Annotated in this window: 47 protein-coding genes and 2 tRNA genes; 34 read left to right on the forward strand and 15 right to left on the reverse strand. The window is 46.8% G+C overall.

The window, feature by feature from the left end; genetic code table 11:
• The coding region (locus IT291_00440; GenBank protein MCC6219689.1) for a hypothetical protein at window positions 1–781 on the reverse strand (781 nt) is incomplete at its 3' end.
• A 274-nt stretch (window positions 782–1055) separates the two neighbouring features.
• On the opposite strand from IT291_00440, the gene IT291_00445 reads away from it, so the two are divergent.
• The gene (locus IT291_00445; protein MCC6219690.1) at window positions 1056–1193 is read left to right on the forward strand and encodes a hypothetical protein; all 138 of its coding nucleotides are present in this window, start codon (window positions 1056–1058) and stop codon (window positions 1191–1193) included.
• A 6-nt stretch (window positions 1194–1199) separates the two neighbouring features.
• On the opposite strand, the gene IT291_00450 is transcribed toward IT291_00445, so the two are convergent.
• On the reverse strand, window positions 1200–1577 hold the full coding sequence (locus tag IT291_00450) for a hypothetical protein (GenBank protein MCC6219691.1): 378 nt from the start codon (window positions 1575–1577) through the stop codon (window positions 1200–1202).
• A gap of 76 nt (window positions 1578–1653) precedes the next feature.
• Here IT291_00450 and IT291_00455 point away from each other — a divergent pair, with 76 nt between their 5' ends.
• The 5 genes from IT291_00455 (at window position 1654) to IT291_00475 (ending at window position 5035) form a co-directional block, all read left to right on the forward strand.
• Entirely contained in the window at window positions 1654–1863 is a 210-nt protein-coding gene (locus IT291_00455; protein MCC6219692.1) for a hypothetical protein, read from the forward strand.
• 157 nt (window positions 1864–2020) lie between these two features.
• Window positions 2021–2215 (forward strand): PLDc N-terminal domain-containing protein, encoded by a 195-nt coding sequence (locus IT291_00460; GenBank protein MCC6219693.1) that lies wholly within the window; start codon window positions 2021–2023, stop codon window positions 2213–2215.
• A gap of 108 nt (window positions 2216–2323) precedes the next feature.
• A complete protein-coding gene (locus IT291_00465) occupies window positions 2324–3199 on the forward strand; it encodes an RDD family protein (protein MCC6219694.1) in 876 nt (291 codons plus the stop codon).
• Between the two features lie 151 nt (window positions 3200–3350).
• A complete protein-coding gene (locus IT291_00470) occupies window positions 3351–3992 on the forward strand; it encodes a hypothetical protein (protein MCC6219695.1) in 642 nt (213 codons plus the stop codon).
• Between the two features lie 551 nt (window positions 3993–4543).
• Window positions 4544–5035 (forward strand): metal ABC transporter permease, encoded by a 492-nt coding sequence (locus IT291_00475; protein MCC6219696.1) that lies wholly within the window; start codon window positions 4544–4546, stop codon window positions 5033–5035.
• A 25-nt stretch (window positions 5036–5060) separates the two neighbouring features.
• Here the strand turns inward: IT291_00475 and IT291_00480 are convergent, their stop codons facing one another.
• A complete protein-coding gene (locus tag IT291_00480; GenBank protein ID MCC6219697.1) occupies window positions 5061–5588 on the reverse strand; it encodes a hypothetical protein in 528 nt (175 codons plus the stop codon).
• 292 nt (window positions 5589–5880) lie between these two features.
• Here IT291_00480 and IT291_00485 point away from each other — a divergent pair, with 292 nt between their 5' ends.
• On the forward strand, window positions 5881–6858 hold the full coding sequence (locus IT291_00485) for a tetratricopeptide repeat protein (GenBank protein ID MCC6219698.1): 978 nt from the start codon (window positions 5881–5883) through the stop codon (window positions 6856–6858).
• Complete coding sequence (gene dnaB, locus IT291_00490) at window positions 6851–8296, forward strand: replicative DNA helicase (GenBank protein MCC6219699.1); 1446 nt, start codon at window positions 6851–6853, stop codon at window positions 8294–8296. The genes IT291_00485 and dnaB overlap by 8 nt, the downstream gene beginning before the upstream one ends.
• 58 nt (window positions 8297–8354) lie before the next feature.
• On the opposite strand, the gene IT291_00495 is transcribed toward dnaB, so the two are convergent.
• Both IT291_00495 and IT291_00500 read right to left on the reverse strand, forming a co-directional pair.
• Window positions 8355–9005: an NYN domain-containing protein gene (locus IT291_00495; protein MCC6219700.1), complete on the reverse strand. Its 651-nt coding sequence runs from the start codon at window positions 9003–9005 to the stop codon at window positions 8355–8357.
• A 234-nt stretch (window positions 9006–9239) separates the two neighbouring features.
• Window positions 9240–9947, reverse strand: coding sequence for a L,D-transpeptidase (locus IT291_00500; GenBank protein ID MCC6219701.1), 708 nt, complete (start codon window positions 9945–9947; stop codon window positions 9240–9242).
• A 313-nt stretch (window positions 9948–10260) separates the two neighbouring features.
• Here IT291_00500 and IT291_00505 point away from each other — a divergent pair, with 313 nt between their 5' ends.
• The 3 genes from IT291_00505 to IT291_00515 all read left to right on the forward strand — a co-directional run bounded on the left by IT291_00505 (window position 10261) and on the right by IT291_00515 (window position 13896).
• The gene (locus tag IT291_00505; GenBank protein MCC6219702.1) at window positions 10261–11052 is read left to right on the forward strand and encodes a lytic transglycosylase domain-containing protein; all 792 of its coding nucleotides are present in this window, start codon (window positions 10261–10263) and stop codon (window positions 11050–11052) included.
• 43 nt (window positions 11053–11095) lie between these two features.
• Window positions 11096–11572, forward strand: coding sequence for a 2-C-methyl-D-erythritol 2,4-cyclodiphosphate synthase (locus tag IT291_00510; protein ID MCC6219703.1), 477 nt, complete (start codon window positions 11096–11098; stop codon window positions 11570–11572).
• A 194-nt stretch (window positions 11573–11766) separates the two neighbouring features.
• A complete protein-coding gene (locus IT291_00515) occupies window positions 11767–13896 on the forward strand; it encodes a hypothetical protein (protein ID MCC6219704.1) in 2130 nt (709 codons plus the stop codon).
• 179 nt (window positions 13897–14075) lie between these two features.
• Here the strand turns inward: IT291_00515 and IT291_00520 are convergent.
• The 4 genes from IT291_00520 to gap form a co-directional block, all read right to left on the reverse strand.
• Window positions 14076–14157 (reverse strand) — tRNA-Leu (locus IT291_00520).
• A 10-nt stretch (window positions 14158–14167) separates the two neighbouring features.
• Window positions 14168–14701: a preprotein translocase subunit SecG gene (gene secG / locus IT291_00525; protein ID MCC6219705.1), complete on the reverse strand. Its 534-nt coding sequence runs from the start codon at window positions 14699–14701 to the stop codon at window positions 14168–14170.
• Between the two features lie 20 nt (window positions 14702–14721).
• Window positions 14722–15516: a triose-phosphate isomerase gene (locus tag IT291_00530; GenBank protein MCC6219706.1), complete on the reverse strand. Its 795-nt coding sequence runs from the start codon at window positions 15514–15516 to the stop codon at window positions 14722–14724.
• 2 nt (window positions 15517–15518) lie between these two features.
• Window positions 15519–16517 (reverse strand): type I glyceraldehyde-3-phosphate dehydrogenase, encoded by a 999-nt coding sequence (gap, locus tag IT291_00535; protein MCC6219707.1) that lies wholly within the window; start codon window positions 16515–16517, stop codon window positions 15519–15521.
• Between the two features lie 463 nt (window positions 16518–16980).
• On the opposite strand from gap, the gene tolQ reads away from it, so the two are divergent.
• The 11 genes from tolQ (at window position 16981) to IT291_00590 (ending at window position 26735) form a co-directional block, all read left to right on the forward strand.
• On the forward strand, window positions 16981–17661 hold the full coding sequence (gene tolQ, locus IT291_00540) for a protein TolQ (protein ID MCC6219708.1): 681 nt from the start codon (window positions 16981–16983) through the stop codon (window positions 17659–17661).
• Window positions 17662–17675: 14 nt separating this feature from the next.
• Window positions 17676–18086: a protein TolR gene (gene tolR / locus IT291_00545; protein MCC6219709.1), complete on the forward strand. Its 411-nt coding sequence runs from the start codon at window positions 17676–17678 to the stop codon at window positions 18084–18086.
• 12 nt (window positions 18087–18098) lie between these two features.
• Window positions 18099–19169, forward strand: coding sequence for a cell envelope integrity protein TolA (tolA, locus tag IT291_00550; GenBank protein ID MCC6219710.1), 1071 nt, complete (start codon window positions 18099–18101; stop codon window positions 19167–19169).
• 124 nt (window positions 19170–19293) lie between these two features.
• Entirely contained in the window at window positions 19294–20571 is a 1278-nt protein-coding gene (locus IT291_00555) for a PD40 domain-containing protein (protein MCC6219711.1), read from the forward strand.
• A gap of 387 nt (window positions 20572–20958) precedes the next feature.
• Window positions 20959–21426, forward strand: coding sequence for a peptidoglycan-associated lipoprotein Pal (gene pal / locus IT291_00560; protein ID MCC6219712.1), 468 nt, complete (start codon window positions 20959–20961; stop codon window positions 21424–21426).
• A 170-nt stretch (window positions 21427–21596) separates the two neighbouring features.
• Window positions 21597–22304 (forward strand): tol-pal system protein YbgF, encoded by a 708-nt coding sequence (gene ybgF / locus IT291_00565; protein MCC6219713.1) that lies wholly within the window; start codon window positions 21597–21599, stop codon window positions 22302–22304.
• A 17-nt stretch (window positions 22305–22321) separates the two neighbouring features.
• Complete coding sequence (ribF, locus tag IT291_00570) at window positions 22322–23314, forward strand: riboflavin biosynthesis protein RibF (GenBank protein ID MCC6219714.1); 993 nt, start codon at window positions 22322–22324, stop codon at window positions 23312–23314.
• 6 nt (window positions 23315–23320) lie between these two features.
• The gene (locus IT291_00575; protein ID MCC6219715.1) at window positions 23321–24334 is read left to right on the forward strand and encodes an RluA family pseudouridine synthase; all 1014 of its coding nucleotides are present in this window, start codon (window positions 23321–23323) and stop codon (window positions 24332–24334) included.
• A 23-nt stretch (window positions 24335–24357) separates the two neighbouring features.
• Entirely contained in the window at window positions 24358–25098 is a 741-nt protein-coding gene (locus IT291_00580) for a polyphenol oxidase family protein (protein MCC6219716.1), read from the forward strand.
• A 208-nt stretch (window positions 25099–25306) separates the two neighbouring features.
• Window positions 25307–25555 (forward strand): hypothetical protein, encoded by a 249-nt coding sequence (locus tag IT291_00585; protein ID MCC6219717.1) that lies wholly within the window; start codon window positions 25307–25309, stop codon window positions 25553–25555.
• A 127-nt stretch (window positions 25556–25682) separates the two neighbouring features.
• Window positions 25683–26735: an aspartate-semialdehyde dehydrogenase gene (locus IT291_00590; GenBank protein MCC6219718.1), complete on the forward strand. Its 1053-nt coding sequence runs from the start codon at window positions 25683–25685 to the stop codon at window positions 26733–26735.
• Window positions 26736–26760: 25 nt separating this feature from the next.
• Here the strand turns inward: IT291_00590 and IT291_00595 are convergent, their stop codons facing one another.
• Window positions 26761–27018, reverse strand: coding sequence for a hypothetical protein (locus IT291_00595; GenBank protein ID MCC6219719.1), 258 nt, complete (start codon window positions 27016–27018; stop codon window positions 26761–26763).
• 77 nt (window positions 27019–27095) lie between these two features.
• Between IT291_00595 and IT291_00600 the strand changes: the two genes are divergently transcribed.
• From IT291_00600 to IT291_00640, 9 genes are all read left to right on the forward strand, one after another.
• Window positions 27096–27908, forward strand: coding sequence for a tRNA pseudouridine synthase A (locus IT291_00600; protein MCC6219720.1), 813 nt, complete (start codon window positions 27096–27098; stop codon window positions 27906–27908).
• Between the two features lie 2 nt (window positions 27909–27910).
• On the forward strand, window positions 27911–31594 hold the full coding sequence (gene metH, locus IT291_00605; protein MCC6219721.1) for a methionine synthase: 3684 nt from the start codon (window positions 27911–27913) through the stop codon (window positions 31592–31594).
• Window positions 31595–31617: 23 nt separating this feature from the next.
• A complete protein-coding gene (locus IT291_00610; GenBank protein MCC6219722.1) occupies window positions 31618–31986 on the forward strand; it encodes a hypothetical protein in 369 nt (122 codons plus the stop codon).
• Between the two features lie 63 nt (window positions 31987–32049).
• Complete coding sequence (locus IT291_00615; GenBank protein ID MCC6219723.1) at window positions 32050–33498, forward strand: glycosyltransferase; 1449 nt, start codon at window positions 32050–32052, stop codon at window positions 33496–33498.
• Window positions 33498–34907, forward strand: coding sequence for a glycosyltransferase (locus IT291_00620; GenBank protein MCC6219724.1), 1410 nt, complete (start codon window positions 33498–33500; stop codon window positions 34905–34907). The genes IT291_00615 and IT291_00620 overlap by 1 nt, the downstream gene beginning before the upstream one ends.
• On the forward strand, window positions 34843–36888 hold the full coding sequence (ligA, locus tag IT291_00625) for an NAD-dependent DNA ligase LigA (GenBank protein ID MCC6219725.1): 2046 nt from the start codon (window positions 34843–34845) through the stop codon (window positions 36886–36888). The genes IT291_00620 and ligA overlap by 65 nt, the downstream gene beginning before the upstream one ends.
• Window positions 36889–38742: an excinuclease ABC subunit UvrC gene (gene uvrC / locus IT291_00630; GenBank protein ID MCC6219726.1), complete on the forward strand. Its 1854-nt coding sequence runs from the start codon at window positions 36889–36891 to the stop codon at window positions 38740–38742.
• A 28-nt stretch (window positions 38743–38770) separates the two neighbouring features.
• Window positions 38771–40765 carry a dehydrogenase E1 component subunit alpha/beta gene (locus tag IT291_00635; protein ID MCC6219727.1) on the forward strand — a complete coding sequence of 665 codons (1995 nt, stop codon included), beginning with the start codon at window positions 38771–38773 and terminating at the stop codon, window positions 40763–40765.
• 304 nt (window positions 40766–41069) lie between these two features.
• Window positions 41070–43949, forward strand: a complete 2880-nt coding sequence (locus IT291_00640) for a hypothetical protein (GenBank protein MCC6219728.1) — start codon at window positions 41070–41072, stop codon at window positions 43947–43949.
• Here IT291_00640 and IT291_00645 read toward each other — a convergent pair.
• The 5 genes from IT291_00645 to IT291_00665 form a co-directional block, all read right to left on the reverse strand.
• Window positions 43946–44656 (reverse strand): TerC family protein, encoded by a 711-nt coding sequence (locus IT291_00645; GenBank protein ID MCC6219729.1) that lies wholly within the window; start codon window positions 44654–44656, stop codon window positions 43946–43948. The genes IT291_00640 and IT291_00645 overlap by 4 nt on opposite strands.
• A 205-nt stretch (window positions 44657–44861) precedes the next feature.
• Window positions 44862–44948: transfer RNA gene (locus IT291_00650), tRNA-Ser, on the reverse strand.
• 80 nt (window positions 44949–45028) lie between these two features.
• Window positions 45029–45940 (reverse strand): ribosome small subunit-dependent GTPase A, encoded by a 912-nt coding sequence (rsgA, locus tag IT291_00655; protein MCC6219730.1) that lies wholly within the window; start codon window positions 45938–45940, stop codon window positions 45029–45031.
• Between the two features lie 10 nt (window positions 45941–45950).
• The gene (locus IT291_00660; GenBank protein ID MCC6219731.1) at window positions 45951–46190 is read right to left on the reverse strand and encodes a hypothetical protein; all 240 of its coding nucleotides are present in this window, start codon (window positions 46188–46190) and stop codon (window positions 45951–45953) included.
• 94 nt (window positions 46191–46284) lie between these two features.
• Window positions 46285–48498, reverse strand: coding sequence for a 4Fe-4S dicluster domain-containing protein (locus IT291_00665; protein ID MCC6219732.1), 2214 nt, complete (start codon window positions 48496–48498; stop codon window positions 46285–46287).
• A 344-nt stretch (window positions 48499–48842) separates the two neighbouring features.
• Here IT291_00665 and IT291_00670 point away from each other — a divergent pair, with 344 nt between their 5' ends.
• From IT291_00670 to IT291_00680, 3 genes are all read left to right on the forward strand, one after another.
• Window positions 48843–50366 carry an HlyC/CorC family transporter gene (locus IT291_00670; protein MCC6219733.1) on the forward strand — a complete coding sequence of 508 codons (1524 nt, stop codon included), beginning with the start codon at window positions 48843–48845 and terminating at the stop codon, window positions 50364–50366.
• Between the two features lie 85 nt (window positions 50367–50451).
• Window positions 50452–50976, forward strand: coding sequence for a hypothetical protein (locus IT291_00675; protein ID MCC6219734.1), 525 nt, complete (start codon window positions 50452–50454; stop codon window positions 50974–50976).
• Between the two features lie 21 nt (window positions 50977–50997).
• Window positions 50998–51978, forward strand: a 981-nt coding sequence (locus tag IT291_00680) for a hypothetical protein (GenBank protein MCC6219735.1), incomplete at its 3' end; no start/stop codon positions are given.

Below are 51978 nucleotides of genomic sequence, written 5' to 3' on the forward strand. Positions count from 1 at the left end.
TCCATCGCTCATAAGCATGCTTGCAGAGTGCAGAAATGTGCTTCATGTCAGAAATGAGCTTGATTCTAATTTCTCTAAATATAGATTTTACAAAAATCTTTCTTCCTTTCTTTTTAGGAGTATGAGGTTTTAGTAAGATTTGCGCTTTTAGGCGCTTAGCGCCTAAAACTTGTTTGCCAGATTTTTGACGCCGGATGGCGTTTGCTGCCTCTTTTCTTCTTATAAGTGAAACAATGCGTTTGTTAATACTATTTACGTTTTCAGCAGTTGGGTTTTTAATAAATAGGCCAATCCACTGATTGGGATATATTTTTAACTCGTGCTTCTCTATGGCCTTAGAGCGCATCCGTTCTGTAATCAGCCTGTCCTGTCTATCCGTCACTGAGCGGCATGGAAGAGATTCAATCATGGGTAGTTGAATCCAAGGATGCCAAGAACTCATGCAGTCATTCAGTGAAGTTGCCCTTGTAGCCTTGTCCCAAGAACTCACTCCTGGATAGTCCTCAATTTTTGCAGTTAGGTCATCGTTTGACGGATTGGTATAGAGGTAAACAATTTCATTGATGGCATCTATTAGGGTGGGAATTTCATATGCAGTGACTTTAGTCCACAAGCTTAAATGCTCCAGCCCCAAAAGGCGTTTTATTGAATCGGTTATCTGTTTCTCTATCTGGCCATAAAACATCTTGCAGGCATCGGAATCCTTAGCCGTTACAATCAGGTGCACATGGCTGCCCTCAAAGAGGTGGTGATTAACTATAACCTTGTCATCCCTCTGCACACGAGCGAGTATCCCTTCAAGGATTAGGCGCATATACATTGTGCAACAAAACGGCAAGCCGCTACGTGCGCGAAATACTATATGGTATAAAGTATTAGATTTTATCCAACGCCGGGCCCGAGGCATATTTGTTTACTTCTTATCTTAGGCAAATGTTTAAACCTCAATCGTTTGAATCATTATCGGCTAAATAATCCTTCGTGTGCAGAAAACACAAAAAAAGTCTAAACTGAGCATCGGTGGTTTAAGCGCGTTAAAGTAAGGCGTAGTTGCAATGCACCAGCTGGTAATGGGGCTGGAGGTAGGGGTCATGAGGGGGCTTGGGCAGGTCTTGCTGAAGGGGTTGGAGCATTGCAAATCCCTCAGGTCATTGTCCTTAGTAGTCAATATCAAACTCAATGTAACTGATTGAGTCTGCTCACAGCTGGTTTTTTAGTTGTTTGCGAATTTCTTGGATCTGATTGATCTTTTGCCCGACAAAATTGTCGAGGGCTTGGAGGAGAAATGGCTCTAGATCTATGTCTTGGGTTCCAAAGTTGCTTATTAGCATATCGTAAAAATGTTTTCCTTGGTCACTTAGGTTTATCGTGACTTTGTTAGAGGAAAAGCGGTCGTCTAGCAAATCCCGCACTAGCGCCGATAGAGAGAGCTCTCTCTCTATTAACGTCTTATATTGGTCCTCGCGAATAGTAATGCTAATTCGATGAAAGGGAACCCTACCGCCAGGTGATGTCGCAGCCGAAATCGCTTGCTTCTTTTGCTGTTTGGTTTTTGGCTTTCTAGTCTGGTTAGTCATTGATTTTAAGTCTCATCGATTGGACACTGCGCCTCAATACTCCAAAATGTCTTTTTATCGCATATTAGGATGAAAAATGACATCAGGAGGTTGCAAATATCTGAGTAATATGCTAGATTATTACGTAATGACAGATTATGCGCCATTATGCATATTTCGGCGCATAATTGATTACGGCTGGGAGGTTTTGGGAACTGGGGTGGAAAGCGGGGATGTTGTGGAAATATTTAAGGTCATCGGTAGGTTATTATTGAAGGGAGATAGCAATGAAAAAGCAAGGAGTTAAGAGCGGCTTTTTATGTCACCAGAGAGCTGCTTATGGGAAGCTCAGCCTAGGAGTCTTTAAAAACACTTTGGCATTAGCGGCCATTATGCTGAGCCATGGTCCGATTGCGTGGGCGACGACCTGTGAGTTTAATGGACGTGTAGTGCCTTGCGATCAAATGCCAGTCTGGTTTATCCCAACTATGCTAGGCTTCTTTGGGTTAATGTTTCTCTTGTTTGGCTTCTGGTTGTGGATGTTTATTCATTGTTTGACCACTCCAATTGAGGATAAGTTGCTATGGGGAGTGGTGATTCTCTTTGCGGGCCCCCTAGGTGCCATCCTTTACTACTTCATAGTAAAACGGCGGCATTAAAAATGGCAATAGATAAAAAGCTGTAACCCCGTTACTTTGTTTCTCAACTGTTTGCAAAATTCATTTTTGCAAATGGCATTGCTTAACACTTTTAGGAGGAGAGAATAGATGCTTTGCCCTAGCTGTGGAACTGACGTTGGCGATTCACTAAGGCTCTGTCATGGCTGTAAGAATAATCAGGCACCTGTCCTGGAAGCTCAGTCTAGTGCAATTTTCCATCCCCGGAATCGGAGAGCAGGTGCTTATTATTCTGGGCGAAACGCCTCTATGGAACCCGCAGGTTTTTGGCTGCGCTTCTTTGCATTGCTAATCGACAGCATGCTAATGGGGATAATCTCTTGGGTAATCTGTGACTTGCTCCTGAGGAACATATTTAAGTGGAGCTTGCATGCTGACCTTGAGGCTCTTATTAGCGAATGGTTAGGAGCATTGACTAACGGCTCCTCATCCGGACTCCCTGGTGCGTCTGGCTTAATGGAGCTGATACTAGTGGGAATGTTGCTGCGACTTATGGTTTTAGCAGTCATTCAAGCATTTACGCTAGTCACTATAGGACTACTCTACTTTCCGGCATTTGAAAGTTCAAAACTCGCCGCTACTCCGGGCAAGTGGGCTTTGGGGTTAAGAGTAACGAACCTAGAGGATCAGCCAGTCTCATTCTCCTCAGCAGTAACCCGCCATCTCTCTAAAGTAATATCCTTCTTCTCGTTTGGTATCGGTTTTCTCATGGTTGGATTTACTGCGCAAAAACAGGCTCTGCATGACATCCTGGCCAAGTGTCTAGTGCAAAAAGACCCCCTAGTCAGTTCCGAGCGTAGATTTTTTGCCGCAATTGCCTCCGCGATCTTCTTTGTGCTGTGGATTTATCTATCGCCTGACTCAAAAAGTAACCGCACTGTCGCTATTAGAAAAAGTAGCAGTGCGCATCAATGGGGCTCCATGGATCGGCGATTTAAACGTCAGGACTCCTATTTTGTTAGGTAACTGCAAGAACGATAGTCTAAAAATGGTAAGCGTTACACTTAATAGTCAAGTTACTAGGATTTTGAGGTAGTGGTATCTTTTGCTATATGCGAACATGCGTGACATCAAGTACTTAGTCAGCTATTGTTAATATTTATTGAGAGTAAGGAGTATGCTCTGTCCACGGTGTGGAATTTCAGTTGGAGATGTGCCTCAGCTTTGTCCAAAGTGTAAACCTATTGAAGAGGAGAGCAGAGCAGTCAGGGAGTTTGCGCGGCGACAAGAGCAAATAAAGGCTCGGAAGGAGGAGTCACGGAGGAATTTGTTGAGATTGATTGGAGGGGGAGTGGTTTTGACGTGTGGTCTCTTTCTCGCTGCTAAAGTTGCGCTCACTAAAAGAGAAATTCCTCACATTGAGCTACATGCTAAGGCGGGTGTTCAGCGAGAAATATGTCCCTATAGCGAGTATTGTGTGGTTATGTATCTTACGCCTTGGTGTCCTTCGTGTCAGGGAGTGGGAACTGAGGTTAAGGAAATCAGCGAATATCTATCTCGCTCACCAAAGATCGATTTTGAACTTGTATTGGGAATAAGCGATCTTAATGGTTTAAATGCGTTTGCTAAGCGGTTCAATGTCGAGCCTTTGTTCGATCCGGACGGAAGTCTCTATCGCGCAGCAGGAGTAAGTGGTGTGCCGGCTTTGTTTTCAGTCAATAGGCAAAGACAAGTGTTGGGCTATGCAAGACCCTGGCATACGGGGAGCGTGGAACAGCGCATGAAGGCTCTGCTCGATGAGCTCAACTTGTCCTTTTAGTGACGACTGGTTATTATGCTCGAAATGGCCGTTTGCCCTCATGGCTGTTAAATTTAAATTGGCGGGTCAGTAAATTGCTTAGTGTGATCATACGAGGCGGCTGTTGAATATTTTCGTTGTCTCAGTATATAATTCACCCATGTCGACGAACAAAAACAACATTCGACGCTTTCTTGGAGCGTTTTACCTGCTAGCCTCTATGCTAGCGGTTCTCCATTTTCTCGAAGTTAGTGGTGAGTCGGATACTCGCTCCCACCACCACTAGCAGTGTGCTGTTTGTAAATTCACTAGTGGCAGTTCGGCGAGCTTGGTTTCCAAGGCTGCCGAGGCTCTATTGCCTATAATCACTGTCGAGAATAGCTTCTTGCAGTATGTTTCGCTTCTTACCTCCACAGTTCATATAAACATTTTTTTGCGAGGCCCTCCGGGTTATTTTTGCTAGGTATTGCCGCGCTCGGTTAAGCTGAAATTCTGCTCTCTAAGCACTACCTAGGCGGAGTCGTTGTAGGCGCTCGAAACGAGATAAGCGAAATGCATTATTAATTTTAAGCATGGTGCCGGAAGGAGGCGACGAGCTAAAAAATCTTTTGGTTGGGCATCTATTATTCACTGAATGGCACGAGATTTCGAGTGTTTTTGTGATCTACTTAGTCGTTGCTGCTATTCACTGGATTTGTCGTCGTCAGTTTTTTGCCATTTCCTTTGGCGCTAGCGATTCGCGTGGTCTTGGTAACTCAAACGTGCGATGGTGGGATTTTTTGTTTTACTCGACTTTTGGGGTAGTAGTAACTAGCTCGGTAGAGATTGCTGGCGTTTTGTTGGTGTTTTCATTTCTTGTCGTTCCCGCAGTCTGTGGCGTTCTGTTGGCGGACTCGGCGAAAGGCAAGCTGATAGTTGGGTGGCTCTGCGGTTTTATCAGCAGCGTAGCTGGGGTTGTTGCTTCCTACGTATTTGATCTACCGACTGGCGCGACAGTCGTATGCGTATTTGGTGGATGTTTGCTCATTTGTTTATGTGTGCGTCGTAGGAAGACGTGCACATAAAATCTTAGGCTTAAGTCATAAGTGTTTATTTGCTCAATCCCTCCGGATTGTTCACTTCATCAATGCTAACCACGCGCGGAGGCGTTTGTAGAGCTTTCTTTATGTCTTCCGGCAGCTCTGGTGGCGGGCCTTCTAGTTGCGCTTGAAGATCAGCTGGTAATGGGGGAGGGGGAGACTCCAATTGCCTTCGCAAATCTTCCGGCAGTTCTGGTGGTGGAGCATTAAGTTGGGCTTGTAGGTCTGGTGGTAGTTCTGGCGGTGGGCTATTTAACGCCTTCTCCATTTCGGGAGGTAGCGGAACTAAAGTGGGACGTTCCGCTTGCAATTGTGGTTCTGAACTCGAAATCGCGCCTGTGCCGGCTTCGCCATTAACAAGCCGCGAAGGCTCGGCGTTTCCATAGGCTCCTAATCCATCAGATCGCTTGTCGCCATTAGCAGAAATGACATCCTTCGGCAGTATCGCCTCGCGCTTGTATGCAAAATACGCAAACGCAAGAAGCACAATGCCAGCGGTAATAATAATTTTAAATTCGTTAGTTTTTGGTTTTCCCATAAATAGCCCTCATGCGACATTGCTATTAAGAGTTCTATAGAACTAACATTCCTAAACTAAGCGTCAGCTCTTGACTAGCTAAGGAATACAAAAATCAGTAGTGCAGTGGACAAAAAATTGTTTCCTGTGGACTGTTTTTTTAAGCTCGATTAAGTATTACTATCCCACTTCCTAATTGGTTACAAGCGCCGAGTTTGGTAAGGAATTTTCGCGTTATAAAAAAATATGTGTTTGAATGCAGCATCTTTTTAACAGACTAGACCAATATTATTACTGGCGGCTCTTAGTTGTTATGCTCGCCTGTTATTTGTCTCATTTTCTAGCTGCATGCGTTTTCCCACCCGAGGACGTGTCGCCAAGCGTTATAGAGAGTCGCGAAATGCGCTTAATAAGCCACATAACCCGTGGGAAAAACAACGTTAGTGCAGGAAGGTTTGATGTTGCAGAGTTCGAGTTTCGCCAGGCTTTAGCGGTAGATAACGGCGTCTCAAGTGTTTATAATGATTTGGGTTATGTGCTTGGGGCGCAAAATCGGCTGGAGGAGGCTGAGGCTTACTTTCGAAGGGCGGTTCAACTTAAACCTGATTATGTCATTGCGCGAGAAAATTTGGCTCAAACTCTTTATAAGAGCGCTAAATTTGAGAGCGCATTAGAGCAGTATGTTGACCTGCTAGACATGAGTTCGCTCGCATCAAGCAAGTTCGCTCCAAATAGTGAGAATCACCAAGTTCAGGTACTTAGGCCAGCTGAAATTCACAGAAATATTTCTCTAGCTAACGTGGCGGTTGGCAAGTTCGATGAAGGGTACTGCCACTCAGTAAGGGCCGTCCAGAATGATTATTCAATTGAGCAGATTTCCGAGCACGCGAAGCTGTTATTGTCGATGAATAACTCAGCCGAGGCAGCGGAATTTTTAGGTGCCCCAATCCTGGCTCTTAGAGATAAAGTATCAGCTTCGCTAATGTTAGATTATGCGATAGCATTGTATGGAAAAGGCGACTATAATCTTTCGAAACAAGCCGCTTCAAAAATTCTTAGCCTGCATGTAATTGGCCGCTTTGAAAGGCTAAGTTCGAAGTTGTTGTTGCTGCTCATTGCGAGAAGGGAAAATTCCATGGGGACAACTGAGTTGCCCTCAGTTGATGTTGATGTTTTTGAGGAGGACAGAGAGAGTTTTTGTGGCGATGTAAAGTTTGTTGCAGCAGAGCATTGGCCTTTTGTCGTGGTCGAAGATTTTGAAAATTTATTAGCGAGTATTTGCGATGTCTAACGTTCAGCCAATTGATGAGCATGTCGTCCAAGGTTCCTCACTTAAGGTAGTTAGTTCGCATAGACATAGTGGAAGGGTGCCGCCTCACTCTCTTGACGCCGAGCAATCTGTTTTAGGTGCGGTACTTTTAGATAATGAGGTTGTTAATGCGGCCATTGAACTACTGGAGCCAGAGGATTTCTACCAGCGCGCACACAAGATACTGTTTCAGGTTATGCTCGAGCTTGCAGAGCGCCAGGAACCAATTGACATCGTAACTTTGACTGAATCTTTGCGCATGTCCGCCTTGCTCGATTCTATCGGTGGAATCGAATATCTGTCTAAACTAGTAGATGTGGTCCCAACATCGGCTAATGTTGAATATTATGCGCGTATAGTAAAAGAGATGTCGTTAAGACGTAAAGTTATCTCGGCGTCGTCAGAGATAGCCACCGCTGCGTATGGTGAGGTTAGCGACGTCGACGATTTTTTGGACGAGGCTGAGCAAAAGATCTTCGCCGTGTCAGAATCTCGCGTAAAGAGCGGCTTTGTTCGAGTAAGTGACATTGTCAAGGAATCGATAAAGCAGGTTGAGCAGCGCTACGTTAGTAAGGAGGCTTTAACTGGGGTTGCGTCGGGGTTTGCGGAACTAGATAAGTTGACCAGTGGATTTCAAGAATCCGATCTAATAATTATTGCTGGCCGCCCTAGTATGGGAAAAACATCGTTAGCGCTTTCGATCGCGCAGCACATTGCAATAGAACAGGCAAAAACAGTTGCGCTGTTTTCGCTCGAAATGTCGAAACAACAAATAACCACGAGGCTCCTGTGTTCAGAGGCGCGAGTTAGTAGTTCGCGCGTTAGGAGCGGGAAACTCGGTGAGAGCGATTTTCCAAGATTGGTGGACGCAGCTTCGGAAATCACCAATGCTAATATTTTTATCGACGACACTGCGGCAATCTCGGCTTTGGAGATGCGGGCTAAGGCTCGTAGATTGTATCGCCAGAATCCATTTGCGGTAATGATTATCGATTATTTGCAGCTAATGCGCGTTACTAATAAGCGCACCGAACGGCGTGAGCAGGAGATAGCCATTATTTCAGCTTCCTTAAAGAGTTTGGCTAAGGAGCTAAACGTTCCAATAATTGCTCTCTCTCAGCTAAACCGTAGTGTAGAGGGCAGGCAGGACAAGAGACCTTTAATGTCAGATTTGCGCGAATCGGGAGCTATCGAACAGGATGCTGATATAATAGCGTTTGTTTACAGAGATGAAGTGTATCATCCAGACACACAGGATAAGGGCGTTGCGGAACTCATAATAGCAAAACACCGCAATGGCCCGATTGGCACTGTGCGCCTGGCGTTTATTGGGGAATACACGATCTTTGAAAATCTTGCCGAGGATGCCGACTACGATTATTTGGGCGAGGATTTGGATTTGCCTTTGGACGTGTCTTAAAAAAAACTATGTCGAGGGACGGCAGTTTCTTGGAGGCTTTCCTTGTTTCTAGTCGTTTCTAATCGCGCCAAATAGTCTCTGAGGTTGACAAATCAATCCAGCGATCTACGCCTTTCCATCCATCGGACGTGCCGTATAAACCAAAATCAGCTAAATGCGTCTCTACCCCAGCACAATGAGCTGTATGTATGGCGTAAGTAATTTCTCGGCTCGGACATACGAGCACGGCGATTTTTTTTACACTCTGTGCTTCCTCGTCCGGTATAGGCTCTTCTGCAACGGTATTTCCGTTTACTACCTTGCTTATGCCAACATAGTTCTCTTGAGAAAAACCTTCTTGTAGTAACGAGCTTCTATTTAGACTAAACGACATCAAATCGGTTGCAATGTGGACGTCCATAGAAACCTGCCGCTTAACACCTTTAGGTGGCAGGCGCTTGACTATGACCTCTAATCCAGCTCGCTCAACTGCCTCGAGGAAGGCAAACTGTCGCGCATCGTCTTCGTATGGAACTAATGTGTAATATCTTGCGATTTCCGGAGTTAGGCCGCCACATAAACCTTCCACTAATCGGGATAGATCTATTTTCTTATCGAGTCGCCGCGTGGCGCGATCCAGGTTAATGCCGTTGATAAACAAACTCAAGCGGCGCTTAGTCCTTCGTTTTACCACACCTTTTCGCAATTCGGCGAACTGTCCTTTTGTCATTGAAGTAGTCTTTATGTAATTTTGAGTCGTTTTGCTCTACCGTTTAAGGTTATGCCAAGCAGCTGCTAGAGTGTATACATTTAGTTATTTTGTTAGTTTATAGAGCGTATAAGTCTATAAATATCCAGCAAATGCCGCTTTCCACGCCAACAGACGCAGCTATCTAACTTTTAGTAGGCGTTTTTGACGCGCCGCCCAAAAAACGAAAGAAAGACAGAAAGGGCGCCGTCCCGCTCACTTTACTACTATTGTTGCACCAATAGGAATCATATAATAAATCGATGATAGATCGTTGCGCTTTATTCGCATTCCGCCTACATCGCTGTCCCAAAGCGATGCCGAATGTATGGCAAATGTTGTCGACGCATATATCACGTGTTCACCCAAAGCTCCTTTCCTGTATCGCGTGTGATCTTCGGCGGCTGGCACAGATTGCCGCCTCTTGAGAAAGTAGCTATCTGGCGCATACCACAAGGGATTCCTTTGCTTGTGTTGAAGTGCATATACCCCTGGCTCTAAATCAATCTGGCCATCGCCAGCAATTCTTTTTACGATCTCGCTACCGCGATAGAGCGTAAGTGTTTTAGCCTCCGCTGAAATTTCTATCCACACTTCGTTGTCCGCGGGCAAAAAAGCAGCAACCGGCGGAATGTAGCTCACGAAAGCTCCATAAGAAAGAGAACTACTCGGAGTAGGCGCAGTCGACGCAAATGCACTATTCACTTGTCCAATTTTCGCATTGTCCGAACTAATTTTAATAGGCACGCGCTTGCTGATAATCAAGGTGCCGCTTCTATCATATTTCTGTCCAGCGAAACCAATTGATGACAAAGAAAGCCTATCTGTTATTGCATCTTGCAAAGACATTGACGAGCAGGCGTTAAGCAACGACACAGACAACAATAAAATTAGCGCCAAAAATCTCTGCCAACAAATCCTCATAATAATTACCTCAATTCTTCCATCGGATAATGAAGATTACACAATCTGATGAAGCAAAAATATATTACAAACACATAGAAAATTATAATAGTTAATGTACTTTCGGCAACAAATATAATGGAGTGTCCTCATCTTTTATTATTTATTACGCACATAAGTTATGTGATTGCTAGGAAATAATGCCTAGGGCTTGTCTCCAAACCGCAAATGAAAGTAATATCCCCACTTGAAGAGCGCAGTGAGATATCTGATTGATAACTAGTAGGGGGTGTGGAGTGAGTTGTGGGTAAAAGTGATCTAAGGAGAAAACGAGATGATTTTTTGTAACAAGTCTATGCTTCTTAAGCGAATCTCTTTAGCGACAGGCCTTTTAGTCGCATTGGGTTGTTTAGGTGGATGTTCTGTTTCGGCACTTTCAGAAAGTACCAGGAGTTTTAGCTTCTCGCCAGCATCGATCTTCGCGTGGCGCACTGCCAGTGTTGAGCGTGTAGAAGAGCGAAGCGATGGTGACGCCAGAGGCTCACGGCGGAATTTGCCATTAATAGGAGATATGCACGTAGTTGAGAACGCCCAAGTCAAGCGGTTTACGCGCCACTATGCTTCAACAGGAAGGCGGTTTACCGAGCAAGCACTTGCTCGAAGGCGAACGTATAACAAATTGTTGGAAAATATTTTTGATAGCTATGGTTTGCCCACGGAATTGGTAAATGTAGCTTTTGTCGAAAGCGGATATGTTAATGGTGCTCGGAGTGGGAGTGGCGCGGTCGGAATGTGGCAATTTACTAAGGCAACTGCTAGGAAATATGGCCTGATGGTGAATGTGTTTAGGGATGAGCGAAAGGATTTTATCAAGTCCACTCACGCCGCGGCGCGACATTTTATATACCTCTACGATCTCTTCGACGACTGGTACTTGGCTATTGCTGCCTATAATGCCGGTGAGGGGCGCGTGCGGGAAGCTATTAAAGTAGCCGGGACGCGAGATTTTTTTGAGCTCGCAAAAACTGATCTCCTGCGGCATGAGACAAAAGAATTTGTTCCGAAGGTATTAGCTGCTACGAAAATCAGTCAGTCACCGCGAGCTTATGGTTTCCAGTTGTCGTAGACACTAGGGCACGTTTGGAGCTTGATAGATGGCTGGTGTAGCTATGCGTGTTGGTTGTGGTTTTGACGTGCATGCCTTGTGCGAGGGGAGGAAGTTAGTTTTAGGTGGCGTTGAGATTCCTCATGATAGGGGTTTGCTTGGCCATTCAGATGCTGACTGCCTACTGCACGCCATTATCGATGCTCTTCTCGGGGCGCTAGCTTTGGGAGACATTGGCACATGGTTCCCTGATAGTGACGAGCGGTACAAGGACATAGCTAGTACTGATCTTTTTAATGCAGTATGGAAACACGTTAGTGAGCTCGGCTGGGAAATAGTCAACTGCGACACTGTTGTCATGGCTGAAAAGCCGAAGTTAAAACCCCACGTAGAAAGTATAAGACTCTCGCTAGCAAAATTATTCAGTTGTGCCGTAGAGCAAGTCTCTGTAAAAGCAACAACCTTTGAAAAACTTGGCTTCGTAGGTCAAGAGAAAGGGATTTCTGCCCAAGCTATAGTTCTTCTTAATAAGAGCACCTGAGTAGTTGCTTTTCTGTAACCTAGATGGCCTGTCTGAAATAAAATGCAACATTTTAGTTGTATTTCGCGATAATATCTCGCAACGTCAATGTTGTTAATGATGCGGTTTTCAGAAAGTAAGTTAAATCTTCTACTTTTTGGAAAGGCTATGACGGTTCAATCACGAACGCTTGTTTTTAGGACATCGAGGGAAACATGAGAGGGACTTTTGCTAAACTAAATTATTTCGCCTGGGTGATGTGCACCTGGATTGTAATGGCAGCAGTTGCCGAATTCGGCGCTGTTTTTTTTATGGTCAACAGTGCCTTTGCATTAGACGCAGACGGGGATGGTTATGAAAACATAACTGAGGTTGCTGACGGCACCGATCCGAACGATCCTGGAAGCTTTAAAGGTGTCTTGAACAGTCCAGCATATGCCCCTTGGAATGGGTTTCTAGATCAGCGTAATATTCTCGAAATAGTCAATACGGGCTCCAGCGATGTTCGAGTACATCTCACTATATTTGATATACATGGGAACAAAGGTGTTGAATTTAATTTGCCAATTCTTGCTCCTAGTCAGCAGTTTGACACTATTTTAAACGATCTTAGACCAGGGTTCAGTGCTGATTCATTCGGAATGGTCAAGATAGACTTTGAGGGCTCAGTTGCCGGCCGAGTTTCTTACTACAGGGATGGGATAGGTGGCGGATTTGAATTCGCGTATGCCCTGCCGGTATCTGAACCAATACGAGGGGCAAGTTCAGTTGGTTTTAACACCTTTCAACCTAGCGCGGCGGGTTGGGAAATTCAGAATGGCGTTGCTAACTGGCATACGTTAATAAATTTAGAAAATGTGCCTAAACAATACGAAGTCATAATGCACGATCAGGAAGGCAAAGAAGTTGCGCGCAACACAGTTCAGGTTACTGGTTTTGGCAGAATTGATTTAGATGGCGGACATAATACACTTGGCCATTCTAAGGTAGGACTAATCCGTATTGTTCCCGCGGATAAGCATGCTGCTTATATCTCATATGTAACGCGCTTTGGGCATGACGCGCCATTTGGTCTCGCCTCCCTGACATATAGTTTTGCATTTCCCATAATGGCCCGTGCGGGCAATGGACGTCCATTGCATATCACGCTGTCGAATCGAGGGGGTAGTCAGAATTGGGTTGAGGTTTTAAATGCTAGCGATGAAACCGTTTCGCCTCAGGTGATTTTCTATAACAGTGCAGGACAAGCAGTCTACAATGAGACGATCTATCTTCCCCCATTTGGTCAGCAGCACTTAAATGCTAGCAAATTTCTTGCACCAGAAGATACTGGCTTTGCTACTATCCTACCTTCTCACGCAAATTCTATTATTGCCCAAAGTATGTTGTACTTTAGGTTCGATGACGGAAGTATTTCGGCCATGTATGGAACTTCTTCGCGCGAGGCCTTTGGCGCAGCAATTACTGCTTCTTACAACTTGTTTTTAAATATGAATAACTTTGCATATTTGAGCAATACATCTTCGGAGGATATTAATGCGCTAATCACAGTAACAACCGGTCAAAGCTCTCATGTGGAACCGATCTTAATCGGAAAGCACCAAACTAAAACCCTCGCTCTGCATGATATGCAACACTACAACACAGTCCCCGATAGTTATGGCGTTGTTACAATAGATGCTCCTTCCTCGTCTCAACTCATAGCAGAAATCATCAGAGTTCGTGATGGAGACTTTGCGTTTCCAACCGCAGCTGAACATGCTGGACGCGCAACTGGAATTCACCTGTGCGACAGTTATGTCGGGCCATATCCAGAAGAACTTATTTACTTTCCAGAAGTCAAAGATGGAGTTGGTTATGACTTAGATCCTAAGACAATTTGTGGGACATGGCTGCAGCTCGTTAGTGATTTAAACGCATCTGCACTGTATTCCTTCTACGGAGACGGCACTTACTCAGTTGAGTATGAATATTTAGTGGCCAAAGTAAACCATATGGATATTTGCAATGCCGAACGAGCTGGGAGATCTGCTCGTGATACAGGATACTGGTTTTCTAGCGACAATTCTATCGAGATTCTGTCGACGTATACCTATATATCGGACACTTGTCCTAAGGATCAAGATCCACAGGTTGAAGAATATACTACGCCGGAACTATGGCAGTCTGAGGCCTACCGCGTCGACGTAGTCAGTTTATTCTCAGATGCTCACCAGCTCCAGTATCAAAGTGACATTATAAATCCAGGCATCGCGATGGTTGGCTCTTTTCCGCCAAGGTGGCGAGCTCTCTTGGACTACGAGCCGCTTATTGTCTTACAGCGATACGATGCTAAGCAAGAATAATGTTGCAAGTATTTTGCCTCAGTCGTGGCAAAATACAGCAAGCAGAGATTATTAATCAGTGCAGGATCAGTATATTATTAGAGCGGTTTTGGGGAAGCAGCCTAAAGACCTACTTCGCGAAATTCCATCAGACTTAATCTTAGAGAAAAGGAATTTTGACCGTAGTAAAAATCAAGTATTGCCCTGGGAGAGACTCGAACTCTCACGCCTTGCGACACACGGCCCTCAACCGTGCCTGTCTACCAGTTCCAGCACCAGGGCTTAAAATTATCTAATTTGTCGTCTCGCTGCTCGGGAGGCCATCGTCGCCCTCTGCTTGCTCTCCATCTCCCGCCCCTACTGCCGGCTCGTTAGCAACCTGCTCTGGTAGAACCGGAGCCGCTTCGCTAGGAGCCTCTGCACTAGCCTCTAAAGGTTTATCGAGAGCTGCATCCTCGGTCGGCTTATCGGTCTGCTCAGCATTCTCCATCTGTGCCGGTGCTGTCGAGGTATCTGTAACGCCGCTCGTAAGCGGTGGACTGTCCGGAGCTTGCGGCGCTTCAATGTTTTTAAAAATCTCGCCCTCGCCAGCAGTGCTACGCTTGGAAAGCACAGCCAATGTTACGGAAGTAACCATGAATAGGATAGCCGTACAGGTCGTAATGCGTGTCAATATATTTCCAGCACCACTTGCTCCAAAAAATGTTTGTCCACCTCCGCCAAAAGCTGCTCCAGCTTCAGCTCCTTTTCCACGCTGCAATAAAACTATGCCTATGAGTATTATACAGGCAATGATGTGTACTATAGAAATAAGTGTATCGCTCAAGATCCTAATCCTTCAATGGTTTAACCAGCCGCTTTTGCATTAATTATTAACTGAAAAAGCCCATTGGGATCAAGACTTGCACCTCCAACAAGCGCCCCGTCTATGTTTTTTTGCGCACATAACTCGCCAATATTGGCCGGGTTAGTCGAGCCACCATAGACAATGGGTATCTCTTTGCTGAGGTCTTCGCCAAAAATGCCCTTAAGCAGCTTGCGAATATGAGTATGAACCGATGTTGCTATCTCAGGCGTTGCCGCTAACCCAGTTCCAATTGCCCAGACCGGTTCGTAAGCAACGACGAGGTATTGAGTAAGGTTTCTCAAAGTAGAAAAATCCTTAAAGGCCGCCTCTATCTGTCGCTCAATTACATTAGCGGTAACTTTAGCCTTGAACTGCTCCGCAGATTCGCCCACGCAAACTACGGCAGTTAAACAATTTTCAACCGCTGCAAGTGTGCGCCTGGCGACAACTTCGTCAGTCTCGCCATAATACTGCCTTCGTTCTGAATGCCCAATAATGCAAAACTTTGCGCGGGCCTCCTCAAGCATCTTTGCCGAAATTTCACCAGTATGCGCCCCAGTGTTTAGCCAATGGACATTCTGCGCGCCAAGATGGACGATTTGCGACAAGTCTTCCGAACTTTCAATTGCCTCGCGCACGACATCCAAGCTCGTATATGGTGGGGCAATCCCAATATATGTCTCCGAGAAATCGATTTTGCGAGCGTCGAAGAGGTCAAAAAATTGTTTCATGAATATGCTCGCTTGCGCGCGAAGCATATTCATTTTCCAATTCGCTAGAATGTGCAATTTCATAATTACCCAAACAGTATGGCGGCTACGTCGTTCATTCGGTGCGAGAAGCCAATTTCATTGTCATACCAAGCTAAAATCTTTACCATCCTGCCGCCTATGACCATTGTAGACTCGATGTCGACTATCGCCGACTTCGGACAACCGTTAAAATCACAACTTACCAAGGGTTTGTCAGAAATGGCTAGGATCTGGGAAAGTTTGCCTCTTGCGGCCTCAACGAGCGCACTCTTGACTTCCGCCAGGGTAACGTCTTTTTGCGTTTCGCAGACAAAGTCTACCAGTGACACGTTCGGAGTAGGTACTCTAATTGCCAATCCATCTAACTTGCCCTTTAGCTCCGGAATTACTAGCGACATTGCCTTGGCTGCTCCAGTTGTAGTTGGAATCATAGACAATGCCGCAGCTCGCGCTCGTCTCAAATCCGCATGCGGCAAGTCTAGAATCTGCTGGTCATTGGTGTAGGAATGAATGGTTGTCATCATTCCACGCTCGATGCCGAAATTGTCCAGCACGATTTTGGCAACGGGTGCTAGACAATTTGTGGTGCAGGAACCATTAGAAATAACTTGATGTGTCTGCGGCTCGTAATTCTCGTGGTTTACTCCATACACAACTGTGATGTCAGGATCTGGGGAGGGGGCAGATATTAGTACTTTCTTTGCACCAGCATCTATGTGAGCAGACACCTCCTTTTTCGTGCGAAAAATTCCAGTGCACTCGTATACGACGTCTATGCCTAATTTAGCCCAGGGTAAGTTCTGTGGATTTCGTTCCGACAATACTTTAATTGTCTTGTCGCCCACTACTATGCTATCGGCGCTTGCCTCGACTGGAAGTGGCAGAGTGCCGTGTACTGAGTCGTACTTTAGTAAATGCGCAAGAGTCTTAGTGTCAGTTAAATCGTTAACAGCCACGATCTCGATTTTGCTATTGCTGGGTAAGCTGCGCAAAACATTTCGGCCTATCCTCCCAAAACCATTTATGGCTACTCTTATGCTCATCTTCTAACTCCTCGCTGCTAGTTGCTAATTACACTGAGTAAAACAAAATCAATCTCCAAGCTCATTTTTCATTAACGGAAAAATAACGCAAACGACGTATTGTAAGCACTTGGGACTTGCGTTAGTCTTTTTTTAATAATGCACAAAACTACCTACTGGGCGCGTTATGCCAAGCTGCATTTAGGCATAGCACACGGGTTGGTACTTTAATTGTGCAAAAAAAATCTTAGCGGCTCAATTAGCATAGCCTTAAAGATTAACCAAAGAATTTCTGCTGATAGTCTACGGCAGCGCGGTTAGCAGAGAAGAAGAAGTTAGTAATTAATTTACTACAAGATAACTACGATATTATTAGAAAAGACTAGTGAATATGGCTGGCATGTATTGGATTGGAGTATTTCCGCAGTTAGTTGCGGAAAATGCTGTGAAAGATTTGGAACTTCCATCGGTCGCTACAGGGGCGATGGTGCATGAAAGTTCTATAATAGATTTAGTCTTAAGTGCTGGTCCTGTAGTAAAGCTCGTTCTTCTTTTGTTGGCCATCATGTCCGTAGTCACATGGGGGATCGTTTTTGCTAAATGCCTAGAAATTCGCAGGGCTAAGAGCCAGAGCGATAAGTTCTCAGATGTCTTTTGGGGGAGTCGCAATTTATCGCAGGTGAATGATTCCTGTGCTCGACTGAAAGCGAGCCCCGTTGCGACTGTTTTTGTGGCTGGACATAAGGAGCTCACTCAGGTCTTGCGGCAGCTCGAATCGCGCAGTGAAAAGGGGGATTTTAGAGAGCTGGAGAATTTGGATCGGGCGCTAAAGCGCGCGAAGGCCGAGGAGGTTACGCGACTAGAGAAGGGAACTACTTTTCTTGCTACAACTGCGTCTGCCGCGCCGTTTATTGGTCTTTTCGGAACGGTGTGGGGAATTATGAACGCATTCAGAGGCTTAAGTATGTTAAAGAGTTCGTCCATTCAGGCGGTTGCGCCTGGTATCTCGGAAGCTTTGATTGCTACCGCGATTGGTTTAGCTGCAGCGATACCGGCGGCTATCGCCTATAATTATTTCATGCAGCAAGTGCGCTTGTTGTCGCGCAACATGGACATGTTCTCTGCTGAATTTCTAAACATGGCACGAAGATATTTTCTCACCTAGGAGCCTACTGAAAGATGGCATTTGACGAGCCAGGGCAAGATAGCGGCGCACTCTCGCAGATTAACGTCACTCCCTTGGTGGATGTGATGTTGGTAATGCTAGTCATTTTTATGGTTGCCGCACCCATTCTGCAGCAGGGTGTTGAATTGGAGCTTCCGCGAGAGACTATTGCGCCTATCGAGGGTGAGGGGGAACAGCTAGTTGTTTCTATAGATGCAAAAGGTTTGGTTTATATCGGTGCTGGCAATTTGGTTGAGGTTGCTAAGTTAGGGAAACGCGTAGGTGCGATTATTAAGGACAGAGCTGATAAGCGCGTTTTTATTCGCGCTGACAAAAAAGTAGCCTATGGACATGTAATGGAAGTAATGGGCGAAATCCGCAGGGCCGGGATAGAGAAGGTAGGTCTAGTAACAGAGCCTGGGTAGAAATATTATTTTGTGGAACGGTCATATAGAGATGATGTGCATGCCACGGAAGTGGCTCGAGGTAGGCTGTTTAAGCGCCGTAGCAATCCCGTTCTGTTTCCATTGGGGCTAGCGCTCTCTTGTATTGGACATCTGTTGGCAGTCTTTATTGCCATCCTCATGATAGAAAGTAGCGATGCGAAGGCCCTGCGTCGGCAAGAGGTTTTTACCGTATCTCTCGAGGGCGGGAAGTCAATTGGTGGGATCTCTCACGTAAGTGATGAGAAGGAAAAAAGTAAAGTTGCGCCTCCGGTTGTAGATAGCTCTCCTGTAGATAAGACTAGTCGTGAAGAAAAGCGAGATTCGGTAGAGCCCGAAGATATAAAAAAAGTAGTCGAGCGAGATATTTCTCAACCGACAGTTGTAGAAGACCCGGAGAAAATTAAAGCACTTCAGGAGGCAGAGAAACAAAAAATTGAAGCCGAGAAAAAACGGCTTAAGCAGGAGAAGGAAGAGAAGGAGAAAAAACTTCGCGAAGAACGAGAGAAACAGGCCGAGGAGGAAAAGAAGCGCAAGCAAGAGGCGGAAAAGAAGCGACAAGAAGATGAGCTAAAAAAGAAACTTCAGGAGGAGGAGAGAAAGCGCCAGGAAGAAGAGAGGAAGAAGGAGCAAGAAAAAAGGGCGCGACGCGAGCGCGAGGATAAGCTAAAAAAGGCCATCGAAAAATCAGCAAGTCGTTATAAGGGCAATTCAGCTGACGCGGGTGGCAGCGGCATCGGTGCGGCTAAAATTGGCGGTAACGATAGAGGAGGCGGAACGCTTGCAAGCGTTGAGTTCATTAGATATCGAAACGCACTCGAGGCTCACATCAAGGGGGGATGGCATTGGCTAGCCGGGACTGAGCGCCTGAGCGCGCAGGTTTCGGTAGCGATTTTACCCGACGGCGTTATTCAAAATGCCGAGATTTTGCAGAGTTCTGGGCGATCTGGTTTTGATGAATCGGTGTTGCGAGCTGTGTATAAGGCTTCGCCAGTTCCCGCGCCACCGGCAAGCTTGCGCGATAAGTTTAGGGAGGTGCGCATTGTGTTCGATTCTCACGAATAGCGTCCTTGATTATGTCGTTAGGGTATTACTAATTAGGTTGGCAAGTTACATGGAAAAATTTCGTTATTTACCTTTACGTGTTTCGCTCAGTTGGGGCAGGTTATTTTTGGCGGTTTTCTTCCTTTTGTCTTTATTAAGCGGAGGCAGTGCGTTTGCTCAGACCGATTTAAGAATTACTGGGCCGCAGGCTGGGTTCCCCATTGCAGTGCCGCAGCTCTGCAATGCAGGCGAAGCAGATGATCAGTCAGTGAGCATCTCGGAGACGATTGGCAGAAACTTGCAGCTCACTGGGATTTTTAAGGTCATGAATCCTGGCTCTTTTGTGGAAAGTCCTGGAAGGTGCATAGAACCTGACAACATAGTCTTTTCGGATTGGTCAGTAATAGGCGCCGAAGGCTTGGTTCGAGGTGAGGTGAGTGTTTTAAGAGAACCTCAACCAGTTTTGCAAGTTAAGCTATACCTCTATGATGTGCTTCGGAAACAAATGGTCCTAGGCAAACAGTATCGCGGCGAAGCAAAAGACAGCAGGCGAATTGCTCATAAGTTTTCTAACGAGATAATGAAATATTTTACGGGAGAGAGCGGTGTGTTTGGCTCAAGGATAGCCTATATCTCGCGCGTTGGGCGTTTTAAGGAACTCTTTGTGATGGATCTAGATGGCTCAAATGTCCGCCAATATACAAGGGATCGGGGATTAGTTCTTTCGCCGGCCTGGTCGCCAAGTGGAGATAGAATTGTTTATACTTCGTATAAGACGCGTGAGCCGGAGCTTTATATTGTATCGAGCGACGGGGCATCCCAGAGGAGAATCACACAGGCAAAAGGCATGGAGCTAGGGGCGGAGTTTTCTCCTGACGGGGGCGCGCTTGTCGCCTCGTCCACATACGAAGGTAGTTCGGATTTGGTGCTTTTTGATCTAAGGGGATCTTTGATTCGAACGCTCACAAAGAGAAGCGGGGTTATCAATGTATCACCTAGCTATTCTCCAGACGGCGGCCAAATCGCCTTTTGCTCCAATAGAGCTGGTAGCCCGCAGATTTACGTCATGCCGGTAGACGGTGGGGATGGTTCGGCACGTCGTATTAGTTATGCCGACAGCAACTACTGCACATCTCCTAGCTGGTCGCCTCGAGGTGATTATGTGGCCTTTGTGTGCCGCTCTGGTGGTAATCAACTGTTCATAGCGTCGCCAGATGGGAACAATACAGTGCAGCTGACTTATGCTGGAAATAATGAGGATCCGAGCTGGTCGCCAGATGGTCGACTTATAGCGTATAGCACCACCGTGCGAGGACCTAACAGCAGCATTGCCATTATATCGCTCCGCGGTGGTAGTCCGACGATACTAGGTTCTGCCCGCTCGTCCGATAGTCAGCCTACATGGTCACCTATTCTTGAGTGAGTCTGTAGATATTTGTTTCGCGTAAAAAATCAAGCTTGCACAAAAATATCGCTAGATATAAGCCTAATAAAATTATATATAGGGCGTAGCCAAATTTGATGAGTATGCTAGCGGAAGCTGAGAAGTAGATTGTGGCACGGTCAGTTTTCAGAGGCTATTGTCAGTACAGCAACTAGCGAGCGGTCACGGTTTGCTAGTTTTGACAAGAGCGAATGCCAAAAAATTTCTTGTTGGGAAGCGTTTGTCATTCGCTATTGGTGTTGTGAGTGAGTTATGCCGTTTGTTAAAAGTGTTTTGGCAACGCGGTGTATAAATTTTGTTTAATATTATTGGTGTGATTTTTTTTAATGACGACATGGCAGTGTGAAAATGCCTTAGGAGGGATTGATGCGAGTATTTAGATTTTTGTCGACAGGGATATTATTGGTGTCAGTAGCTGCGTGCTCCAAGACTGGTAAGGGAGGAGTTGGTGGTGCTGACGGTTCAGGTATGGGAGATGGCAACATCCCATTAGCTGAGGCAGGTAAAGAGTTAGGCGACGTCAATTTTGATTTTGACTCCTCGTCCTTGGATGATAGTGCCCAGGGGGTTTTGAGCTCCAATGCTCGATGGTTACACGACAATCCAAATGTCCAGGTCGTTGTAGAGGGACATTGCGATGAGAGAGGAACTGCTGAGTACAACATGGCGTTAGGTGAGCGACGAGCTCATTCTGTGAAGGAGTATTTGAACTCGTTGGGCGTTAAATCCGATCGCTTAAGCACAATTAGTTATGGCGAGGAGTTGCCTCTTGACTCGGGTCACGACGAAGGTGCTTGGGCAAAAAATAGGCGGGCTCACTTTGCAATGAAGTAGGTGCGTTGCGTATTCTGTGGTTGCCGAGTGGCGTGGCAAGTTGTTCCACGCAGTCTGCCACGGATAGATAAAACAAGAGTTAGTAGCAAGGCGAACGTGGGCGACGTAGGAAGTTTAGGTATGCGTCGTAGCGTTCGCCGCAGTTGTTTAAGAGGAGCAGTGCGTTAGCAATGATGCGGGATAGAGCAGTGGTTCTGTCGATGTTTTTTTTCTGCCTGGGCTGTGCCTCTGGAAATAAGGTTCAGCTGTTAGAGGCAGACATTGCTGATTTGCGAGAGATACAGGCTCGACAGATAGCGAGTATCGGCGAGCTAAAATCTGAAGTGCGCCTTATGAAGGGCATGGTAGAGGAACTTGCGCATGTTTCTAGCAATAAGACCAAGGAACTTGAGCAAACCATTAAGAGATTTGGGACGAGAGTGCCTCCGCCTCAGGGCGTTCCGGCGCAACTTTTAGCCGAGGATGAGGAGCAGATTGCTAGCGTTGCTGGAGGTCAGGCAGACGCTTTTAAGAAGGCTCTTGCGTTACTGAGAACTGGAGATTACGAAGCGGCACGTAGCTCGTTTCAGTCTTTTGTGGAGGCAAATCCAGATACTACTTATTCCGATAACGCTTTGTTTTGGGTCGGTATATGCCAAGAGAACTTAGGGCAATACGATCGCGCGATAGTATCGTATAGCGATGTGTTTCAGATATATCCAGCAGAGAACCGAGTCCCCGAGGCTTTGTTTCGGCTAGGCGAGTCTTTTGCAAAAATAAATTCTGTAGATGAAGCTATTCTCACCATGCAGAAGCTAGTCGAAGAACATCCGAAGAGCGCGGTTGCTTCAAAAGCCAAACAGCGAATTCAGGAGCTTCGGAGAAGACAGCGCAGTTGATGTTCGCAGAATATTAGATGCGTTTTGTTAGAGATGCAAAAACTTTTTCTTCCTTGCCCGCTTTCCGGGAGCCAATAGTAAATGATTCGATAGTCGGTGTTTGTATTGGAAATTTCGATGGGTTTCATCGTGGCCATCAGCAATTATTTCGCACATTAGAGGACAGTCTTTCTAGTCTAACACGAGCTCAGGGCAAACTTCCGCTTAAGGTTCTCTTGACCTTTGAGCCACATCCCAAGCGAGTTATTTCAGAACTATCCATAGGCGAAACATTAAGTCGGCCGGAGTATTGGAGATTGACATCGATTCGCAAAAAAATTGAACTTGCTAGTGAATTTGGGTTTGACTATTTTTTTGCCGCTAGGTTTAGCAGGGGTTTTTCACAACTCGCACCTAAAACTTTTGTCGAGCGCATACTGCGTAATCCCCTTAGCCCAAAAATCGTCGTTGTGGGAGAAGATTGGTCATTTGGCAAGAATCGCGGAGGGAACGTGGAATTATTGTCGAATATGGGCCTAGAAATGGGTTTCCAAGTGCTGGCAGTTTCGCCAGTGCTTTGGGAGGGCAAGAAGATAAGTTCCACTATGGTAAAAGATGCCTTAGGCGCAGGCGATTTAAAAAGAGTGAGAGTGCTTCTGGGGAGGAATTTTAGCCTTAGTGGTAAAGTTAGGAAGGGAACTGCTCGTGGAAGAAAGCTCGGGTTTAGGACAGCCAACATGCGCTTTTACTGCCAGGTTCTGCCGCGCGATGGCGTTTATGCAACATATGCCGAACTAGATGGTGAGAAAATTCCATCAGTGAGCAACGTGGGCGTGAGGCCGACATTTGGGGCAGGAGAGCGCTTGGTAGAAACACATCTTTTGATAGATGGCGGAAGGGAACTCCTGTCTAAGAATATCAGTGTTGAGTTTGTCGAAAGGATTCGCGATGAAATTTGCTTTCCTAGTGAGGATCAGTTGCGCGCACAAATAGAAAAAGATGTTAAACGTGCGAGAGATGTTTTGTCTTAAGTTTCTGTGGAAGATAATTTAAAACGAGTTGGTTTTTGTTTTTCGGTAGATAGCAAAGACGTGGGGCAAAGGCTAGATAGCTTGCTCACAAACTTTCTGCTGACGGCCTCTAGCGCAGACGACTTGGCTTGCCAGTGGCTTGAAAACACAGCCATTTCTCGGAGTAAGACAACCAAGTGGATTGAAGAAGGTTTAGTGGAGGTCGATGGAGAAGTGGTTTGTAAAGCGTCTTTTCGCCTAAAGCAAGCCGGGAAAATTTCGCTTAACATCGATGTAGGAGCCAACGGACTAGCCATTGAAAGCGATGCGACAGTACCTATAAATGTAGTTTACGAGGATAATTACATTTTGGTCATAGATAAGCCCGCTGGATTGGTGGTTCACCCAGGGGCGGGAAATTACAGTAGGACGCTAGTGAACGGTTTAGTGCACTATTTGGGCGAAGAGTTTAGACTAGTTGGAAGTCTCGAGAGGCCAGGTTTAGTGCATCGCTTGGACAAAGATACTTCGGGATTGTTGGTTGTTGCTAAGACCGGAAAGGCATACGAGCATCTAGTTGGGCAGTTCGGCCAGAGGACGATCGCAAGAGTTTATGTTGCACTGGTCGTTAGATTGCCAAGCGGAGATGGTACGATAGACATGTCAGTTGGACGGCATCCGATCGATCGTGCGCGAATGGAGGTGGGCGTTCGCGGTGGGAAGGAGGCTCTGACCTTTTGGAGTATTCGAGAAGCGCTTAAGTATGGTTTTTTGCTTGAACTAAAACTGGCAACTGGTAGAACACATCAGATTCGCGTGCATTTAAAGGCCTGTGGTGCGGCAATAGTTGGCGATAAAAAATACTCAGTTGCGAAGCGAGATATTCCTGCTCATTTGCGAAAGGCAGTGGATAATTTTGGGAGGCAGGCACTGCACGCTACGCGTTTGGAGCTGATACATCCCAAGACAGAACGAGTAGTTTCGTTCGATAGTCCGATTCCAGAAGATATGCAAATGCTTATAGCGCAGTTTCGTGCCTGAAGTGTATGCTCGGAGGAAAATAAATGTTTCTACAAAAGACTTGTAACTCGACTAACTATTGGACATTGAGTCGATGGGATGAGGCAGGATTGCTGCATGGCTTTGTCGGTCGCGATATTGACGTCAGTGGGTCAAACCTCAAGTTTCATGAGTGCTTTGGGAAGGACAAAGAGCTAGTGCTGCTTTCTCAGGTGCATGGAAACAAGATAGTTGATGTTGGAAAGTGTTTGAGTGATAAGATTGCTGTAAGCGACTTTGGCGACTTCGAGGCCGATGCTTGGATGAAACACCGAGATGACTCAGCGGAAAGGAAAATAGTTCTCGGAATAAAAACGGCCGATTGTTTTCCCGTGTTGATGTGGGATCCCAATAGTAACTACTGTGCGGCTTTGCATTGCGGATGGCGGTCTACGATGCTGGGAATTGTCGAAGTGGCTGTTAGCTGGTTTTGCGAGCGTGGCGCTAGGGTGCAGGACATAGAACTGGCTATTGGGCCGGGTGCCCAAAGTTGCTGTTATGAAGTGGGCCTTGAGTTAATAGAGCAGTTTTCCAATTCTGGAGCTGAGCTTAGGTATCGCCAATCGTCTATTCCTGGAAAGATAATGGCCGACATCGCGACTGTAATTTCAGATAAGGCTCGTAGCAGCGGGCTAATCGAAAAAAAAATATTTTGCCTTGGTCTTTGCACGATTTGCGATAGCAGGTTTTTCTCCTTCCGCCGCGAAAAGTCTCAAGCAGGCAGACAGCTTAGCTTTATTTGCTAGCTACTAGATGCGATTAGCGGGATTTATTTAGTGATGTCAATGCGTTAGCGTTTTTTTCGCACGTTGACAAAGATGCTCAGAAAGGGAGATAATAGAAGTGTATATGGTTGCTGGCGCAGCATAACTAGGCGGTAGGTTTATTATGCTGTTAAGCCAGCATGTAAAAATCGGTAATGCCAGGAAATATATTAATGGAGGAACCGCCCTTATGGAAAAAGTAGACCGCGAATTAATAGCTGAGATCGCACCGTCTAACCCTCGTTTGCAGGAATTATATGAAGAGCATGTGGCGTTAGAAAAGGAGCTCAGGCAATATCAAGGTCTGTCAGAGTACTCTCCCGAGATGGCGATAAGGAAGAGAGAGTTAAAGAAGCAAAAGTTAAAGGGAATGGATGACATAATGGGCATCCTAGCAGAGCACAGGAGAGGTTGCGGTTGTGAAGTAAATGCTAGCTAGCTGATTACTTCGAGGTAGTTAATTTAATTGTAATTATTGTGCTAGGTAATAAATTAGGCGCCTTTTTCCCGGAATCGGAGAAAAAGGCGTTTTTTTGTATATAGGCGTTTCTTTTTTTAAAGGAGTTATGCGCGATATCGAAAATCTTACGGTAGCGGTAGTGGGCGCTACGGGAGCGGTTGGGCGAGAGATGCTCGCAGTTTTAGAGCAGCGAGGCTTCCAGCTTGCTAATATTAGGCTATTTGCGAGCAAGAAATCTGCGGGGAGCAGACAGAGTTTTAACGGCCGTGATGTTTTAGTAGAAGAGTTAAATGAGACCTGCTTTAAGGGCGTCGATATAGCCTTGTTTTCGGCCGGTTCGCGCGTCAGTGCGGAATTTGGTCCAATAGCTGCTAAGAGTGGAACCGTAGTTGTAGACAACTCGAGCTATTTTCGCATGAATGAAGATGTTCCGCTTACTGTTCCGGAAGTCAATGCTCACAGTCTGAAGGAGCTTATTAGGGGAATGAGCCACGAAGAGGGGCTTATAATTGCCAATCCGAACTGCTCGACTATTCAGATGGTGGTAGTGCTTAAGCCGCTCTTGGAGCAGGCAGGTCTTCGCCGCGTGGTGGTTTCGACCTATCAGTCAGTATCGGGTGCTGGCAAGCTTGCGATGGATGAATTGTGGAATCAGACTATGGCCATAATGAATCAGCGCGAGATTAGCCAAAAAGTCTTTCCTCATCGCATTGCGTTTAACTGCATTCCGCATATCGATACTTTTTTAGACAATGGTTACACGAAGGAGGAAATGAAAGTAGTTAATGAGACGCGGAAGATTTTGGCTTTGCCAGAGCTCTTAATTACGGCTACAGCGGTGCGCGTTCCAGTATTTTCTTGTCACTCCGAGTCGGTGAACGTTGAGACAGAAAGGCCTTTGTCGCCAGAAGATGCACGTGAGCTCCTTAGAAAGAGTCCCGGAGTAATTGTCGTGGACGATCCCGGTGAATCAATTTACCCCTTGTCGAGCGACATTGTTGGAACAGATGCGACATATGTTGGGCGCATCAGGCGGGATTTTTCCGTAGAAAATGGGCTAAACATGTGGATTGTGGCGGACAATTTGCGCAAAGGAGCGGCGTTAAATGCTGTTCAAATAGCGGAGTTAGTGGTGGATTCTTGGAGTAGAAGACAGTAGTTTAGGTTTCCCAGAGTATGGTGGGTTACCAGTCATCGGAATCGTCTGTGGATTGGGTGTTTTCTTTCGGGGCCTCGACAAAGATACTTAGCCCGAGCGCTCCGCTAGTAAGTATCCAGCTTGTTAGTAGCGCAAGAGTTACTTGAGTAGAGTCTAGCGTCAAGGTGAAAGTAAATACGAGCGCAAGGATTGCGCCAAAGCTATAGAGTTTTACTAGCAGGCGGGCGGATGGGAAGGATTCCAGTTCCGCTTTGCCATTTTCTTTAATTATATCGCGTGCCACGTCTTTTACCCAATGTGCTTGTCTTCCTATTTTGTCGGCAACTTGTTTAAATAGCTTAAGCGAATGATGTGTCGACGATGAAAATAAAACTAGAATTAGAGTATAGCCCTGGAACATATAGTGGATGGCAGTCTCAGCCAGGTCTTCTAACTATTCAGGGAGAACTGGAGAATGCGCTCGCAATTTTTCTAAAAAGCCAGTACAAAAAGGCAGCCAGGGAGGAGCCGGGAGAAACGAACTCTTTTGTAACCATAACTGGTAGCGGGCGAACGGACGCTGGCGTTTTTGCTAAAGGGCAGGCTGCTAGTTTTTCCTGGCCTAGCGACGTGCCAATTGACACATCGAGGCTAAAATGTGCGCTAAATGCTCTGACCTCGCGAGAGCTCTTAGTGCGTAATGTTGAGGTCATGCGAGACGACTACGACGCGCGACATAGTCCACACGTAAAATGCTATAAATACAATTTAGTGCTAGGCACTCGCGGGGGCGGTTATTACGGCAAAATTGCATGGTGCGTTGGGGAGCAGGTAGTAGATATTCCAGCTATGATAAGCGCCGCGCGATATCTTAGAGGTTGTCGGGATTACTCTTCCTTTAGGGCTAAAGATTGCACGGCAAAGAGCACCGTAAGAACGTTATTGCTTAGCGAACTCTCGCGCACTGGCCCCAATAGTTTGGTGTACGTCGTGTGTGGCAGTGGTTTCCTTAAACAGATGATTCGCATAATTGTGGGAACGCTTGTCGATGTGGGAAAGGGAAAAATTACTTTTGAAGAGTTTAAAAACATTGTAGAAGCAAGAGATAGAAGGCGTGCCGGACAAACAGCGCCGGCATGTGGTCTCGTGTTGGAGTGGGTCAGGTACGCGGATAATTATGTTCCGATAGGGTAATCATGGCGTTGCAGACACTTATAGAAATATTGCAAGAGCGCATTTTGGTGCTAGACGGTGCCATGGGCACCATGATTCAGCAATATAACTTTTCGGAAGAGGATTTTCGGGGAAAGCGTTTTTCTAAACACCTTAAGCAGCTTAAGGGCAACAACGATTTGCTCGTTCTCACGCATCCCGACGTCATCGAGGGCATACATCGTTCCTTTCTTAGCGTAGGTGCGGATATCATCAGTACGAACACGTTTAATGCCAATAGGGTATCGCAGAGCGATTATGGCACGGAGGATGTTGTTTTTGAGCTAAATCTGGAGGCAGCTAGGCTCGCTAGGCGAGCGGCGGACGAGTTTTCTCAGCAGAACTTAGCTAAGCGCCGGTTTGTCGCTGGCGCCATTGGGCCTACTAATAAGACGGCTTCCCTTTCGCCAGATGTGAGCGATCCAGGTTTTCGCGGAATTGTGTTTGATGAATTAGTGGCTGCGTATGAGGAGCAGATAAGAGGTTTGTTGGCGGGAGGTGCAGACATTTTGTTAATCGAAACAGTGTTTGACACGCTTAACTGCAAGGCCGCTCTTTATGCCATAGATCGAGTTCGCGAGGATCTTAAGATAAGTTGTCCGACGATGATTTCGGCTACGGTAACAGATCGCAGCGGACGTTTGCTGTCCGGTCAGACGGTCGAGGCATTTTGGATTTCTGTTTCTCATGCTAAGGAGCTAGTCAGCGTTGGCCTGAATTGTGCCTTAGGCGCCGAGCACATGCGGCCGTTTATCGAGGAATTGTCGCGCGTGGCCTGTACTCATATTAGCATTTACCCAAATGCGGGGTTGCCAAATGAGTTTGGTGAGTATGTGGAGACGGCGGATATTTTGGCTGCGCATGTCGAATATCTTGCGGCGAATGGCTTTGTAAATATAGTTGGGGGATGTTGTGGGACGACTCCGGCACATATTAAGGCTGTTAGTGACGTCGTGGATAGGCATGCTCCGCGACCTAGGCCAACTTTAAATAAGACGCTGCGCCTTAGTGGCTTAGAGGCGTTTGTAGTTGAGGCAAACAGCAATTTTATAAATATAGGCGAGAGAACCAATGTCAGTGGTTCTAAGCGTTTTGCTAAACTCATTTCCGATGGTCAGTATGATATTGCCCTAGATATTGCGCGCAAACAGGTCGAGGCTGGAGCGCAGATTATCGATATAAATGTGGACGAGGGGTTGTTGGATTCCGAAAAGGTAATGACTACTTTTTTAAATCTCATGTCTGCTGAGCCGGATATTGCTCGAGTGCCTTTTATGCTCGACTCCTCGAAGTGGTCAGTTTTAGAGGCTGGGCTTAAGTGTTTACAGGGGAAGGCAGTTGTAAACTCAATAAGTTTAAAGGAGGGCGAGGATGAGTTTAAGCGGCAGGCGCGGGAAATAATGCGCTATGGTGCTGCAATAGTTGTCATGGCGTTTGACGAGGTCGGTCAGGCCGATACCTTTGATAGACGGTGCCAAATTTGCGAGCGGGCATATCGCATTTTGACCGAGGAGGTGGGGGTACCGCCGGAGGATATTATTTTCGATCCAAATGTTTTAGCTGTGGCAACGGGGATGGAGGAGCACAATGATTATGCGGTCTCGTTTATCGAAGCTACGCGTTGGATTAAGGGCAATTTACCGTATTCGCGGGTTAGTGCTGGGGTGAGTAATGTGTCGTTTTCCTTTCGTGGCAATGATGGGGTGAGAGAGGCGATGCATTCGGTTTTTTTGTATCATGCTACGCGAGCCGGGCTAGATATGGGGATTGTTAACGCGGAGAGGTTGATACCATATCCGAATATACCGCAGGATTTGTTGCTGCTTATAGAGGACGTTTTGTTTAATCGTCGCAAAGATGCCGGAGAGCGTCTAATTGCCCATGCTGCCGGTATTCAGGACGATTATAGGGCCGGAGGAAAGGCCATGGAGCATGAGTGGCGCCATGGGTCGCTAGAGGAGCGTTTGGGGCATGCGTTATTGAAGGGCAGTACGGATTATATCGAGTTAGATGTAGAGGAGGCGCTAGGGAAGTACGGAAGCGCCCTAGCTGTTATAGAGGGGCCGTTGATGGATGGGATGAATATAGTTGGGGATTTGTTTGGTTCTGGCAAGATGTTTCTTCCTCAGGTAGTAAAGAGCGCCAGGGTGATGAAGAAGGCGGTGCGGCATCTTGTTTCCCGCATGGATGCTGATTCTGGCAACTGGCAGAGCGGGAAAAAGCGGGCCAAAATCTTGCTTGCTACTGTAAAGGGCGACGTCCACGATATTGGGAAGGGCATCGTATCTGTTGTGCTAGGGTGTAATAATTACGATATTATCGATTTGGGTGTTATGGTGCCTTGCGATAAGATTATTGACGCGATTCGGCGCGAGCAGGTTGATATTGTAGGGTTGAGTGGGCTCATCACGCCTTCCTTAGACGAGATGGTTCATGTGGCTACGGAGATGGAGCGCGAGGGCCTTTCGATTCCCTTAGTCATTGGCGGAGCGACTACTTCGAAGAAACATACGGCAGTGAAGATTGCTCCAGTTTACAGTGGCCCGGTGGTGCATGTGTTGGATGCGTCGAGAGGGGTAGCAGTTGCTAATAGCCTTGTTAGTTTAGGATTGAGGGAGGCCTTTTTAAGGGAAGTAAGGGAAAGTTATGACAAGATTCGCGAGACTCATTTAAATCGGGATGCCGAGAAGCAATATGTGAGTATCGCGCAGGCGCGAAATAATAGGCTGGTTACTGATTGGGAGCGGGCACTGATCCCGACGCCCAAACGATTAGGGGTATCGGTGATTGATGATTTTTCGCTCGCGCGCTTGGTCGAATTCATAGATTGGATGCCGTTTTTTAATGCCTGGGGCATTAAGGGGAAGTTTCCCGATGTGCTTTCGTCGCCGCATGTAGGAAAACAATGCCGCGAACTGTATGCCGATGCTCAGAAAATGTTAGAGGAGATTATCAAGCGGCGAAGTTTGAGAGCACAGGCTATTTTTGGTTTATTTCCGGCAAACAGCGGAGACTGCGATGATATAGAAGTTTATGCAGACGAAACTCGCCGTGAGATTATCGCAGTTTTCCGCACGTTAAGGGAGCAAGATTTAAAGCGACGAGGTATATTTAATTTGGCGCTTGCAGATTACGTCGCGCCTAGGAGTTCAGGCGTAAGGGATTATATAGGTGCTTTTGCCGTGACTGCTGGTATCGGAGTTGAGGCGATGGTAGAGGCTTTTCAGCACGATGCGGATGAATATGGCTCGATAATGGTTAAGGCCCTGGCCGATCGTTTAGCGGAGGCGGCGGCTGAGTGTTTACATTTAGACGTGCGTAAGGAGTATTGGGGTTATGCGCCGGAGGAGAATTTAGAGAAGCTCGGTCTAATTAGAGAGCGGTATCAGGGTATTAGACCCGCTCCCGGTTATCCAGCATGTCCGGACCACACTGAAAAGGCTATGCTTTTTAGACTTCTCGGCGTCGAGCAGAAAACTGTAATTCGCTTGACGGAGACCTTTGCGATGTATCCCGCAGCTTCTGTTTGTGGGCTCTACTTTGAGCATCCCAAGGCAAAGTATTTTGGCATTGGCAAAATTGAACGCGACCAAGTGGAAGACTACGCTCGTCGTAAGGGCATGACTGTAGAGGAAGTGGAGAAGTGGCTGTCGCCGAACATTAGGTAACGTCGGAGTTCAGTGCGTATTTATTGGCATTTCTATCGAGCATAATATTTGCAGTAGCTTGTGGTGGTTCAGGCGGAGGAGGTAGCGATTCTGGAGAAATCAGTATCGCAGTGAAGCTTATTTTGACCGATGGCGATACGGTTGTCGCTAGAAGCTTGCCGCTTGGCAAGGGCTGGAGTGGTTTAGAAATAATTTCGTCAGCCTACGCAGGTGAGGTAATTGGTGGAGTGCCTTTAGTAGGTGCTACTGTTAACCTTTTTGTCATTTGCAGAGACCGTAGTTGGTGGGGGAGCATCGGTGTCTGTGCTTCACAAAAGACCGAGAATTGCCTAGACAAAATGGGCGTAAATAGTGATAATATAGGGAGTTTTTGTTGGTATTGTGGCGGTTGAGCCGCATTGCTATGGCTTACGTTGGTGATTTAATAGAAGGCGCTTTGGACTAGGTTAGGTGGTATGATTCGAGTTGCTTGGTTTTCTCCCATTGCCGAGAACAATATGCTTAGAAGTGCGGCGTTTACGAGGCGGGTTCTCGAAAAGTTGGGGCTGCACTTCGATGTAGAGCTCTTCATAGACGATAGCGATTGGAGTCAGCTACTCATAGACGGGAAGTTGACGCCAATCATGGGAGTCTCGGTTTTTCCTTACCAAGTGGCTTTTTTGCGAAACGAGATAGAACCATTTGACGCATTTGTCTATCATATGGAAGATGCGCCCGAATGTGCTTTCGTTAAGACCATGCTCGCAATGTGGCCAGGCATAGTGTTTTTTCACGATTTGGCCTTTAACTCATTGGAGCTAGCTCTGCTGGGACACGCAACTACCGAGACCGCCTTAAATGCCAAAATGGTCGAGATGTTTGGGGACAACGCACCACGGCTTGGCGACTGGCAAGCACGGGGGTGGCCCATAGAGGTGTTTAGTAGCTGTTACCCTATGGGTTGGGAACAGATAAAGAGTGCCGAAGTCTTGGTGCTCTCTAGCGAGGCGGCTTTGAGAGCCATAGCAAACTGCAATCTGTCTACTAAAACCGAAACATGCGCCGTGCCGGTAGACGTGATTAAGGACGGATTCGTTCGCATGTCCCGTAGGCGACACAGGAGAAGTTTAGACATCTCAAGTGAGGCGTTCATGGTCGGTTTCCAGGGAACGCACAAAGTGCGCGATAGAATCCATGCCGCATTGGAGGGCTTTGCGCTTTTTAAAAGGGAGGTTATAGCGGCTAGCGATAGCGAAACTGATAACGAAAAAAATGCCCTATGGTTTTTGTGGATTGTGGGGTCGGCTGAGGAAGAGAGAGATGCAGAGGATTTGGTGGAAAGCAAGGCAAGAATATATCCAGAGCTTCAAACTGGAGTAATTATCGCGACGGCAGATCTCGACGCTACCGTTTTAAGCCTGCTTTCCGCTGTAGATGTAATGCTAGCAATGAGTTTTTCACCTTTAAGCCCAGCCGTGCCACTAGTGGCATATGAGGCTTTTGCTAGAGGGATACTGGCAATTTTGTCCGATGATAGAGCTGCTGCGGAGATTCCAACCGCATGTGCGCTTAGAGTTCAGCTCGGCAAGGGAGAGCGGGAGATGCTCGCGGCGACTCTTAGAGAGCTATACTTAAACGAGGGACTGCGCGATGCGCTTAGAGAGAACGCGCGGGCATATATCGATATGGCGTGTGCAAGCGACTGCGTGTCCCTAGATGTTAGAGCTATTATTGAGGAACATAGAGGTTCGCTAGTGCAGAAAAGAGCAGAGAGGCAAGCGGATATGGATGTGCTAAGGAAGGACCTCATTTATGCTTTAAAACAGCGCCATGTCGAGCACGAGTTGGCGGTAGTGGACTTTGGCCAAGAGATGCGCGAGCGCAATTCGCGCCTTGTCGACGAAACGTTAGGCAGCTTGTTGTGATGTCAAAGCGGAAAGCAGTAATCAATTCTCTTGCATTTGTAGTTCCCCGCTTCGGAAAAGATTTAGGCGGCGGCGCGGAGACCTTAGTACGCCAAATCGTCCTCGCACTAAAAAACAGGCGCGACTTTGTTGATATATATGCTCAACAAAATGGCGAATCTCCAGACCGACTTCAGGCTGTAAAGAACTTAGAAGTGTGGACTACTTGTGCGCGAGATCATCGCACTTGGCTAAATGAACTTCCCGCTGGCAAATCTGAGGAGGAAGGCATTAGCGTTTGGAGATTTCCTGTCGATGAGCGCGATACGGATACGTTCATTCATTTTGAATTGGCTATGCGGGAGGGTAAGGTTTTAAGCACGGACGAACAGCTGGATTGGTTAGAAAATAGCGTAAACTCTAAAGCTCTTTACCGTCACATAGCGGAACGAGGTTCCAGCTTCGATGCAATTGTTTTTGCGCCTTATCTATTCGCGACTAGCTTTTGGGGGGCACTTATTTATCCAGAGCGCTCATTTGTTATCCCCTGCCTTCACGATGAGCATTATGCTTACCAATCCGTTTTTAAATATCTGTTCTCGTCCGTGAGAGGCTTAATATTTAACTCCTCTGCAGAGAGGGATTTGGCCCAGGAACTATATAATTTCGGGGACGACGAAAAGCCGCGCATGGCAGTTGTGGGCATGGGGTTTGATGTCCATAGGGAGCGCGGTAGCCTAAAGGATGAGCGAACTCATTGCAGAAAAGCAGTGCAGGAGAAATTTGGAAACCGAGGTTTAGCGACCACCTATTTGTTGTATGTCGGTAGAAAGGAAGAGGGAAAGAATTTACACTTGCTAATTAAAGCTTTCAGTGAATTTCGAGCGCGGCATCCGAGAGCGAGTCTGCAATTGGCAATTGTGGGGTCCGGAGATATTGCTTTTCTCGATAGTCTACCAGAGGGGGTAATAGATCTAGGCTTTGTTAGCGAAGCAGAGAAGTCATTGCTCCTTCAAGGCGCTCTGGCGCTTTGTCAACCGTCCGTTAATGAGTCGTTTTCCATTGTAGTAATGGAGAGTTGGTTAGCAGGTACGCCAGTAGTAGTGCATGCGAATTGTTCCGTAACTAGAAATCATGTGCTTAGTTCTGGCGGGGGCTTGTATTTCGCGGATGAGAATGAGTTTGTAGCAGTAGTTGAAGCATTGCTAAACAGCGATGAGCTTGGAAGTGTTCTTGGAATTAGCGGATATGATTACGTCTGTAAAAACTATTCCTGGGAAGCGGTAATGTCGAGACTTTATGGAGCGCTCGAGGGTTTTAAGGTTATTGACGTTACAAGTCAAAGTGAAGCAAAATACTTAAATGATGACTCAAAACAATCCGCACCCATTACCGCCAGAGGCAAGGCGGCGAATCGAGGAGCTTTCTAGGCTCATAGAAGAAGCCAATAAACAATACTATATAGAAGATAATCCAAGCATTTCAGATGCCGAGTACGACAAACTTTTTCGCGAACTCGAAGATTTAGAGCGGCAGTTTCCACAATACGCATTGTCAAGTTCACCTACCAGGCGCGTCGGTGCGGGAGGTGGAGAGGTATTTTCGCCCGTCAAGCATAGAGAGCCAATGCTATCCCTTGCCAATGCCTTTGATGCAAACGAAGTTCGCGAGTTCGATACGAGGGTGCGAAAGCTTCTCGAGGATAAAAGCGACAGTGTGAGCTATTTGGTCGAGTACAAATTTGATGGTCTTGCTATCGAACTCGTATACAATAAGGGACGACTGGAGGTTGCTTCGACCAGAGGCGATGGTTTTGTTGGCGAGAACGTAACCGATAACGTAAAAACCATTTCGACTGTGCCGCAGCTAATAAAGCAGCGGGGCATTATCGCTAAATTGCCAGAGAGGTTTGAGGTTCGCGGTGAAGTCGTTATAAAAAAAATGAGTTTCAAGGAACTCAATGTCGAGCGCGCCGCAAACGGCGAGCCGCTATTTGCGAACCCGCGAAATGCCGCCGCCGGAAGCATCCGGCAGCTCGACTGGCGAGTTACCGCTAGTAGGCCCTTAGATTTTTTCGCGTATTCCATTAGTAGTTCACAGGAGTTTCTATCCTCTCAGAGCGAAATGCTCGAAGTGCTAACAGATCTCGGATTCGTGGTTGGGGGCGAGAGAATGCTGGCGCGGGATATTGAGCAGGTACTTAGCTTTTTTAGCAAACTCGAGCAAAAGCGGGAGGAGTTGCCTTTTGAAATTGATGGTATCGTATGCAAAGTAGATTCAATCGCTCATCAGCGAACTTGTGGGACTCGGTCCAGAAGCCCACGGTGGGCTATCGCGGTTAAATTTAGGCCAAGTGAGGCGGTTACAAGACTAATAGATATAGCAGTGCAGGTTGGTCGAACTGGAGTGCTCACGCCAGTAGCAGAGCTCGAGCCAGTAAATATTGGGGGAGTGGTGGTTAGAAGAGCTACGCTTCACAATCGCGAGGAGATCGAGCGGAAGGATATTAGAATAGGGGATACCGTCGTCGTTAGAAGGCAGGGAGATGTTATTCCTGCTATTGTTTCGGTGGATACGTCGAAAAGGGCCGGGCGCGAGCAACTATTTGTGTTCCCAACTGAGTGCCCTGTTTGTGGCGGCGAGGTAAGGCGCGAATCGGCCGAGGATGTTCAGCTGCGGTGCTCAAATCCACATTGCAAGGCTAAGTTAATAGAGCGCCTTAAACACTTCGTTGGGAGAAGAGCTTTTGACATAGAGGTGTTGGGAGAAAAGCACCTGGAGCAATTTATCGAAGCGGGCTTACTTAGCCGCAGCGCTGATATTTTTTTTCTCGGCAAAGAGGATTTGATGAGCATTCCGAGGATGGGCGAGAAATCCGCTAGTAATTTGATTAACGCGATTGAGAAAAGCAAGAATATAACTTTCTCACGGTTTATTTACGCATTGGGTATTAGACATGTGGGGGAGCGCACTGCTCAGTTAGTTGCCGAAGCGGCGGGTTCCCTAAATGCGCTTATGGAAATGTCGCAGCTCGAGTTCGAGCAGATTGAGGATGTCGGACCTGTGGTGGCAAATTCGCTAGTGCAGTTTTTTAATAGTTCTCAGGAGAGGTCGAATATTAAGGCGATGATCGATGCTGGCGTTAGCATAAGTTATTACAATGCAAGCGTTAGCAAGGGGGTGTTTAGCGGGGAGGTTGTGGTTTTAACGGGAGCGCTCGAATCTATGAGTAGGGATGAGGCTAAAGAGACAATTGAGCGAGCCGGAGGGAGAGTCAGTGCCTCGGTTAGCAAAGCTGTTACCTTGGTCGTCGCTGGAGACAATCCGGGCTCAAAATGCGATAGGGCCCAGGCCCTGGGAATCGCAATCATCGGGGAAAAGGAGTTATTGTCGAGACTTAGTGGTGCTTAGATGATTTCTAAAGATCTACTATCCCGAATGCCACGCCGCACTGGTGTCTATCTCATGAAGGACAAGGCTGGCAAAGTCGTTTATGTCGGCAAGGCTAATAATCTACAGGCCCGGGTTCGTAGTTACTTTAACGAATCCGATGCGCGTTACAGCGTGCGCTTTATAGTGGAAGCGGTGTGTTCGATTGAGACCATCGTAACAGAAGACGAGCGCCAGGCACTTATACTGGAAGGCGATTTAATAAGAAAGTTCAAGCCACGATATAATGTGCGACTTAAGGACGATAGGGCTCCGCTTTTGGTTAGGATTGACGAGCATGGCGAGTGGCCGCGCATAGAGCTCGTCCGCAGTCATGTGGAGGACGGGGCGCGCTATATCGGGCCTTTTGCCTTTAGTTACGAATTGCGGGCGATGTTGGAAACAATTCAAAGCACTCTTTTGCTTAGAACGTGTAGCGATAAGGTATTGCATAATCGAATTCGCCCGTGCTTGGATTATCAGATCAAGCGCTGCTGTGGGCCGTGTTGCATAGATGTAGATAGAAAACTTTATGAATCGTATGTGCAGGCTGCTATCTCTATCCTTGAGGGTAAGAACACTGATGTAATTGAGCAGATGGAGCGCGAGATGCAAAGAGCTAGCGATGAGATGCGGTACGAGGATGCGGCCTCACTTCGCGATCGCATTGGCGCGTTAACAAAGGCCGGACGAGAAGGCGTTTCCACTGTGACAGTTGCCGGCGGTTCCAAGGATTGCCTTGGTTTATACAGAGAGGGGAACAGGGCCGAGTTTACGGTTCTCAAGGTACGAAATGGAAGGCTATTTGAGGCACAGACGTTTGGTCTTGACGGCGTGGAGGTAAGCGATAGAGAGTTGTTGTCAGCGCTGTTGATGCAGTACTACGACGTATGCCGGGATATACCGGAGGAGATATTAGTTGGTTGTGAGATGGAGGATCGACAGATTAGAGAGGAGTTACTAAGCGAGAGGATTGGGCGAAGAGTAAAAATAGTTTTGCCGCTTAAGGGCGCGAAGGCTAGAGTCCTCGCGTTAGCGCAGGAAAATAGCTATCAAAATTTCAGGGCGCGTTGTGGTGTCGGTGTCTCCTGGGAAAGCGCGCTGCGCGGTATTCAGCGGGCCTTTGGGCTTTCCGAGATGCCTAGGATTATAGATTGCGTGGATATTTCTCACTTCCAAGGGGGTGCAACAGTTGGTTCTGTTGTGTCATTCTGTGATGGCAGTCCCCATAAGGAGAGGTATAGGCATTTTCATGTTCACTGCGTTAAGGGCAAGCCAGATGACTTCGCGTCCATAACTGAGGTCTTGAGGCGATATTTGTCGGCCTGTCTTGAGCAAGATGCCTTGCCAGATTTAATGATTGTCGATGGCGGAAGGGGGCAACTGTCGCAGGCGTTAAAAGTTAAAAAGGAGCTAGCCTTAGAAACTTTGCCCGTGGTGGGCTTGGCAAAACGACGAAAAATGCGGGCGAGCTACGGCAGTGAGGCGGATTTTCGCTACAGACCGGAGCGAATTTATTTAGAGAATGAGGTAGCGGCTCGAGTGTTAGAGCCATCAAGTTCATCTCTTCGTTTACTTGAACGCATTCGAGATGAGGCACACCGCTTTGGCATTTCATTTCATCGAAGCGTACGTGGAAAACGCCTTTTTGTCTCCCGTTTGGACAAGATTCATGGCGTGGGGCCTAGGAGAAGGAAAGAGCTGCTTCGCGAGTTTGGTGATGTGCAAAGTATTGCAAGCAGTAAACCTGAGGAGTTGGTATCGAGGTGCAAGATGCCAATGCGGCTTGCACGGCGAATTATAGATTCACTTTCTACTAAGAGCGTTGAGGAGTAGCGATATGCATAAAGCCTCTAAGCGAGATATGCATAAGGAGGATTGTTGCGGATGGCAGGTGGATGTTGCTTGGGAAAAAATGTATAGGGCGCTACTTCTTGCGCGGTATTTTGAGGAGGAGATGCTGTTGCTGCTAAGGAAAGGGCAGTTATCTAAATGGTTTTCAGGGATTGGACAAGAGGCGATATCGGTTGGGAGCACTTTGGCGATGGACGAGGAGGAGTACATCCTGCCGCTTCATCGCAATGTCGGTGTGTTTACTACTCGTGGTGTGCCAATAGTGCAAATGCTCAATCAGATTCGCGGCATGGCTGGTGGTTTTACAAAGGGCCGAGATCGCTCGTTTCATTTTACAAGCGTTCAGCACAGGATCGTCGGGATGATTTCTCACCTGGGTGCGCAATTACCTGTCGCCGATGGCCTAGCGCTTGCTAGCGTTTTACGGGAGGACAAAAAGGCGGTTCTCGTATTCTGCGGAGATGGTTCAACGAGTCAGGGCGATTTCCACGAGGCGCTTAATGTGGCTGCGGTTTGGGATTTGCCGGTAATATTTTTAGTCGAAAACAACGGCTATGCCCTGTCTACGCCGACTAAAGAGCAGTATCGTTGCAAATCGCTCGTAGAGCGCGCCGTTGGCTACGGAATGCAGGGGGTGCAGATCGATGGGAATGATTGTCTCGCGGTCTATATCGCTATGAGACGGCTACTTGTAGAGATTCGCCGCCGTCCGCGGCCTGTAATGGTCGAGTGTATAACCTTCAGGATGCGCGGGCACGAAGAGGCGTCCGGGGTGAAGTATGTGCCGTCGGAGCTAATAGATGATTGGGTCAAGAAGGACCCAATCGTCGTGTTCGAAGGCGAGTTGCGGCGCCTAAAAGTGTGTAGTCCCGAGGAGCTCGTAGTTATTAGAGATGATGTAAGGCAGGAGGTAAAACAGGGGGTTGAGAGTGCGGGGAATGCGGCGTCCATAGTGGTCGATTCTGAACGAGAGCTTGAGGATGTATATGCTGCCGGGAAGAAGGATCGCCATGAATTGGAGACAACATCGCCATCACGGTTAGTGGCAATGCGCTTTTGTGACAGCATAACTGATGCGCTAGGTTGTGCCATGCGAAAATTTCCGGAACTCGTCATCATGGGGCAAGACATTGCCGAGTACGGCGGGGTATTTAAAATTACTGAAGGCTTGTTAGAGGAGTTTGGCGCAAAGAGAGTGAGAAACACTCCGCTCTGCGAGTCAGCCATAATTGGCGCGTCGCTAGGACTTTCATTAGGCGGCTTTAAGTCGGTAGTAGAGATGCAGTTTGCTGACTTTGTAAGTTGTGGATTTAATCAGATAGTCAATAATCTGGCAAAATGCCATTACAGAACAGGCGCGGTCGCCGATGTTGTTATTCGAATGCCAACTGGGGCTGGAACACGGGCTGGGCCGTTTCATTCGCAATCGACTGAGGCTTGGTTCTTTAATACGCCGGGGTTAAAGATCGTTTATCCATCTACGCCGTTTGATGCCAAGGGATTATTGTTAGCCGCGATTGAGGATCCAAACCCAATTATGTTTTTCGAGCATAAGCTTTTGTATCGTACGCTAAAGGAAGACATTCCGGAAGATTATTATAGTGTAGAAATCGGCAGAGCGAGGATTGTTCAGGAGGGGGAAGATGTGGCGATTATTACTTATGGTCAAGGCGTACATTGGGCAAGAAAGCTTGCCGATAGCGATGGCAAGCACTCGATCTATATTTTAGATTTGCGTAGTCTCAAGCCACTTGACTATGAGGCAATAGAGCGAGCGGTCAAGGCTACGGGTCGGGTCTTAATATTGCATGAAGCGTCGTTGATGGGCGGCATTGGAGCTGAGATTGCGGCTTACATTTCTGAGCATTTATTTTCTTACTTGGATGCACCGGTCGTTCGCTGTGCTAGCCTCGATACTCCGGTTCCTTTTGCAGCGGCGTTGGAGGATGATTTTTTGGCAGTCTCGCGGTTGATGGCAGCATTTAAGAAGGTTCTTCTTTACTAGACGACGCATAGTATCTGGGCTATGCCAGTAATTTGTGTGGTGATTTCAGGTACTTAAATTTTGTCTTCAAATTATTGTTTTATTGCTGTATATATACCGTTTCCAAAAAGTAAGTTAAATATTTTACTTTTTGGAAACGGTATATGTTGTTTATTGGCAAGTGCTTACGCACTTCCTGTTTATACCATTTACAAAAATTCTTTTTGCAAATGGTATAAATGGCTCTGGAGTCGGATATTGAGTTGTTAGGGTATGATAGTCGGCTCCTATATCTAAGTAGTGTTTTAGTGGGTAGTATCGAGCAGTGAAAAAGCAGTTTTCTTGTAGTAAGTCTTTTCTTCGGCATGGTGACGTTGTTTGTGGAGAATGTGGTGTTAGTTCGCTGATGTTTGCCATGGTAAGTCTTGGTGCCATGGGTTTCTTGGCGTTGTATTTCAATTTAGCTTCTTATATTTCGGCGCAATCTACCGTGGATGCCGCGGCGAATGCCGTCATGCGCTGTCTGATACCAACTGATGCGGATTGTGTTGAGTATTTGGAAACTCCTCAAGAGAAACCGCTTTTTGATTGGTATGGGTATGCCGTTGGCGATGGCGGCGAGACTGAAACAGAGGTTTGGCTTTCTGAGATGGATTATTCTGCCTCCATGAATCAACGAACCTGGAGCGCGCAGTATGCTAGCTACCAGTCCCACTGGCAGCAGCGGCAGGTGGCGTACGATACTTACATTGTGCCCGAAAAAGAATTTAGGCCGGTTTATAGCCGCTATGTTACCAAGACTGGCGATGATAATAAGGTGCGTTTTAAAAAGCGAGACGTTCACTACAGGCCTTCTCATTCTTTCTTAAGGCATTTTCCTGGCTTTGAAACTAATGAATCTGCTCATTGGTCTTCCTGGCTTACGGGCGAGCCGTTGTATAGCTCATTGGATGAGCCAATTAATGAAATCAGCCTTTCTCCGGGAGAGGTGAGAGAGATTCAGCATGTTATTCAAATTCCTCTGCTTCCAGAAATTGCCCCAAACATTTCTTGTATCGACAACAATGGGAGCGACTGCGATGTTGCGGCCTTGGCAGGTGGAGATGGTGACAGCAAGACATGGCAGCATACGGCGTATTTGGCTTTAAAAGTATTTGCGCAGATAAAGGCAAAAAATGGCACGGCATCGGCTAAGTGGGGACGAGACGATGAGGATGCCTTTTCCAGGGCTGGTTTATGGGTAGATGTATATGACGGTAATGGAAACAAGCTAAGGACTGAATGTTTGGGCGGAAGGGTTTATTCACAGGCTGTCGACGGGGACGAATGGCAAGGCTATAACTTGTGGACGAGAGGTCCCGCGGGAGCGCATGGAGGAAATAGCGATGGAGTTTGTCCAGGCGGCGATACTTCGCACGATAACATTGCAGTGCCGCGCGGTGGAAAGGCCATAGTTAGGGCTTATTTAAAGGCCCATGAGTCTTACTCGCCGCTGTTAGCGCGGGTTAATTTCGCCTGGTTTTTTGACAATTATCTTCCTGTCGAGAAGACGGAATTTGTTGAGGCGGATTGCGAGGAAGTGTACCTGCCGGGGGAACTCGAGTCGGAATGTATTGAGGCGGCGCAGTGTGGTTTAAGTGCGGTTTGGGAAACTGTCGATAGCTGCGTTACTAGGCGTTTAGATGGAGAGGGGGTGATTACTACGGCGGTTTGCGAAAGGGGGGCAGATAGTATCGAGATTGCGGAGGTAAAGCCTCTTGTTTCGTACCGTGCAGCAGTTTGCGAAGATGCCTGGCATATTGATCCCAGTAATAAGGTTGTAACTTCGCCAGAGGAGTTTGTCGCGGTAGCCAAGGATTTAAATCGCGCGAAGCTAATAGCGGGTGTTGATGTAAAGGTGTGTGGTTGGGAAGAAACGAGAAAAGAACTTGAGGTAGGTTCGATTCCGGATAATTGCAGCGCTTCGGCGCCTCAGGCTAGAATTCATGCCTGTCAGGACGCCCCGATGGGTGAGGTGGGCGAGGTCGACGAATGCAGAGGTATTTCTGAGCTTAGAGCGAAGTGGCAGAGAGTTGCGAGAGACTTAAATATTAAACAAAGCAGGCTTCCAAGGGAGGCGGTATCGTTTCCCGAGAATGAGATTGAGTTTGACTGGAGCGATATTACAAACGATCGCTGGGAGGATAGCTGGACTATTCCGATGTATAATGGTCGCCCAATCGAGGGAGAGGCATTGCGAGTAGTTAGTGACAATGAGCTTAGAGACGAGCAGCATTGGGTTAGACAGTTTGAGCGCAAAATATTGCCCAAGTGGGAGGAGCCAAATTCTAGGGATTTTATAGCGGCTGTAAAGGCAGAGGGTGGAAAGAAGGGTGGTTCTTGGGAGGAGTATTTGCGAAATTTCGATGAAAATATTCGAGTAGTTGATAAGGGAGTAACTAAAGCTAGTATCTCGTCGGTTTATCCTTTTATAGAGCCAGTTTACGAGATCTATTGGGGAAGTGTGCTTCAACCACCAGTATATGATTTCAATCGCGATGGCATCGCAGATGCCGAATGTCATGATGAGCATAGGAAGTATTCTGGGCTTGACGAGATGTTAAGGGAGTTTGCAGCTAAACAATTTGCCGAGGCTAATGAGAAGAACGAGGGAGGAGAATTTGTGTATGCGTTTGAGGGGGAAGGCTTACAGAGCAAGATGAAATTTTTGGGGGCGTTTAGAGGGCAGCCAAAATTAGAGCTTGGCAGTTGTGCGCCTACTCGAACAAACAAGAGGACGACTCCTCGGGATGGCGATAAGATGGTTTATCTCGGTCGCAGTGCTGAGCGACCGATTGCCTGTGATGACGGAACGTTCTTTTATTGCTCTTCTGTTAGCAACGAGACGAACGTTCAGTTGGGTGAAACTATTATGACTACGGATTACAAGGCGGCCATTGAGAGGGGGGCTAGAGAAATTCGAGCTGTGTTTCCGCAGGCGCATTTCGCCGAAAAATGCTTGGAGTCCGATGGGAGATGTTTTAGTATAAGAATCGACGACGAGGATTCTTATCACACAAAGGTGCTTTTGAGTTACAATGTGCCGTTAAGCTTTCCACTGGATAAGTTGCTAAACTCTAAGACGATATCGGTTTACTCACTGAAGGAGGAGATCCGCCAGCTAGAGACAGTTAACAACCTGGTTCAAGGTGGAATTGTGCGCTAAACTTCGCGCCGTTTTCGGTTGTAGTCGTAGCGGAGCTGGACTAATTCCACGGCAAGTGCAAAGGCCATTGGCAAATAGAGATAAGGTTTGGGGATTTCGTGGTGAAATGCCTCCATGCAAAGAGTCACGCCAATACAGAGAAGAAATGCTAGCGCGAGGATTTTTAGTGTGGGGTTGCTTAGGACAAAATTTGCAATAGGTTTTGCAAATATCAATACCAGTGCAAAAGAAACCACTACGGCCCCAACAATCACTAGCATATTTTCCGAAAGTCCCACGGCGGTCACTACAGAATCGAGCGAAAACACTGCGTCCAAGGCGACAATTTGCGTAACTGCTGACGAGAAGGTAAGTGCAATCTTTTCGGAATTAGCAGGATCGCTCGATAACTCCACCACGTGGTGCATTTCCTTTGCCGCTTTGTAAAGAAGAAACAAGCCTCCTGCTAGCAAAACCAAATCGTGCACGGAGAGAGAAGCAAGTATGGGCGAACTCATCTTTTGCAGCCAAGTAACGCCAAAAAGCATAGAAACGCGCAATAGTAGAGCTAGGCCTAAGCCCGAAATCCTAGCGATGCTTTGTTCCTGTCTTGGGAGACGACCGGTTATAATAGAAATTACCAGAATGTTATCAATTCCCAGGACTAGTTCAAGGCCCACCAAAAGGGCAAAAGTTCCTAGTAAATTTGGGTCAAATAAATTTTCCATCAACGGGCTACTAGCAAAGTGCCACCTACAGCGCAAGTGATAACGACCGATATAGTTGTTGATTTGAAGTTCTGTTTTGTGCTGCTGATACCACTCCAAAACTAGCGTTAATGCTCTGCGTGGAAACTTACCATTTACAATGCCAGACTCAACACAGAACGAAACTCTGAACCATCCAATCCACCCAACTTCAAGCTAAAAACTACGGAGGGGGGGGGATTCGAACCCCCGGTGCGGGTTAACGCACACTTGATTTCGAATCAAGCACCTTCAACCACTCGGACACCCCTCCAAAAAAAAGAAACGTTGAAGCAATCGACTGGAAAACGGTATACTATTTTGCGCTAAAACATGCAAAGGTTCTGTGTCGGGTTACCATGGACGAGATGCTTTTAATTCTTCCAAAATATTGAGGTAAGAGGCATAGCGACTTTCGGCAATTTGCTTTTCCCTAAGGGCATTTAGCACCCCGCATTGAGGTTCTACTGTATGCGAGCAGTCTGCGTATTGGCAGTCCCGCTCGAAAGACGAAAATTCCAAGAACGCATTGCGGACTTCTAAGGCACTTAAGTGCGAAACTCCAAAATTTTGCAGGCCTGGTAAATCGACGAGGATTAGCGGCATGGCAGCAGATTTTCGTGGCATTATATAGCCGTAGGCCTGCGTCGTAGTTTGTTTGCCTTGGCCCGACTTCTCGCTTACAGTTCGAGTTTTTGCATCTGCCGTTGGAACCAGGCGATTTAGCATGGTGCTCTTACCGACACCAGAAATTCCCACCAACCCGACTATCTCTAGTTCGGGATTTTCTAGGCGCATTCTTAACTCATCGACGCCCAAATTACTCTTGGCGCTTAAAAAGCTTATTTCGTATCCCAATTCTTGGTAGATTTTGGCAATGTTTTGTACGCGAGCGAGCTCATCTGTTAAATCGCTCTTGTTTACAGCAATGGTTTGTGCAATGCCCTCATTTGTCGATGCTACTAATACTCGGTCTATAAAAACAGCATTTGGCGCAGGTTCCGGTGCGGAGACAATTATTAACAAGTCAAGATTAGCTATGAGCTGCTTCTGCTTTCCCAAATACGAGCGCGATAGGCAATTTTTCCTTTCGCGAATCTCAGTGACTACTTTATCTCTGCCTTCTTGACTAACTAATACTTTGTCGCCGACACAGGTATCTAACTTGCTGTTAAGAGCGCGACCCAGGCAAATATCGCCATTCTTAGTAACAAGCTCAACATAACGACGCGTGCGAGAAATGACGAGACATTCTTCCTGCTGCATTGGTGCTTAGCTACTGCTCAAAAGTATCGAACAAGCTGTAGCTCGGCTTTTTCTCGATTTTTCTAAGCCTCAATCCTAGAATGATTAAGCTAAAACCAGAAAAAATAATTACCGTAGCCAGCATAGCAACGAGCAACTCGGGAACGGCAATAATTAAGACGCCAAGAAAGACCAAAAAAAGTCCTATGCTAAATGGAATACGCCACGCCGAATTAGAAACGCCAAATCTAAAAGCCTGAAAATTAAACATGTTCACCGATTCTAAGTGCTGGCGCATAGGCAGGCGCGAAAAACTCTTGCCTATAATGGCGTGTACGCCTACACGGCCAGTATTGCTATATGCGTTATTCCTCTATGAGCTCGGCAACGAGTTCAGCAATGTCTTTTACCAAAAGGTTGCTAGATTTGTCCCTCTCCTCGCTGCCAGTGCCCGTTAACTTTACACCATCTTCAAGCATTTGCATACAAAAAGGGCATCCAGTAGCTACGACATCAACATCGGTCGCACGCGCTTCGTCGGCCCTTAGAACGTTTATTCGCTTCCCTATCTTGATGTCAAACCAATAATGTCCGCCGCCAGCGCCACAGCAAAGCGCCCCTTCTCTCGAACGAGGCATCTCGCGGAGCGGCAACTCGCTGACGTGCTCCAAGATAGCGCGTGGCTCATCAAACGTGTCGTTATAACGCCCAAGATAGCAGGGATCGTGATAGGTGATTTTAGAAGCAAGTGGTTTAGAGAGCGAGATAAATTGGTCACGAATTAACTCGTTAATTAACTGACTGTGGTGCAATACTATTGTTTCTCTTGGCAAGAAGGACCTATCAATTTTTGGGTATTCGTTCTTTAGCGTATTAAAGCAATGAGGACAGGTCGCTAGGAGCATTTTGAATTTGTATGCTTTTATTGTTGCGATGTTTTTTTTTGCCTGAGACTGAAATAAATTTTCCTCTCCTAAACGCCTAGCCGAGTCGCCGGTGCAACATTCCGCGGTTCCTAATATTCCCCATTTTAGCCCGCTTGCGTTTAGTATTTTTGCCATGGCTTGGGCAATTTTTTGCTTGCGCTTGTCGAAGGCCGATACGCATCCGACCCAATAGAGCAAATCAACCTCGCTTCCAGCTTCCAATATTGGCACGTCTAAACCGTTAGTCCACTCAGTGCGAATGTGACTCGGGCCAAAGGGATTTCCTCTCGTTTCAATAGCGCGAAAACTGGCCTGTGCTTCACTTGGCAGCTTAGCCTCCATTAGAGCCATCGAGCGCCTAACATCTACAATTAAATCGACGTGTTCAATCCCCACTGGGCAAGCCTCCATGCAGGCTCTACAAGTTGTGCAAGACCAGAAAACGTCTTCATGCATTACATCTTTAGAAATGGCTTGCGAGACGGAGGCGTGCTGATTAAAACGGCCTGAATCGAGACTTAGCGACTTAATGAGAAAACTATCTACGGCGTTAAGCTTTTGGCGAATGCCGAAAGAGGTGCCCGAAATGTCGCGTTTTGCGCCCACTTGGCCAAGTGAGCGCAAAGACAATAAGTGGTTGCGGCAGTCTAAAATGAGGTTTTTTGGCGAGAGAGGTTTACCCGATATATGTGCCGGACATACTTCCTGGCAGCGCCCGCAGGCAGTGCAGGCATCGAGATCTAGGAGCTGCTTCCATGAAAAATTGCTAATATCTTTAATGCCGACCTGAAACTCATCATCGCCTTCCAAACTTTTTTCGATTAAAGTTTCGATGTCGCCGGGTGAGGCAAGCTCACCTTTTTGTCTTTCTAGGTTTTGAAAGGCCAAGTTCAGACTAGAAAAAATCACGTGTGAGAGTTTGCTGTAGGGAATCAGAGCGACAAACGACAATGCACAAACAGTATGTGACCACCAGACAAGGTAGTGAATTAGCCTAATTGTCGATTCGGAAAGTGGCCAGAGTATTAAACTAACTAAATATCCTACAGGAGAAAAAAGTGCCCAGGCGTCCTTCGTCGCATGTATGCGCAAAGCCTCTAGTGAGAAACCTTGAACGCAAAGCAGGGCAAGAAAGAGCAATACAAAGTAGTCAGCAGTTCCACTTGCTATTCTGTCGGGCTTTTCAATCATTCGCCGTCGAAAGGCGACTAGTACGCCAAACAGCAGTCCCAGGCCTAGCACATCGCTAAATACTGTAACGATTAGGTAGAATGGCCCTCGATAAATGTCGAAATTAAAGTCATGGTGAAAAAATACTATGACGGTAGTAACAAAGAGAGCAATAAACCCCAAATACATTGGCAGGTGAAATATTCGAGCTGCCGAATCTCGGTTAACGCGACGCTGAAGAACGACGTCGACGAAGACATTTTTAAGCCGCCTAAATACGAACTTTAGCCGACTGCGATCGGCCCTACCGCTAGCCCAAAGCTCAAGCCGACGCCATATCCCCCAAAAAAATACTAACGTCGAAACGCCAGCTAAAAAGTACATTATAATAACATCTGGAACCGCGGGGATATTCCAGAGTATTTCTCGCGTAGCTAAGTAAATCGAACTCTCTTCCATGTCATATGCATTATCAGCAACCACAAGTTCTCGGAAAGCGCTTTTTTGACGACCCGCCATCAAGCCTAAATAGAGCTGTTAGTTCTTGCTAATTTCTCTCGTGTTTTTAATGCCTTAATAGAAGTTGGTTGACAAATAGTTGTGTTCCGGGAGATACTTATCGGGTGAATGAGCCTCCTAGTATTAGTTACAATCATAAGTCAGCATCTGGGCCGAATAAAAGCTTTCCCGTCTGTTCGTTACGGTTTTGTTGTTTTTTTTCCAAAAACTTTATTAAGCAGATGGTCGAGGTTGTTTTAGGTGGCTTCGCTTCTATTTTTTTGTATAGTTTTTTCTTTGCTGTTAGCTCACTTAAACTACATATTTAAATGAACGATTCGATTTTTGGGCTTGCAAATATTCTTTTGGTCTTTGCTCTGGTTCTTGCTAACGGCTTCTTCGTGGCCGTAGAGTTTGCCATGGTTAGGGCGCGCGAAACAAAATTGCGTAGCCCAGAGATGGTTTCAAAATTCGGAGTCAAAGAGTCACTTAAGCTTATTAAAGACCTAGATGGTAGTTTATCTGCCGTTCAGTTGGGAATTACCGTTGCAAGCCTGGTTTTAGGTTGGTGGGGTGAACACACTTTTCAGAGATTGTTCTTAGGAATGTTTTCCTGGCTAGGAGAGGTTACGGCGTTTGTGATGTCTCATAGCGTTGCAACTGCCCTTGCTCTTATCGTCATTACGTTTCTCCACATTGTCATTGGTGAGCTTGCTGCTAAATCCGTCGCCATCCAATACCCAGAACTCACATTAAGAGTCTTAGCGTGGCCTATGTTCCTGTTTAGCCAGGTATGTAAGCCGCTTGTTTTTTTCTTTAATGGCGCGGCACGCTTATTTTTAAAAATGTTAAGAGTTACTGCGCCTTCAGATTTGGAGCGGGTTCATTCGGGGGCGGAACTCGCGATGCTAATTTCTGAAAGTGGAGCAGGTGGGTTGTTGGACAAAGATGAAGAGCAAATGCTTCAAGGAGTGTTTTCTTTTTCCGATACTGTAGCGCGCGAAGTTATGACGCCTCGAACAGACGTAGTAACGGTTTCTGCCGACGCTACGCTGGAGGAGGTAATAGAAGTAGTGAATGAGTCTGGGCATTCGCGGTTTCCGGTCGTAGGCGAGCGAGTCGATGACGTCTTAGGAGTCTTACTCATAAAGGACATACTTCCCTATGTCTCTCAGTGCATTAAGCATAATAAGGTTAAGGAATTCGACGTCAAAAGAATTATGCGCGAAAGCTACTTTATCCCGGGGACTAAGCGCATTGATAGTTTGCTTACTGAGTTTAAAGGTAGGAAGCTGCATATCGCCATAGTGCTAGACGAGCACGGTGGCGTCGATGGTGTGGTAACGCTAGAGGATCTGATTGAGGAGATTTTTGGAGATATTTTTGACGAGTCCGACGCCGATGAGACCGATGTAATCGTTGAGGAGGATGGTGTCGTGGTGGTGGATGGCGGTGTGCTAGTTGCGGATCTAAACTCTCGATTCGAACTCGGACTTCCTGAGGGTGATTACGATACTATTGCTGGATTCATCTTTACTCAATTAGGCCGTGTTGCGAGCGAGGGGGATAGAATAATTCTAAACCCCAATGGGTCGATTGTCGTTGGGAATGGCAGCGATGTCGATGGGCATGAGCAGGAGGTTTTCGCGGAGGCAGAACCTAAGGATAAGGAGCCCGCAGAGGACAATTCTCAGCCTGGGGCGGCGGTAATCACCGTAGAAAAGGTAGAAAACCATCGAGTAGAGCGCGTGGCCATACAGCGCCTTGTATCTGATTCGCCTGCGGAAGAAAGCGGTGAATCTCTTGCCACAGAACCGACATCAGAAGCGAAGAAGGTAGCAACTGGCCGCTAGAGTAGAGTAGCATTTGGCTCTTTTAATGCGCCTAGTTACGTGTCACTTTGTAACTTTTATTGACTAAGCTAATAATATCTCGCAAATGAATGAGGAAAATAGCGAAACTCCTTTTGAGTCGAACAAAAATGGAGATAGCTCAGAGTCTTTAGTGGATGGCGATGTTGGCTCAGAAGTGCAGCCTGAGCGTTCCGAGGGTTCGTCGCCAGCAAGCGCGTCTAGTGTAGTGCGAAACCGTGAGGTTACTGTTAACACCATTGTTAGGTTGATGGGCTTACCCACTTCTAGCGATATTCGAGTTTTGGAGAGTAAACTCGATGCGCTTACGAGTAAATTAGCTAGTATTGCGGTAAGGTTGGATCGCGTTTCGTCTCAGGTGCTCGAAATCTCGCACGATAGCGATAGAGTTGACCTGCAGATCTCGGATTTGCGCGCCTTCGTAAAAAAGGCACTGGCTTCGGTAGTAGTAGATATTGAAAGAGCGACGGCAAAGAACAATAGCGGAAAGAAAAAAATAGAGGCCGAAGTTAAGCCGATTATAGCGTCGAGTGAGGGTAGTTCCGCGCCGGAGGGTGATGTAAAGACTACGGAAAAGGTTGAGACTTCTTAGGTTAAAAGGAATATTTGCTCCATGGCTAACATTCAAAGCGGCTCTACAAAACTTCCGCGAGCGGCTCGGAAGACTGGCAAGAAACCACCAGTCCAGAAGAAGAGCGAAAAAGAAAAAGTTATAGATGTTAAACTTAAGTCGACTCAGTCCCGCAATAGGCAAAAGGCCACGAGAGATGTTCCAAATGTTTTAGCGCCAAAGGACGGAAACAGGCCCGCTGTTGAGAGTGCTACGGCAAGTGTAGGTGATAAGCCTCAAGTTGGCGTAATTTCCGCTCCAGACGAAAGGGCTTTAGCGGCGTTTCAGCAAGTAAGCCGTAGGAACAAAGAAGATATTCGGAAGCGAAGGGCCGGCGCCAATAAGATGTTGTCCAAATTTATGGCAGCTGAGCCTACGAAAGGGCGAAAATTTGCGGTTGATCTTAGGATTCATTCGCCTGCTTCTGTTGGTTATTTTTCCACAGGTGGCATTGAGACTGGCGAGGCGTTGGTGCGCTTATCCAAGGTGAAGGGATTAGAGATTATCGCCGTTACTGATTACTACACTGCGTCCTTTGTAGACTTAGTAAAAGATGCGGCGCATAAGGTGCCTCTCACTGTAATACCGGGAGTAGATTTCCGCTGTGTTTTAAATAACTGTCGCGAGGTTTTTATTACGGCCTTGTTCCCAGAGGAGCTTCACTCAAAAGATATTTGCAATGTGTTGCAGGAGCTAAAAATTCCCCCAGAGGCTTATGGGCGTTCGGATTACTGTTATAGTGGTTCGTTCGGCAGGCTTTTAGAGATTGTTGAAAAAAACGGCGGAGTAGTAATACCTACACGCCTTGATAAGACACCATATCGGCAGCTCGCCATCCCAACTCTAGTTGAGACTTACGGCTTTCATGCCTTTGATTTAGTGCACTGCGAACATACGGATTTTTTTCGCTCTAGGTGGCCCAATGGCGAGTTTACTTTTTTTTCATTCTCCAACGCTAACTCCCTAGCTCAAATAGGAAGTAGA

The sequence above is a fragment of the Deltaproteobacteria bacterium genome (genome assembly GCA_020845775.1).
Classification (GTDB): domain Bacteria; phylum Bdellovibrionota_C; class UBA2361; order SZUA-149; family JADLFC01; genus JADLFC01.

Bases quoted from the DNA above. Each gene is read 5' to 3' on its own strand.
- IT291_00445 (MCC6219690.1), top strand. From the start codon at position 1,056: ATGCACCAGCTGGTAATGGGGCTGGAGGTAGGGGTCATGAGGGGGCTT.
- IT291_00450 (MCC6219691.1), bottom strand. From the start codon at position 1,577: ATGACTAACCAGACTAGAAAGCCAAAAACCAAACAGCAAAAGAAGCAA.
- IT291_00455 (MCC6219692.1), top strand. From the start codon at position 1,654: ATGACATCAGGAGGTTGCAAATATCTGAGTAATATGCTAGATTATTAC.
- IT291_00460 (MCC6219693.1), top strand. From the start codon at position 2,021: ATGCCAGTCTGGTTTATCCCAACTATGCTAGGCTTCTTTGGGTTAATG.
- IT291_00465 (MCC6219694.1), top strand. From the start codon at position 2,324: ATGCTTTGCCCTAGCTGTGGAACTGACGTTGGCGATTCACTAAGGCTC.
- IT291_00470 (MCC6219695.1), top strand. From the start codon at position 3,351: ATGCTCTGTCCACGGTGTGGAATTTCAGTTGGAGATGTGCCTCAGCTT.
- IT291_00475 (MCC6219696.1), top strand. From the start codon at position 4,544: ATGGTGCCGGAAGGAGGCGACGAGCTAAAAAATCTTTTGGTTGGGCAT.
- IT291_00480 (MCC6219697.1), bottom strand. From the start codon at position 5,588: ATGGGAAAACCAAAAACTAACGAATTTAAAATTATTATTACCGCTGGC.
- IT291_00485 (MCC6219698.1), top strand. From the start codon at position 5,881: ATGCTCGCCTGTTATTTGTCTCATTTTCTAGCTGCATGCGTTTTCCCA.
- dnaB (MCC6219699.1), top strand. From the start codon at position 6,851: ATGTCTAACGTTCAGCCAATTGATGAGCATGTCGTCCAAGGTTCCTCA.
- IT291_00495 (MCC6219700.1), bottom strand. From the start codon at position 9,005: ATGACAAAAGGACAGTTCGCCGAATTGCGAAAAGGTGTGGTAAAACGA.
- IT291_00500 (MCC6219701.1), bottom strand. From the start codon at position 9,947: ATGAGGATTTGTTGGCAGAGATTTTTGGCGCTAATTTTATTGTTGTCT.
- IT291_00505 (MCC6219702.1), top strand. From the start codon at position 10,261: ATGATTTTTTGTAACAAGTCTATGCTTCTTAAGCGAATCTCTTTAGCG.
- IT291_00510 (MCC6219703.1), top strand. From the start codon at position 11,096: ATGCGTGTTGGTTGTGGTTTTGACGTGCATGCCTTGTGCGAGGGGAGG.
- IT291_00515 (MCC6219704.1), top strand. From the start codon at position 11,767: ATGAGAGGGACTTTTGCTAAACTAAATTATTTCGCCTGGGTGATGTGC.
- IT291_00530 (MCC6219706.1), bottom strand. From the start codon at position 15,516: ATGAAATTGCACATTCTAGCGAATTGGAAAATGAATATGCTTCGCGCG.
- gap (MCC6219707.1), bottom strand. From the start codon at position 16,517: ATGAGCATAAGAGTAGCCATAAATGGTTTTGGGAGGATAGGCCGAAAT.
- tolQ (MCC6219708.1), top strand. From the start codon at position 16,981: ATGGTGCATGAAAGTTCTATAATAGATTTAGTCTTAAGTGCTGGTCCT.
- tolR (MCC6219709.1), top strand. From the start codon at position 17,676: ATGGCATTTGACGAGCCAGGGCAAGATAGCGGCGCACTCTCGCAGATT.
- pal (MCC6219712.1), top strand. From the start codon at position 20,959: ATGCGAGTATTTAGATTTTTGTCGACAGGGATATTATTGGTGTCAGTA.
- ybgF (MCC6219713.1), top strand. From the start codon at position 21,597: ATGATGCGGGATAGAGCAGTGGTTCTGTCGATGTTTTTTTTCTGCCTG.
- ribF (MCC6219714.1), top strand. From the start codon at position 22,322: ATGCGTTTTGTTAGAGATGCAAAAACTTTTTCTTCCTTGCCCGCTTTC.
- IT291_00580 (MCC6219716.1), top strand. From the start codon at position 24,358: ATGTTTCTACAAAAGACTTGTAACTCGACTAACTATTGGACATTGAGT.
- IT291_00585 (MCC6219717.1), top strand. From the start codon at position 25,307: ATGGAAAAAGTAGACCGCGAATTAATAGCTGAGATCGCACCGTCTAAC.
- IT291_00590 (MCC6219718.1), top strand. From the start codon at position 25,683: ATGCGCGATATCGAAAATCTTACGGTAGCGGTAGTGGGCGCTACGGGA.
- IT291_00600 (MCC6219720.1), top strand. From the start codon at position 27,096: ATGAAAATAAAACTAGAATTAGAGTATAGCCCTGGAACATATAGTGGA.
- metH (MCC6219721.1), top strand. From the start codon at position 27,911: ATGGCGTTGCAGACACTTATAGAAATATTGCAAGAGCGCATTTTGGTG.
- IT291_00615 (MCC6219723.1), top strand. From the start codon at position 32,050: ATGATTCGAGTTGCTTGGTTTTCTCCCATTGCCGAGAACAATATGCTT.
- IT291_00620 (MCC6219724.1), top strand. From the start codon at position 33,498: ATGTCAAAGCGGAAAGCAGTAATCAATTCTCTTGCATTTGTAGTTCCC.
- ligA (MCC6219725.1), top strand. From the start codon at position 34,843: ATGACTCAAAACAATCCGCACCCATTACCGCCAGAGGCAAGGCGGCGA.
- uvrC (MCC6219726.1), top strand. From the start codon at position 36,889: ATGATTTCTAAAGATCTACTATCCCGAATGCCACGCCGCACTGGTGTC.
- IT291_00635 (MCC6219727.1), top strand. From the start codon at position 38,771: ATGCATAAGGAGGATTGTTGCGGATGGCAGGTGGATGTTGCTTGGGAA.
- IT291_00645 (MCC6219729.1), bottom strand. From the start codon at position 44,656: ATGGAAAATTTATTTGACCCAAATTTACTAGGAACTTTTGCCCTTTTG.
- rsgA (MCC6219730.1), bottom strand. From the start codon at position 45,940: ATGCAGCAGGAAGAATGTCTCGTCATTTCTCGCACGCGTCGTTATGTT.
- IT291_00660 (MCC6219731.1), bottom strand. From the start codon at position 46,190: ATGTTTAATTTTCAGGCTTTTAGATTTGGCGTTTCTAATTCGGCGTGG.
- IT291_00670 (MCC6219733.1), top strand. From the start codon at position 48,843: ATGAACGATTCGATTTTTGGGCTTGCAAATATTCTTTTGGTCTTTGCT.
- IT291_00675 (MCC6219734.1), top strand. From the start codon at position 50,452: ATGAATGAGGAAAATAGCGAAACTCCTTTTGAGTCGAACAAAAATGGA.